We start from the raw sequence: 57,671 nt of genomic DNA, 5'->3' as shown, positions 1-57,671 counted from the left end.
ATCATATCATCTAGAAACTGCGTGAGACTGCGGGTAATGGCAATGACATGTTGGCCTGTAAGGTTCTCATCATTTGCCCAAGGGCGCAAATTATTGATAATGGTTTTCTCTAGTGCCGCACGGGTGCGTACCACATTAACAAAACGCCACAATGGATCACTGGATGTGGTGTGGTTTCCCCATAAAATGCGTCCATTGGCGACAAATTGCCCCCGCGCATTTTGGCTAAGCCGTGCTGGAATAAAGGTAGCAATATCGGCTTGATTGAGACGGTTTGCCTCATGATCCATTTCTCCATCAAAATAGCTAATCGGGCGCGCCGTGCCTAAAATACCTTTGACATCTTGATTGGAAGGAGACCAAAAAACACCGCCCCTTTGCTTATCCCGTTTGATAAACATCGCCGCAGCAAAAGAACATGCCGGTTTAATGCTAAAACCACCATCACTATTTGCAACCCGCACAAAGGGATCAATCAGATAACAAAAGCGTGAGGAAAAATCTGCACGAAAGGCAAGACTTTCTTCAGTGTTTTTGCCTCCCGTATCAAAAACGGCTATCGCTTGCAGCTTTTCGGCAACTTGTTCAAGTGCATCCGCCACGGGGTTTTTGCCATTATCAACCCGCCCTGCACTATAAGCCGGTGCCAGGAGAATCTCAGGTTCAACACCTAAATGCCCACGTGCATGTTTCAGCGCATGCACACCGGTCAAGGCAGAATTTGACCCCACCATTTCGGCTTGTGTGTCAGCAATGGTAGATTTTTCTTCCACACGCACAAGAATAATTTGTGCCCCTCCCCCTTGTGCACACACAGCATTAATCACATCAACAGCCGTGCCTTTTTGTCCAAGCTTGTCGATTTTGTCCACTTCATGCGTGAAGATAAGTACAGGTTCATTAAGGGGATAAAGTTGTGCATCGGCATCAGGCGCCGTGACAACGGCACCAATGGCCGTCTGACTAAACATCTCCAACGGCCGCGATTCTTCACCAGCCTCAACAAGGCGAATCCCATGATTAAATTCTGTTGCCATTTTGCTCTCCAAATCAATGAAGAGACCATAACAACAAACGCATAAGTATCATAAGCCTGACACTGTCAGTCAAAAAAAGACCTTTTAAAGGGCTTTTAAAGAGCGATAAAAAGACTTTAAAAACATATAAGTTCTTATACAAAAACTTTTAATTTAACTGCACCATCTCCACCCCGTCCAGCACCACTTACTGTTCCATCCTCGCCATCTCGATACCCGCCGCCACCGCCACCGCCATTGCCTAATTCAGCACCGTTTCCTCCATTGCCACCATACTGGCTTTTTCCACCTTTACCTCCATTATTAGGTACATTACCATCCCCGCCACTACCACCACCACCTGCACCACCGTAACTACTATCCCCCCCATCACCGCCACGACCATTATTAGTACCACCCCCACCACCACCTCCACCATGCCATGCATGGCTGTTTCCTGAAAAACCGCTCTCGTTGTTGGAAGTATAGCCACGACCTCCTGAAATCCCAGCCCCACTGTTCCCACCAATATAGCTTTTATTCCCCTTGCCCCCTCGTGCTGTAAGAATAGAACCCACTAGCGTATTGCCACCATTAACGCCATTTCCATATCCGCCTTTTCCAATAGTCACTACATCATTATTCTGTAATTGGCGTTTTTGAATTTTTAGAGTAACACATTCACCGCCACCACCTCCTCCACGTTGACCACCGCTGCCGCCAGCTCCCCAAGCCGTAATTTCAATTTCCGTATCATCTGTGACACCGTCAGGCCAAGGAATATTGCCATTCTGCAGCATAGTGATTTCAACGTATTGTTCTTTACGTTTTTTGATTAAAGCATCTAATAAAGCATCCACTTGCGCTTTTGTATAAACAAGATCACCATCGACTTTGAGTGGTCCTTTAAGCAAGCTTCCTGTTGCGTTTAAACTGGTGAGCACTTCATTATTATGGGTGAGATTTAGTGAGGTGTTACCAAGAAGCTCTAACCCACCACTCATGGTGACTTTGCTGGTAAATTTGTTGTAACTTTGCCATTCATTTGGCCGTGCTAAGCGGCCATAAGCTGTCATATCTTGATTAATCTTGGCTCTAAATTCATCCAATCCCACAATATCTTCGCTTTTGTGTTGGTGTGCTCCCAACAAGGAAACAGCACTGCCAAAGGTAAAGTTCTTGTTGCTTGATTTGTAGAGAACATAATTGTTGGCCGCATCACTAGCACCCTCGACATCGCTTAAATCAGCAAAAGTAAAAGTTTTGTCCGCTGCCATCTTGTCCTTAAGAGCCGCTTCAAGGTCTGCGACATCATCTATGGTGTGCGTATGCTTTGAAGGTGCCTTTTCATCTATCTTTTCCTCAACGTCCATTATGGCTTGATCAATTTTGCTTAAATTTTCCCGCAAAATTGGAAATTCAGAACTGATAAAGCGGCCTTCTTTGGGCAGTTCCATCTGCAATTTTTTTGTTTTGTCCATCTCTTTTCTCCCCTCACAATATGCCGGCACCAAAATCACGCACCATGGATCGTGCTGATGGATCACCCGTAAGTGTGAGTTTTAAGCGCGCCTGTTTGGCTGTTTTGTCACCACTGATGAATTTTCTCTCCACCCAAAGGGGCTCGGAAAGCTGTTCTGTCTCCTCTAATGTGAGAGGGACAAAAGCACCATCATCTACTTGCATCTCCATGCTAAAAGATGAACCGCCCGGCAAAAAGGTTTTGATATAGCTGGTCAATCGCGCCTTTTCGCCAAAGGCAAAAGCACGGGTAATATAGGTTGCCGTTTTATGAATTTTTCCCGCAATCAACTGAACAGGAGCAAATAAAACCGGTGAGAGTTTTTCAGTGCCCTTGAGAATAGCACGTAATTGAACTTTTTCGCTGATATATTCTGTTAAACGGAGTAATTGAAAGGGGAGAAGCTGGTAGACTGTGCCATTGTTACGTTCAATTTCAAACACTACAGAACAATCGCTTGAAGGCAATTCAATGGCCGCACGAACTTGCAAATCAGAGCACTCAATAAGGTCAAAACTGCCAAGATCAATGGTTTTTTCTGTTTGTGTGTAGCGCGCAGCCAGCACCCGGAATGTCAAGGCCTCATCTTGATGGGCTGTCCAGCTTTGCGCATTAACAGAAGAAAAACGCGGCCCCGTCACATAAGGATGGCTTGAGACATATCTTTGCTTTTCTTCATCAAAGCCTCCAAGTTTTGCCAAAGAGACAGCATGCTCACCATCATCGGTTTTCATGACAAAAGCCGTTAAGCGGTCATTTGGTACCGTCAAGGGAACATCATAGCGTGCATGTGCCCATCCTGGTTCAGCTTCTTTCATGGAATAAGACGTTTGTGCTTGAATATCAGCTGTCGGATAACCGTTTTGAGTGGTGACCAAATCAATCACCAAATCATGGTTTCGATTGCCAATTTTACAAAGATGAAAGTCAATGCCGGTTATTTGCCGTGTTTCATCGGGAGTAAACACTTGCGCTTGTGGATCAAATTGTGTCCATATCCGCACCGTTGTTATGCGTCGCATCACTTTCACATCAATCACACCTTGACCGGTAAAAAGACCCGTAGCAGTCGTTCCACCTTTACCAACAGCCACAACGCTTTTTGTGCCAGAAAGAATGTTTTCAGGAATTTTAAACCTGCCTTCAATGCTACCGTTAGCATTGGCAACGAGGCGGTTCTTTGGCAAGACATTGACGCCATCAAAGGTAAGGCTCTCTAAGATTTCACCTTTGGCAAAGCCTTCAATTTTAAAGACAAGCTCTATTTTCCTTAAAAAATCAATTTGTTCCTGATGGGCATTGACCAATTCATCTTTTGTTTCCCTTGTCCGGATAGTGCTGCCACGATTCCAGCCCATATTCAGTTGATTGGTCACGCTTGAAAGCCAATGGGTGCGCTGTTCATGCCAAAAATCTGTCGCGGGGGTAAGTGTAACCGTACCGGGAAGTGGTGCAAAATTTTGGTAAGGGTTGATTTTTTCGCAAGCTGTTGTCAACTCTTGGGCGATAATCACTTCGTTTGTCCAGTCAAGCGTGACAGGCTCTTTCAGAGATGCAGTGTAAAATGTTGGATCAATGGCAAGCTGCAAAATGCCGTTGCCCACAGCACCTGTCTGCGTAAACCCTTCATCTCTGTAAGAGTCATCCAGAAAAGGGTCAGCAAACATACCTTTTTTAGCGACAGGTTCTTTAGAGTCAACATTGCTTTTAATGCGCTCTAACTGCATCAACCGGTCAAGGGAAAGTACCCGTTGAAAATAGCGCCACATCTCATCATAGGGGGCAACCCTAGTGCCATCATTGACAACAAGCGGCGTTTCAAGCCAATTATTGCTAATGGTTGCAAGGGATAACACATCCTCAGGGACACTTGGTGCCATGGGCTGATCCGCTGAGATGCCTTTGATATAGACAACTTTGCCTTGCGCATTCAACCCTATGCGATCAATACGCGGCAATTTGTAAGTGTAACTGACAATGATGTCACCGCCCTCAGCACCACCCGATACGGTAATTTCCTGTGCTGTCACTTTATCAGCACTCACCTGTGCACGATAGCGGTAAGTCACCTTATAGGTGCTGCCCGGGCGCGGTTCATCCCCCACGGGAGCCCAATCAATCGTATCGCCGGTCTTTTTAAAGTCCGTGCCTTCTTTAAATTCTTTATTCCCTTGAACAATTTTGACAAAAGAGGTGATACTTTTATCGGGAACGCCATCACGTCCTGAGACAATCGCACCGCGCGTTAGCGTGACGGTTTTTTCCTTTGTCAGCAAAACAGAATGAATATGTGCAATGGGGGCGTAATAAGTTTGAAAGGTAAAGCTTGTTTCCCCTGCTTTTGTCGAAAAGAGATGTGTTTCACTGGGAACCGCGCTTGTTGAAAAGTCCTCGAGTTCTTCATATCTCAAAGCTGCTAAGCGTTTGCGCTTAAAGCCGTTGATATTGGCTTCCCCTTCTTGAATGCTGAACCGTTGATTTTGTTCCTCTTTGCCCAAAGCTGTCACACGGCAACCGCTTACAATATAATGCCCATGGGCACGGTCGTAAGTGGCAATGGCTTGCATGGCCGGTTCAAGCAGCGAGGGTGATTTTTGGTCAATCAGAACGCCATCTTGCAAAATATAAACCGGAAAGAAAGTGCCTTGCTGTGGATCATCTTTTAGTGCCCAAACAAGCTTTGCGACTTCACGCGCTGCTCCTGCTTCACCTTCAGACAAGGTGCCTGGAACTTGCCCCAACAATTCTGGATCATCCTCATGGGTTATCCATTGTTTTTGCAGTTTAACACCAATTTCCATGCGCCCAATCATGGAAACATTGTTGAGTACAGCGGGTGCAACGGGAAAGATATCCCCTGCGATATAAATCTTGCCATCGGTTAAAGTGACCGTTTGGCTCTCTTTGTTCACAAAAGCATCAGCCCGTTCAACACGGTCACCTTCTTTGGCCACAAGACGCCCCAAGCGGTTATGCCGTCCCCTTATGATGGTTTGAACTTCATTTAGTTCCCCACTTTGAAGAAAGGAGCGTTCTCCATAAAACACAACACTTTGTTGCTCCTCTTTGCCGCGAGATCGGTCAATTGCAAAAGGTAACCCACTTTCATGCTTCATGTTAAAACCTCAATAAAATCTTGAATTGTTCACGAACATCAGCGCGCAAAGGAATGTTGACAGGTGTTTTGAATATTTCCACACCACCACTCAGTTCATCAGGCTCTAACCAAAGCTTGCCAGGGGGTGTCTGCTCTTCTAGGGAGCCATGAATGAGAAGGGAAACAGAGGCGGCTTGTTTGTCTTCAACATCCTTAAAATCTGTACGGGCAGCAAGAAACAACATTGTGCCTGTTTTAGAGGGTTTAAATCTGTTTCCTGAATGGTTATAAACGCCGTCCAAAGCCTGTTCGACAGGCTGTACAGCATAGCATCTGCGATAACCAATCACCGCATTTTGAGTGTCTCTTAACCCGAGATAAAGCGTGCGGTTGCTAAACCACTCTGCCATGAGTATATCGCGTTCATATTTTTTGACCGAACACCATGGAAAGTTTGCCATGCTCCATGGATAATCAATAAGGTTCCAGCTTAATTCTTCATCCCCATCATCCATCCAATTGCCAATAAGTTTGCCTTCTTCTTCTTCGAGAATGTGGTTGATCTCTATCGTGCGTCCAAAGGAAAACAAAGTGCCACCAGCTGTTATACGCACACCGCTCTCATACTCCAGCATACTGTTATCAAGCCTCGACATATTACCTTCCAGGGCTTGCACATCATAACCACTGACACCACGGCGAAAATCAGAGCGCAAACTTTTGGAAAGTCTCACGATTGCTTCAATGGCTTCAAGGAGCATTCGTTCAGGAAGGCGGTCAAACTTAAGCTGAAACGCGTTCCACCATGCGCGCCCCGTCCATGCGGGTGTAAAGCGTGCTGTAATCCCAAGCCATTCAAGCCCCAACTCTATTGCCGCAAGGGAACCGCGCAAGCGCTGCCATTGGAGACCCTGATCAATCAAATCATAGAGGTTAGAGAAATAAGGGCTTAATTCTTGTAAGCCATATTCGTCTATTAAAAAGGGCAACCAAGAAGGTGGACGCGTGATAAATTTCGCACGTGGTATTTCTTCGAGTGCAGTTTTAACGTGAGGGTCAAAAGCCATCGCTTCTGCCAAACAGCGTTCAAATAAGCTCGAATTTGAGGGCAAAAGTGAGGAAAGCATCAATAAGCACGCCCCCGTTCAGACAAGACAATATCCCCCAAAGCTACCGCTTCATCAGGTGCGACTAAAATATCCTCACAAGGTTGCGTTATGTTCACATGGTGAACGCCCTCAACCATCAGGCGGCTTAGTATCCAACTTAAAGACAGATCACGCCCAAGCTTTTGTGCACGTGCCCATTCTTCTCTCAAATTCTGCACCGCTCTTTCCAAAACAAGCGGCCTTTCATCAGGTAACAACCAAAGATCAGCAGAAACATTGATCATCCGTTGCACTGCGCTTTTCACAAGAATGGTATCATTGGTCATTTTAACATGGGGGGAATCAAGGGCTGCTTGCACCTTTGCAATTAAAGCCTCATCAGCCAACCCTGATGGACTGTCACTAAAAAGAGCAACGTGAATAACCGGGCTTTTACCCACACGATAAACAAAAACATCTTTGACATGGATATCACTTGAGAGGGCAAAATATTGATAGTGTGGCGCTGTGCCACCTGTGGAATGTCCTTGTCTATTCAAGCGAATGCGGTAACGGAAACGGGCATCCTCTTCATCTAAAAGACGCGTGACTCCATGAAATTCACCCAAATGATCTAAACTTGTCGCACGGGCAAATTCAAGTAAATTGTCTCGTGCCACTTCATTGATCCGCTGGCGCAAAAGCAACTCTTCATAAGCCGCCGCTTGCAATTGAATGACCACTGGATCATAAGCGGTTTTTTCCACATTATAAGGGATATGATGCGCTGCAAAAAGCTCAGTCAAACGCGTGCGCTTTTGCTCTAAAATTGCTTCAACAGAAAGCTCTTCGATCACTTGTGGCAAAGGGAGTTGTGGCCAAGGGAGTTGTAGAATGGGCAAATGTTCAACATCTGTCATGGGGAAACCTCTAAAGGAAAGCGCATCTGTTCCCCATGCGACCAATCACCCAAATGCCCATCGGGATAAAAAACACCCCTTAAAATAAAGACAAATTTACCCTCACGCGTTGCTTTTGTAAGATCAATCCTCTGTAGAGAAAACCCAGGCTCTCCACATTCTGGATCATCGAGCGCTTGCACGATTGCTTGATAAAGACGCAGTATCGTTGCAGGATCGGCATTGGCATCTTGGAATGTTGCAACATCACAACCATAATGACGACGCAAAACCCGTGACCCAATCCTTGTCATCAAACATTTATGGATCGACTGTTGGCAATGCTCCCAGCCATACAAGAGAGAGCCATCTTTTTCGCTGATCCCGCAACGCATGGTTTAACTCCCCTTAGCTGTCTTTGCCGGAGAAACAGTTGGGGTCGCAGAAACGACAGGAGCTGGTTTTTCAGCAATCTGGCCAAGAAGCAATGGATATTTTGCTGCCTCGCTGTTTAAACGAATTTCCTCTCCCTTACCCGGAGAACGGTTGCCTGCAATAAAATCTGCATTGGTTAAAATAACATAAGTTTTTTGGCTCATTATAAACTCCTTTAAAGGGGATGAGAGGTTGTTGAGGGACCAATTTTGACCCCACCATGTTTGTGGCTTGCTCCAACAGATGTGTGATTGTGCTGCAAATCTTCTGCTTGAATGTGCACACTATCCGTTAATTCAACACGGGTTGATTGGTGACAAAACACCAAACCTTGTGCACTCAAATGTATTTGGTTTTCCCCATGGGAGAGAATAAGTTCATCTCTTGTAATACGCAAAGCGCCACCCGCATAACACAGGGCAAGCTCTTGGGGATGGCGTGCAGGATTGGGGACATCCTCACTATAGCTATCGCGCACCACCAAAGAGGCCGAGCCAATTTCACCATGAGGATTAAACAACCGCACCGGATCACCAATGTTTAAGGGCATATTGCTTGAAACAGCCCCTGCTGCTTCTTGCGCTTGCAGCCAAGGCGATAAAACCGCTTGTCCATTAGAACTCTGTTCGGAAAGTTTCACCCGCACTCTATGGCCATCAACTTCTGCAACCCGCCCGATCATGTGCTGGTTGGCAAGACAGCGTTCAAGTGCATCAAGACGCTTCATAATTTGCCGCAAGGTGTCACTCAAAAGATGCGCATCATTCATGACAACACCTCATTTTCCAAAGAGATCAATCCACTTTTGAGCTGCCTTGCATCTTCATTACAAAAAATATCCTGTCCCAAACGATGTAAATCTTGGTGCCACTCAACCACACTAATCGCCACACCACGCTGCTTAATCGCCGCTGAAACAATCGGTTCAATCTGTACTTCACGGGGTGCACTTAAACCTGTTAACCCCCACAATTGCCCACTATGGCAAAGAACCGCTATGGCTTCTGCCAAAAGCCAACTGTGAACATCGCGCTCTTTGCCCGTGGTAACTATAAAAGCTCCTAAATGAAGATCAGCACTCATGTGTCCGCTTGCCACAGAGTTAAAACGGCTTTCTAAAACAGCAATACGCACGGCAGGAGCCACTAACATTTGTGTTTCAAGTTCTTCTAAATTAAAGCGGCCAAATTGGCAGCCACAATCACGCACATCAGGCAAAGCAGCTTTGAGACTTTTGATCACCGCTTCACGAAACTGATTAATGCGCCCCTGACTTGCAACAGCTTGACTCATGAAAATACTCTTCCCAGCCAATCTTCTGCTGCTTTGACAATTTCCACTTTATTGCGCTCTGAAAGCCCCAAATAAGGACGCGCTAACATGGTCACTTGGTGCACACAGACAAAACGATGTGATTGGCCGCTTGTCAGACAAAAGCGAAGGCTATTGCCATTTTTCGGGCGAATAACCCCTCCTAATTGGTGAATCCGCGCATAAACCAATCCAGAGCCCACAATCACCTGTTCTGGTGAAGCCACCATATCAATAGAGCGTGAAAGCGCCCCACTGGCATAAAGAATGGAGGTACGAGCATAATTACTTTTCCACTTCTCCCCTTGAGGAGAGGTTTTTTCACTTTGAATCCGCCGTCTTGTGCTCTCTTGAATGAGGCGCCCAACCCCTTGTGCCAAAGTCCCCATCGAGCTATCAGCACCCTTTTGCAAAAAGGATAAAGCCGCTTCAAGCCCTATCTCTTTAATCTCAATATGGGTTGAAACAGACATGTTACCTTCCCATCAAACGCGGCTTGGCATGAAAGAAAGCCCCATCACGAACAGGCCCATCTTCACTCATAATTTTAGGCTCATCCATACCCAAACCTGCTTTGCCTTCTGCAATGCGCTTGAGCAGATCAATCGCTTGTTTGTAGCGATCTTCAATGGTCTTGGTCAGTGCCGTATGACGAATGGCCAGATTATAAACGGCAATATTGACACAAATCATACCTAAAGCTGTTGGCTGTCCTGAAATGGGCACACAATAGCGATGAGACAGATGCGCATCAATCTCACCACTTGCTTGTTCTAAAGCACGGGCAATCGCCTGATCTAAAATGACCGGATCAGAATTTTCATCAGACTCGCACAAGTCTTTCAAAAAGTCATTGCCCCAGAGCTCTTCAATCAATGTTTTGCTTGCGTAAGCCATATGGGAACGTTTCCTTTAAACAACTCCTTGCAGCAAGACACCAGCATCTTTTGCTGCCACCAATTCACACACGCGTTCCCCCACACGCACCCGTTTACCGCCCGACAAGCCGATATCTGGATCATGAATCACCCCTGAGAGGCGTTCACCTAATTGGGCGCTAAAGCCCCAGCTAATCACCGATCCATCAGCCTGTTGTTTCGTGGGATCAATATAAAGCAGCGCAATCTTATCGCTCCAAACCCGTGCCAATTGTGCCGCACGCCCTTTGCGTGCCAAATTCACTTGCGATTCACCAATCAATAAACGCTCTGGATGGATTTCCATCAGATCGGCAAATTGCGCCTTGGTAACAAAACCATCAGCGGTGCCACCACCTTTAACCGCTTTAATGATTTTGGGATGGCGTTTAAGTTTTGACCAAACAATTTTGCCCATAACAATGGTGTTGGGTGTATAGACCAAGCTTTTATCCATTGCCTCATCTAAGATGGCATAAGGATCCGATTTATCATAGTTACTAAACTTATCTTCACCCTTAAGATCAATAACCCGCTCTGGTGCGTAATTTTTACTGTTTTGCACAAGTTCCGCAACACGCACTTCACGCCCTAATTCTAGTAAATTAGCAAGCCCTTCTACGGCCGTTTTTTCTGGGTTATAACGAGAGCGCCTTTCCGCTCGTGCACGTGCCGCCGCTTCAATATCGGAATTGGGAATTAAATCATCAAGACCATAATCTTTAATACTGGCTTCACGCTCAAAAGCTGAAAACTCTACCACATTCGGGCGCCCTTTACGGCCAATCTCAAGCTCAGGCACCGTGAAATTTTCCGCTAAGGGAAATTCGCTATATTTAAAAACCTCACTTAAAACAGAAACGCGTGGCAAAACTTTCTCGCCAATAAGAGAACCGGCCGGATTGCGATAACCAATGGCAATGGCGGTTAAAGTTGGATCAATGGGAAAGGGTCTATTCATCATAAGCTCCAATTCAAAGAATTTTAAAAGAAATCACATCACCAGCCGAGCCGTCACTCATAGCAATGCCAATGGTACGGTCTGCTGCTTCTGCCCTTATGGCGCGCCCCTTTAGATCGGAAGTCAAAAAGTCACCAAAAGAAACATTGCCCCCGCAAACGACTTCCCCCCAACCGCACTGACCAACATCAATCATCTCACCAGCTTTTGCTCCTAAAGAGCCGGCACTGCCTAACAATTTATCCCCTTTACTAGAAGCCGTCGCCACCATTCCATCGGTGCGTGCTGCAACAATGCAATAAGGTGAGATCACATCGCCGGCGCGAAAAGATTTTATCAAAATCATCGTACTCATGATTGGCTCTCTTTCTGTTCACAAATATAATCAACAGCTTGGCTAATGGTGATTGACCGCCCTTTTTGCGCCTGCTCTTCTTGATAATGGCGTGCCGCAACAGCAATATCTTCTGGTGCAAGCTTTTGTTTTTGCGCCAAGCAAGACTGCTCTAAAGGGCTGGTGGATGCCAGAGCCGGTAACTTCTCAATCAAACTTTTAAAATGCTCCATCCCTCCCTCAAGAGCGCACAGTGCACGATATTCCCCGCGAGCAGCAGGCAAAATCTTTCCCTCTTCAATGGCCTTATCTAAAAGCCTATCAATGGCAGTGTTTTTTTGTTCTGCCTGCAAAAGCGCTAAATCTTCTCGCGCTTGTGTTAATTGGCTGTTTAATTCCACGCGTTCCTTTTCGCGTGCAACAATGGTTGCCAAAATTTCATCAAGCTTTGCATCTTCTGCCAGCTCTAGGGCACTGGCAATGGCTGTAAAATCCATGTCTTTCTCCATAGGGGTTGTAAAGAATTGTTGACGGCTTAAAGCGGTCATGACAAGAGCAGGACGGTTCACCAAACCTGCACCAGATAAACTCAAAATCTTACCATCCTTGGAATGCCTAAACTCAGGCGAAAGATAGCGATATTCTTGGCTGATAATTTTATTCGAAGCCACACTGGTCCATTTAACCCGTCCCCAAATTGCACCATCCCGCTCTGCTAACTCTTCAATCCAGCCACTGGCAGGTGCTTCTAAACCGTTGCGTGCACGGTGATGTTGACCATGCTCATAATCAATCACAAGCGGTCCTTTATTCGCCGCAAACGCTTTTAAAATGGTTTGAGGATTATAATGCCATTTTCTTCCATCACGCGCCTTCACATACGGCGCTTTAGGCAAAAGCTGTACCCATTCAGGCGCTTGCTTAATCGCATTATCTTGGCAAAGATCTATCAACTCAGCATGAAATGCCCCGTCATGACATATCTCAGCATGCCCTTCTTTTTGATCTTCGTGAAATTCTTGCTCCATACATTGCCTATTGCTTTACAACTATCATTGGCAATACAATGCATGAAAACCATTCACCTTATAAGCCTGACAGTGTCAGTCAAAAGGGCACTTCTTTAAAAAAACACTTTTTCCCTTTTATAGCTTATGAGAAAACCCCTAATGCCAAACCTTCTTATAAAATCGTTTTCAAAGGCACTTCAAAGGCGATAGAGCGCCATTATAAGTTTGGAGGTACAAATTATCACTCTACACAACAAAGCCTCTCTCAGGCCGTTTTTTTAAAAGATTGCTTTTTGACTTAAAAAGTGTACATTATTGCTTATAAGGCGTGAGCCAGTTATGCCAGGACGGTTTTACCGGATCTGCGAGGAGTTGACCGCCCTCCACGCCTTCTCATTTTCTCACACACCAACCTCTTCTCTACAAAGCCAACAGGGATTTACGGTGTTCTCTTTATAACAACCTCTCTCTCAGGCCGTTTTTTAAAGATTGTTTTTGAACGTTTAAACTGTTAGAGTGTTCACGAGGCGTGAGCCAGTTATACCAGGACGGTTTTACCGGATCTGCGAGGAGTTGACCGCCCTCCACGCCTTCTCATTTTCCCCATCTCGACTCCTCTCTGCAAAGCCAACAGAGCTTTACGGTGTTCTCTTTACAACAACCGTTCTTCCTTCTTTTCAGCCGCATCCAATAAGCGTTTAATTTCGCTAAAGCTCTTTTTATGCATGGAGGTCAACCACCATTCTTGTTTGCTTGCTACCCATTTGACCGCAAAGCGCCACCATGTACCATCATTTTCACCGAAAAAAACAACGCTCGGTACACCTTTTCGCCTTATAATACCATAGGGGTGAAAGAATGTTTGAATGGCGCCACGAAAATCACTCAAATGAAGAGCACGCGCTTGATGCTCTAACAAAATATGCTTCACACTATCTGAAGATAGACGAATAAGAGAATTGTCCGCTGCAAAAACATCACGCACCTTTTGTATCATCGGTGCTATGGGGATAAACCCGCGAGGCATGCGTCCTTCAAACATCGCTTCCAAAAGCGGTGATCCCACAATATCTTCAATGGCAATGCGCTTGCGATTTTCCGGCATGATTGCGATTCTATCACTTAAGAAACGACTTAAATTTTGTGCGCGATGTTTCCCAGGGTTAGAATGCCAACCAGGATCAATCCCTGCGGGTATCTTCTCAGTTTGACCTGTCCGCTTATTGCGCCAATCTCGCTTTTCTACATAAGGTGGCTCTACCCCTTCCTCATAGCCTAAATTCTCTGCCTCATAACGACTTACCTGTCGCACACTGCATTTACACCGCCAGCCATTGGGCGGATAAAGCCAATCCCACACCGGATCATCAACAGGTGCCGTAAACCCCACCCAGCGTTCATGTTCTAAACGCTTATGTTCTGAACTCGACAAAGCATAGGTGAGATAAGGCAAAAATTCTTTATTATTCTGCGTACGCTCCCACTCACCTGCCGCATGCGCACTCATGGTATTGGCCCAATAGACCGTCTCTAAGCGTCGTGGACACCCCAATTGCACCACGCTCTTTTCACCGGTCTTTGGATCAATGGCTAATTTTTTACCCCACCAACCCTTTTCCTGTAAAATCGGCATCAAATTTTTTTGAAAATCCTGGAAAGGAAGCTGATGTTTTATAGCATCCCCAACGGCCTCCTTAAAGTCATCCAAAATGTCATAGCCTACCGATTTTGCTACCGTAAAGGAAAAAGCATGTTCTTCTGGTGTCACATCACGCCAATCAAAGCTTGGAACAAGTGCCTTGGCTTCAAAATAACGCGTGACCTCTTTGGGAGCCGTTTTAAAAAGTTCCTCAGCCATGATGCCCAAGTCCACGCGCAATCATTTGCACTTTTGCCAACCGGCTTGCTAAAGCGTCATGATCCATTTCGCCAAGCAATTCATCTAATCCTTTGAGGATATCCTCATAACTTTTAGCCTCTCTCACAAGCCTTTTAAAGGGCGCTAAAAGGGGTTCTAAATCTTCTTCCCAGTCACTTAAAGCCACTTGAGAAAGCTGCTCCAGTTCGTCGTGATATTTCCCACCCTGCTCTTTTCCACCCTTGCCCTCTCTTGTCACACAAACATCAACAACGCCCCCACAATCAGCACAAACATGAACCTTTTGTTTATCTTCACCATCCTCTTGTCCCCTCTCATCATCAAGCGCAAGAGAAGGAGCCTTTAAAACATCTTCCTCTTTTGTTGGTTGCGAAAAGCCAATCTTATTGCGCACTTCTTGAGTACTAACGGATAATCCAAGGGGAACAAGTTTTTCCAAAGCATCGCTAATGGCTTTAATATCTTCATTTTCCGAAATCGGCCAATAGACAAGGGGGTAGCGCTCTTGGCGCCCAAAATTAATCTCGACAAAGGGCACAATCAAATCACGGTTAGCCGTCAAAGCCAATTGCCGTGCATCAGCACGAGCAATATCATGGCGCACATTTTCATGAATACGTGCTTGAGAAAAAGACGAACCATCATCCGTCGTCATCGTCTGACCCAACACACCCTTTGAAATCTGTCGATCTAAATATTCAGCTTTCGCTGCAAAAACGGCATTGCCACTTCCCCCCGCTGCTTCGATAAATTCAATCTCCATTTCTTTTGGGATAATAGCCGCCGCATCACTGGATAAATCTCGCACTGCCTGAATCAAAACCCGCCTTTCCTCATGAGAAGAGCTCGCACCATATTTTCCCAAACGCAAAGGCATGCCGTAAATCTCTAAAAACGCCATCCAATCTTTCAGTGTATAAGATTTAAATAAAAATGCCCAAGCCGCAAGACGCGCAAGTCCAGAACGGATCGGCAAACCACTTTTAAGCTTTGGCCGGTGAATGGAAAATTTATAGGCAGGCAATTCACTTCCATTCTGATAGATATCTTCTTTTAAACGTAAATGAAAACCATCCCGTCTATCCAATTGAAAAAACCGCTGGTCACGCCATTTCCATGCAACCGGCCACCATTCCTTGGCACTCTTATCCCACAAGGTTTCAACAACCGCATAGCCTTTGCCCAAAGCATCCAATAAATCCGTCACATAATCATCAACAAAGGTAGGCGCACTAATCACCTCCCGCACCGCATCTGCAATCTTTTTGTCTAAAGCACTATTGCTTGCAGCAATCACGCCAGGCTCTACCCCCGTGAGTGCATTTTTACGCATGCCAAGCACGGCACGATAATGCAAATCACGCTCCTCCATATCATCGGCAAGCTGAAAAAATTGTTCGGGAGTACCTTGTGCTGCCTGTTGTAAAATATCCGCAAGTTGTACAGGAGTGAGGCCACTGACAATGGTTTGTGACCACACATCACGAACACCACCAATGGTAGGGCTTGCCACTTCCCGTTCCAATCCCTTTATATTGAGAGCCCTACCCCATTGGTCTACAAGTTTTACCATCTCACCATCCTATCAATAAATCTTTGATCTCATCGTTGAAAAAAAAGGAGTTGAAAAGAGCGGGCTTTCATCAAAACTATAAGCCTCTCTCACAGGTGTATAATCATAAATTTCAGGAGTGTGGCGGCTAGAAAAATAAGCCAAAGCACAAGCAATGGCACTATCGCCATGGCGCATAAAGCCATCACTGCCTTTAAAACGATGATTGTCGGGAATTTTTACAATACCGTTGACATAAGCAAGTGCTTGATGATCGGCAACAATGTCACTGTCACGCGGTAAAACAATAGTGCCATCTCCAAATGCTTCTAAATAAGCAGGCATTTCTTTGCCATACCAGCTTTGCGATAATTGCACCTCTGTCACGAGAGCACCATAACGTTGTGCGGCTTTTTCGGCTAAATAAGCACCATTGCCACGCGCATCTAAAGCGCCCCCCAACAAACGCGGCAAACCACTCACCACATAAAATAAAATCTCTCTTTGTTGATCAAACGGCGTATTGCGCAATTCCACCATAAACCGGACACGGCGCACCAGATCTTGCCCAATTTCCATCACCACAATGGATGTCGCATCCCCACTACGCGCAAAATCAACACCAAAAACATGTTGGCGCCGTCGATCAAGCCCATCAATCAAAGGCTTTAAGCGCCCCTCACACCAAGAAAAAGCAGCAATACTTCGTTGATAATCCGATTGATTTTTAAAATGATCCACACAAGCAAAACGCATCACCGCAATATCTGGCGCACAACAATTTTCAATCTGTAAGCGTGTTAAAGCTGCCCCTTCTTGATCTGCTGGTATTGCATCCAATTCTTGCCGCATCGCACTCAAGCGTACCCCGTAAGACGCACGAATTTGCTGTTCCCATCGTTGTTCAGCATCAGCACTCCAAACCTCGCCTTTTATGGCACAGACCCTCTTAAATAGGCCATTTTTAACTGCTTCGGAAAAAGGATAACAATGCACGGAAAAAGGCACCTTGCCTGCTCGTGCTTCTCCTATCAGTTCATTGAAAGGATTTAAAACGCCATTATGTGTTGAGATCACACGGATCTTGCCACCCCAAATCAACAAAGCATTGACCGCATCCAAAACAGAGCGCACATCTTGATGAAACGCCGCCTCGTCAATCACCACAATGCCCTGCAAACCCCGAATATTTTCAGGACGACTCGAGAGAGCTTCAATCCGAAAACCTGAAGCAAAACGCACACGATAAGCAGAGATATATTTTGTTGAACCATCTTCCTTTTGATCGGAAAATAAAAATTCCTCCACATCCCCACTATTGCTGGTGATTGCCCTAGCAAATTTGCTCACATAGCCAATAAATTCACGACCCTTTTCTTTGGTGTCTCCAATGTAAAAAACATTATCACCACCTGCCTCACGCACAGCTGCTGCAATGAGCGTATCATCCAAGGCTTCTGCAAAAGTAATTCCGGTACGTCGCCCCTTTTCAACCAACTTTAACGGTGATTTATCTTCAATCCATGCGCGTTGATGCGCCATTAAAACACCCTCAGCTAAAGGATCATTCTCTTGAGGAAAAACACTTGTCTGCCAAATGTCAAAGTGAGCCTGATCTTCAACAGCATGGCTTCCACCCGTTAGCCTTTCACCCATGTTTCACCCCCAACACTTGCTCTCGTATAGCCCGCGCTGTCTCTTCTGAGAGCCCCGCCGCCGCCGCTGCTACATCAACTGCTTTGCTTGCTTGGGTAGCAAAATCTTTTTCCAACTTTTGCCGCCTCGTGGTGGATAAATGTTCAGCAGCCAAGACCCCTTTGAGCGCATTGGCCAACTCCTGTGCTGCTTTGGGCGAAAGACTTTTCCCACTGCTTAACGTGGAAAAAATAAGCTCTTTAATGGCTGCCGCCGCTAATAAAGTGATATTGTCAGAAGCTTTGGCATCAAAGCGTTGTGAAAGGCTGGCCGCAATTTCACGGGTTTGTTCTAAGCGCCGCGACATCACCGCTAGCCGCAAAGAATAACGATTAAAACTGGAAAAAGAGGGAATAGAAAAGCTTAAACCCGTTTCCTTTTGTAAAGCCTTCAAAGCCGCTTTAAACTCACCATAAATAGCCATTTGTGTCTTCTCACGCCCATTTAAAGCCTCAGCAGCTGCAGCAATAATCTGATCACAAGCTTGCGGCAATAAATCAATCGCCGTTAAACGTCCACGCCCGACCTTGCGCATCCTTCACCTCGTCTTTTATTGATGAACGTTTAGGCCGCTTAATCCCCTCAATGGAAAAGCTCCGGTCTAAATGACGTGCCCCCCGTTCTGTTAACGCCGCAAGAAAAACCGAACCAACCTGTTTTAATGTGACAGCACCTTGATCTTCCATCCAAGCCAGTTCATTATGCACAAAATCACGATCACGCCTGATGCCATAACTATATAAAAGCCGCTCTATCATCGCACTCGATAAGGTTTCACTGCGCTCACAAGCAAGCCCTTTTAAAATAATCAACCGCGCCTCTTCACGAATGATTTTATCCATATCTGCTTTCATTTCTTGGCATTCTCCAATAAAAACTCTTGCAAACGCTCTCCAATCGCCGCAACCGGTTGCAATTGCGCAGAAAGCGTGTTGAGACGACCATTCAAACGTTCCATATTCACTTCTAACCTTTGCAGCGCATCGCGATCAGGCAAAAAATCCATCTCCGTTTCTAACTTTTGCACACGTTCTTTAAGAACAACGATCTCTTTCAGCATTTCTCTGGTACCAGAAGAAAAATAGGCTCTCAAAACGCCACAAACCGCAACCACAGATAAAAGCAAGGACAACCAGCCATTCGCGACACTTATATCCAAGTTCACTCTCTTTTCCCCTCATTCCCTAAAACCGCTTTAATCGCAGCTTTTCTGCGCTGTTCGCAGATCAATAAAGCCGCACGATCACGCCCCCAATAACGTGCCACCTCTTCCCCATTCAAAGCACGCTCTGGCAACAAAGACGGGCGGCTACATGCCTCTTGCGCTATAGGCGGCAATTCAACCGATAAAGACTGATATAAAAGATTACCCACCGGCTTGCTTGTTGAGCAAGCGCACACGCTCAACACCAATGCCACAGGGAATATGCGGCAAGGCCACATTTGCTTTCTCCATGTTGATAAGCTCTTGCTCTAAAGTTGCAATCGTCGCTTGTGCATGACGCTCAGATTCTTGTGCCGCTTGCCTTTGCCGATCTTGCTCAAGTTGCGCTTTTGCAGAAGCCTTGGCAATCTCAAACTGCCAATATAAATCTCGCGCTTTTTCCGCCTTCAAAACTTGCGCTTTCATAAAGCCAAACGCCGCTAACATCACACTCGACAAAAAAAGCAAACCAAAAGACAGTTTTGAAATAGGGCTAAACATCGCGTCTATCCCTCCACCGCGCTATATCCACGCCATCATAGGAGCTGGTATACCGCTTATTGAAATGCTTCCTATTGGAAAAATCTAAAGAACCAAAACCACGATGCACCCCCAAATTCCCAACGATAATCGCAACCATCGAAGGAATAGAAATACCTGCCATATCAACAATATGCGGCACGCCCCACAAACCACCAGAAACGAGCAAAAAAATAACCCCCCAAGCAAACCAAAAGGACCACCATAAATAGCGTCTAGAACCGCGATAAGATGGCTTCATGCCTTCACCTCACCTCCAAGTCCCAAAAGCCTTTTGGCGCGGTTTAAATAGGTCAAACGTTGCACAAGCCCATTCTTGCCACCATTAATCACCTTGGTAATTCCTAGCAAATCATCTTGATCTGCTAGCTTATTCAAACCTTTCATCTGCCAAAACCAAATAGCAGACCAAAGCGCTGCTGGAAATTTTTCCACCACTTCCGGAAAAGCTTCACAATCAACAGCATGTTCATCTACCGAACACCAAAATTGTGTAAAGCGCCGATAATTCTTGCGTCCCGTTAATTGAATTAAACCCCGTCCCTTAAAGCGCACCCCATCACCTACTTTGATATTGCCTAAATCACGGCGCCCCTCATAAGCACGTCCTGAGGCATATTCACATAAGGTACAAAAGCCATCGCTTTCATGCGCGCATTGACTTAAAAAATGTGCAATACGCAATGGAGTCCTTAATGCAGCATAAGAGAAAGCTTCAGGCAGCACCTGTGCCATTTCGACAATAATAAAATCTTGGCGCGTATGATGTGTTAATTTAGGCACAAGGCTATGAAGAAAAGATGTATCTATTGAAACCATAACAAACCGTCGAATGAATAAAAATCCATCCACAGTTTATGAAATTTCAAACACCTAATATAAGCCTGACACTGTCAGTCAAATATCTCAACACTCATAAAGCTCTGGAAATAATAAACCTTGTTGTGGTTCTTTCGAAGAAATTTTCTTCTTCAAACGATAAGCTGTGCGCACATGCATACCAGAAACAGCAGCAGCAGTATCCGCTGACCAACCTTTTTGCAGCGCTTTTACCATTCTTTGACGCCGTTCAGCATCTTTAACAAGGGGGATAAGAAGGCGAACACCCGAACCATTAAAACAAAAATGCTTGATCAATTGCTCTGCTTCCTCAAAACCGACAATCTCAATCAACCAATCGGCATTTTCAAGACGCCCTGGAAGATAAACTTGTCGTCCTCCAAAAGCCCGCACCATATTCCATGCCACCTCAATACCCGCAACATCGGATATTTCACGTAATATAAGGGGAAAATAGCTATAGGATTCCTCGTGCATGCATGCTTACCCCTCGCTTTTAACACCTTTACGGATTTTCCGCCCCCAAACATTCATCACTTGTCTAAAATCGCCCCCGTCCATCTCGCTAAAAGCTTTACCACTCACAACCATAACACTCTGGTGAAAGGCCTCTGGGTCAAACACAGCATCGCGATGCAAACACTTCCATTGGGCACACAAAATCAAATATCCTGGCATTTTCTGCCAAGAATCTTGAATCTTTTCCCCTATCCAGTCAACCCCACCCTCACGCTGCAACCAACCCTTCAACGCCTCAATGGCTTTACTCGCATCATCGCTATCGCGTAAAAAGCGGATATGATCAATCCCTGTTTGCCTTTTCACAAAAGCAATCAATGCCTTGTCTGAACGATCACGGATCAAACCAAGATTCCACCCAGAAATCCAAAGCGCCTGTAGCTTCTTGGCATATTTTCCCTCTAAAGGATTCACATTGGCCTGAAACCCCCACGCTTTCATTTCATTGACGACCAAACGCTTTTCTGAAAGACTTAAATCTTTTGCTGATTGCTTCCCCGTCAAGCGAAACAACATCGCCCGATAGGTTGCATCATCAAGACCTAAAGCGCGTTTTCCCACATGAAGAAACGCTAAAGACATTACATAAACTCCTCACGCCTTAGCCATATCTATGGTTACAGATCGCCAAGGATGCTCCAAGCTATCGCGTTCATAAAAACGCACATATTCCTTACTCGTCGTCACACGAATAGCTTCGCGAATAGCACGCATCGCTTCGCTCCAGCGCGGATCGTCAATATCCAAACGCAACAACATAAAGATTTCACCACGATTTACTTTACCCTCCTTATCCGTGTTAAAAGCACGGGTAATAATCGCACGGATTTCAGGGCGCGCATCTGCAGACCACTCATTCAAACATTCATCAAGAAGGCTTTTAGCAATTTGCAATTGCGGTCCAAAATCAAAACTCTCCTGTACTTGCACCTTAATGCGTTGCAAACCATCAAAACTCGTGTAAGTACAATTGCCCTTTTTGCCACGCCGCTCTACACCATACTCTTGCGCAAGCAAGCTATCAAAAGCACTCAAATCCGCAATGGTATGGCTGTTAAAGCGCGCAATCCTTGCCGATAATTCTTTCGCATAAGTCATAACTTTGCGCACCGTTTCATCTTCTAATAAATCCGCAGGGCGGATCAAGCTTACCGGCACCAAAGCCCCTTTCGCATCTTTCATATAATGCGTTCCTTCAAGCTCAATTGCTTTATTCATCACCAACTTCCTCCTGTGTTTTTTGAAAACGGCGAAACGGCACAACATCCCCTGAAGAAGGCGCACATCCCGCTTTTATTTGCCAACGACACCGCAAAAGTTCATGCCCTAAAATGTGGTTATAGACCGCCAAGCGGCGCAAATAGTCATTCAGTTCTCGAACATCTTTCGCACTTAAAAAAATTCCATCCAATTCATGTTTTAACAAGGCAGAGCGCAAAGCAATCAAGCAATCTCTCACCATATAAGGGTTCCGTTCCATCATTTTTCGCCTCCAAAATCCATATAAACAACTGTATTTGTCTCATCTGCATCACCATGAGAGCTGCCACAACGGGGCAAAACTTCTGCAACTTCCTTTTCCAAGACCGCATCCGCCTCGCTTAAACGGTGAATACTCAATTCCAATTCAAGGGATAACGCCAAATCCACACACAATTTAAGCTGTTCTCCAATCTCAAAACCGCGTTGATAATCGTCATAAAGACCAACAAGCGTATTCGATAATTCCTTAGTTACAGGGATCATGCCAATTCCTCCACGTCACGATTTCTCCACGCCTCTTTGACATGTTTAAGCGTAACCTCACACCCATCCCCAAGCGCTGCCATACGTGCCAACATCATGGTTTTATCAATTTGCCGTAAAGCACCAGCCTTCAAACCAATCCCTGTCAAAAACTTTATCGCACCAACATCTTCAATCCCCCAATCATGTATGCGGGCGGCAATATCCTCACTATAGGGCTTGCGACGCTTCAGATGCATAGCCAATCGGCTTTTAATTTGCGCATAAGACGGACCATTTTGACGGTGAACCAACCGTCCAGAGATCTCATCATTGCCAACCAAAGCCAAACCCGTACCGTTGATATCAACAAAATGGCGCAACTGATTAATCGCCTCATCCGTTAAATTTTGTGCTTCATCAACAATCAACAGCATACCACTACCCACACGCTCTAATTTCTTGCCAATAGCACGCGTTAAACGGGTGGGGTTATATTCCACCACTTCCAATTCTGCTGCCATATCATTCAAAATACCATGAACACTGCGCGTATGCGGACTAGCTGTCACAAGGTAAACATGCGGACGAGTCGCACGGTAATGGCGGCAGGTTTCCGTCTTGCCATTGCCCGCATCAAGCGTAATCATCACCATATCACCCGTACTTTGCGCCAGCGTTAAAGTTTCAATGATCTCCTGCGCAATACGATTCTTTTGAAAGGCCGGCTTTTCAGGTATTAGCTCCAAAAGACCTGCCGTTTCTTTTACAGCTTCTATCCATTGTTGAACCTTCGCATTTTGCTTACCCAATTGCCCCGCATAACTGCCCGCATACCACTGCGAAAAGGTTCCATCAGGCATACCAATGCGCCGCGCTACTTCTGCCTTCGACCAATCATTCATACGTGCCAAAGCTCTCACCGAATCCACAAGCTCATTCCATAAAGCAATATCATCACTATTGCGGTTTTGTGCTGATCCATCCGGCTGGATTTTTGGTCGCGCCCAAGGATTTTTATCAACTGTTGCATTTATCGCGTACTTCATGTATATTCCCCTTTCGTATTGATTTAGACATTGAAAGGGGAGAGGCTAAAATCCGCCCCTTTCTTTCATCTTCAATAAAAATCTAAAGCCGTACGCGATACTTAACCGGCCACGTTAAATCCCCCTCTCCTTGTCCTTTGGGGGCAATTTATCACTTCATGCTCCTTGCCCTATTAAGGAAAAGACACCTGAAAATTTGATCGTATTGATTGAAACTTTGAATGGATAAGATTCTTCCCCCCCTTTCTTTGTTAAATCTTCAAGCCCGTACGCGATACTTAACCGGACACTTTAAAATTTCTTCCCTTTTCCAACCCATCGTGGAAACTTAAATCACTTCATGCTCCTCACCTCTTAGGGCAAAGACACCTAAAAACTTCGTACTCTTGATTTAAATATTGAAATGGGCAAAATCCTTCTCCCCCTTTATCTTGATAACAAACTCCAAAGCCTTGCCTAAAAAAAACCACCCCTCTTCTTCTCATCATTCTATCCCCGCGGAAACTTTATCACTTCACGCCCCTCATTAAACGCCGAAAGCCGTCTTAAAGCTTTATGCAAACTTTGACTAAATTCTTGGGCGTCCAAAGCCTCATCATCGTCCGCTTTAAGAGCTAAATTCCCCACATTGTTTGGCATCAATCGGCTAACCTTTGGCTTGACGGGAGGCTTTGATTTGAACTCTTCACCCCCTTGTTCAATCCGCCGATAAACATCCGCCAATTGATCAGGAGCAAGTTGTGCAGCCAACTGTTTTTCTGCTTTAACAGCCTTCACATACTCTTTACGCAAACGTCCATTTAAACGTGCTGCCTGTTGGTCATAAAAACCAACATCTGAAAGACAAGACGCCATGCAAAGCAACCGATTATTCAGGTCATAAACCCGCAAATCTTGATGTAAATGATCCGGATCAAAACGCACAATCACCCTCTCGCCCGCATGCTCATTCAACGCCCGCGCCCAATAACGATTGCCATAAAAATGTATCTCGCCTGTTCCTTTTTGGGTGCGAAGCGCCTCTGACGTTAAAAGCCACAAAGCCCGTTGTGCCGCTGTCGCTTGCCGGATAATCGTTCCATCAGACTGCAAACTTTCTGCAAAGGTCACATCAAAACTGCGCCCCGCACAATTAACCGCTGTGCGCCCCTCTTGCGCATTATGGGCAACAATTTGCGCTCCAACATGGGCTTTGAATTCCTCAAACCCTATCGCACGCCGCCCATAATCCTCAGGCTTGGCATCAGGCTTATTGCCTGTATAAGCCCCAGCACAACAAGGATGTTTCGAAATCGCTTCTGCCAAATCACGCCAAGCTCGCTCAATCGGTTTTGATTGCCCACTATAAGGTGTCGTCCATTGCAATTGCACGCCCAGGCTCGTCAAAAGCCCTTGCGGATCATCCGGCTTAATCTTAAAGCGAAAGCGGTTTTGCACACCCCCAGAAATCCACTTGCTGGTAAAGGCACGCCCATTATCCAAGGTCATACGCTCCGGGATGCCATAAGCCTCCACCATATCACCAATCACCAAACGCACGATTTCCCAAGTCTCGGCATCCGATAGGCGCCACGATAAAATCTTGCCCGAATAAAGATCTTGAATGGCGATCAAATAAAGCCGCACAGGCTTTTCTGCCCAAGGAACCTGAACAAAAACATCCAATTTATGCCCGTCCATATTCACCGCTTGCAAAGCATGAAGCGCACTGCGATCACGTCGTTGTGCAGGATAAAGCTTTTTTGCCTTTTTTTCTCCCTCACGTGCTAACGTCACAACCGCTTTGGAAATTTCTTTATTGAAACGACGACGCAAAGCCCGCTCAGAAGGGATAGGAACCCAGCCTTTCTCACGTGCAACCGTAACCATGCGCCGATAACAAGCCGAAAATGCAGGGCGAGAGGGGCGCAAATAATCCGAACACAAAACTTCCCAAGCCCCCTCATGGCACGGCGCAAATTGTGCACAACTATCCTCACCATAGGAAGGCGCTAACGCCGCCAACCAATCACAACGCTCATATCCTTCTACCCTCTCGCGCCAATTAAAAACTGACCTGCGGCTTACTCCAAATTTGACCGCACTCAAGCTTGCCGCATCATGCACACCCATACCAGCTAAAATTAAATCATCCATAAAACAAAGCATCTTCAAACGCTCTTCACAACGGCTTTTATGCGCCTTTGAAAGCCCCTCATAGTGCAACCAAATCCCCTCTTTTTGCACGCTTTGCTCCACATTTTGCAAAACACCAATCTCTCTTTGCTGCATCAGTAAAACTGCCCGCGACCGCTCTGGCAATAAAGAGACGTGGTACTCCCAAACCGGCTTGGTTTTTCCTAAAATTTGGCGAAACAACTGTGTATTTAAACGCCATTTTTTAAGTGCGAGATTATTAAGGCCGACTTTTGTTTTTGGCAACTCTGGCAGGGCTAATGCAGCTAATTCTGCAATGCTAAACCATTCTTTCATGGCTGCCCCCGCTTAATCTTCACGGGTGTAGCCCGCATGGCTTTTAATTGCGCGGCAATCTCCCGCTGTTCCTGCTGGAGCCTAGCAATCTCTGCTAACCGCGCTTCATCCCCTTGCAATAACAATAAGCCATCTTCACTCACAACCTCATCCCACAGCCAAAACGCTCCCGTAGCGCGAACAAAAGCCTTAAAGCGTGGTAAAGAAATATCCACCTGCTTACTTTCAGCAACATAAGCATCCAAACTCGCCTTACTTAAACAGCCAATCCCCAAATAATGGGCCATGCGTTCAGCAATCACACTCCGTTCAAACGGGCATTCACGCAAAGCTTTAGCCATGGCACGTTTTATTCGTGAGCGAAATCGTTCTAAATCAATCTGTGCAACAGGCTCACGACAAGGAAAAACCGGCTGTTGAAAAAAATCAAGCTGTTGAGAACCATGCCTCTTCATGCCTGCTCCTCCCCCCGTTCTCTTGCAAGATAATCACAAAACCGCGCCTTTGTTTGCGCATCCGCTCTCTGCCAAACACCCAACAATTGGGCAAAAATCCGTTCCTGTTCATTGATTTGTGGCGGTGTATTAATGCCATTGACCAAATCAACAGCCCGCCGTAAATCCCCCTCAACCTGTTGCAAAGCAATCGCCACACGCCGCTGCGCAACCGGCTCCATCTTCGCAAGCTTCAACAATTGCGCCTGATTATCCGCCAATGCCGTGCCACGCAAAACCGCCCGCAATTCCGGCTGTAAATGCTGAGCGATGCGATTAAGACGTCTTACTGACTCTTCAGACAAACCAATACGATCCGCTACATGTTTAGCAAAAGGGTAAACATTACCCAATTGCTCACCATCATTTGGCAAAGGGTAAACATTACCCTTTGATTTTCTATCCCCTTCAAACACGACTTCATTTTGATCTGAAGGGGTATCTTTGTTCGTTTGAGCAATTCGGTCAACTTGACCAAATTGCTCTTTTTTGGCTTTATATTGATTACTACCATCCCCTCCCCGTTTGATTTCTCCATACTTCTTTTCCCACAATTCGCGGTAAGTCTGGACAAACAATGCGCGATCTATCACTGACAATTCATTACGAAAAAGATTCTCCGCAACCTCTAAAAGCGCGGCATTGTCCTTATCAGCTTGCACCACAACAGCATCAATTTCCCGATAACCCAAAAGCTCAGCAGCACGTAAGCGGTGAGCACCAGCAATAAGGGTATAATTGCCTCCCTTGGCATTGGGCGTATGCCGTACTGTAATCGGATTCATCAATCCCTCTCGCACCATCGATTGCGCAAGCGCCTTGGCATGCTCATCATCTACAGGGCGAATGCGCTCAGGCACAACAATCAAATCTAAAGCAATCTCTTGAAATCGTGCCATCACGCCGCCACCTTTTCCATTTCTTTAAAAAACAAATCCATCGCACGCCCCGCCCACCTTCGATAAGCTTTGGCAAAAACAGGTTCTTCCAAACGTCGATTAATCACTTGCAAAGATAGAGAGATAGAAGTCCGCTGCCGTGCTTGTATGGCAACAATACGCCGCCGCGGCACCTCAAACTGATAATGCAGAATATGAATAACAATCTGTCGTGCTAACGCCGCATCAAATAAGCCATGTGGAGGATCAATAATATATCGTACAGGTAAATGGCGAAAACTGCTTTGCACAACCTTATAACAGCAAGCAAGCATCGTTTCTAATCGCTCAATTTCTGAGTAAGGATTGATGATCTCATCTTTTGCAGAACAGCAATTTATCTTATCTATTTTGTATTGATCTTTAGACATTGATAAACCTTTTTGTCTTATGGTATTTAAAGCTTATGGGAAATGTGTTTGAAACACGCATTCTTGCAACCAATTTTAAGCAGCATTATTGCGCAATGCACAATGGGCTACGGAATCTGTATTAGAATCTTTTGCTGCTTTGAAAATGCGATTGCGACTTTTAGGGTAGCGGTCGCTGAAAATTTGCTCAACGGGCAGGCCGATAAAATCGGCAACAGCACGTTCAGCTTTTTCATTGGGCCGTTTCCAAATGTGTTGAACACTGGAAGACGGTATTTTGTAAGCTTTTGCGAGTTCCGCTAGGGTCATATTCCTACGGCGTAGCTCGGCTAAAATACTATGGCGATCCCATATTTTGGTGATGGTCATAACTTTCGCTCCTGCTTCAAACGGATGCTCAAATATCCGTTTTTTGTCGGGTTAATTGTAGAATATCTGCCCGCTATATCGGGCGGTAATAAAAGGTATACAGCCTAAATAGGCTTTTGTAAATACCCAAATGACATTTGGAGTGATTTTTTTGGCACGCCCTGAAAAAGAACCACAAACGGAACTGGCAAAACGATTGCGTGAAATACGGCACACCCTTGGTTTCACAGAGCGTAAGCAATTTGCCAAACATTTTGATATTCCCGAAACGACTATGCGCAATTATGAAACGGGTTTACGAGAGCCCCCTGCATCTATACTGCGAATATATAAAGATCGCTGTGGAATATCCTTGGATTGGCTTGTTACAGGTGAAGGTGAAATGTTTAGTGACATGGCAAAGGCTAGAGCAGCAGGTTTTAAGGCACCTATCCTTCCTTCTGGCCTCATGAAAAAGCTTGGTCGCATAGCTTATACAACCTATCGTGATGCAAAAATAAAACTCCCCCCTGAAGATATAGCGGAAATCGCGGCGGAGCTCTATGGAAAGTTGCAAGAGCTTGCTCAAAACATCAATGATACGGAAGAAGTTGAGCTTACTTTGCCTCTTCTCAAACTGCATTTAAAGCGTCAAATCGAAGCTGAAAGAGCACATATAACAACTACACAAAATACGGCTTAATGCCTCTCTAAAATGAAAAACTGATATGAAAATCTTTTTACATTAGAAAAATTATGTAACTATCTGATTTATAATAATATATTGCTCATAAAAATAGATAATCACCAATAGGTGAAAATCTTTTTTGCTTTTTTGGTCATTTTGGATTGTTTTTGGAGTTGCTTTTACGATTTGTCTGATTTTTTTCAAAGGTCTTTCAAAGCCGGTTTTCTGGGCTTTCACAGACTTTTTAAAATTCTTCAAAGACCTTTCAAAGACCTTTCACAGACTTCTCTCATTTTTAGCACTAAATTCCGATTTTTATGATTTTTCGCTCTTTTGGGCCATTTTAGGTGTCAAAATTTAATTTTACAAAACGCGCATTTAATGGTAAAAATTGTACATAAAAACAACAAATTACCACATATTCCTAACTAATCCCACCTCTTCCCACTTAGTGCAAAACCTAGTGTCAAACTACAGCACCAATTTATTTTTTTTCACAGGGTTTTTTAAGGGGTTCTAAAAGGGTCTTCAAAGATCATTTAAAGACTCTTTGAATGAGTCTTTTTTTTCTGTTAAAAATCACGATTTGATATGATCAGTTCTTCTTGCCACAATCACATGATTTGATACCTACAATTTGTAAGATCATGAGTGCAGAGTACCATAAAATTTTGTATAATTTGTATCGTATTTTGTAAAAACTACCTCCTTTTCAAAGGATTTTCATTTTTTCAAAGGGTTCTCAAAGGGTCTTCAAAGGCCTTTCAAAGGTTATTTAAAGACCCTTTAAATGAGTCTTTTTTTTCTGTTAAAAATCACAATTTGAGATGATCAGTTCTTTGGCAGGAGTCGCACGATTTAAACCACATGTGTAAGATGTTGTGACCTCTTTTATCTGAAATTGACTAAAGGTTTTTCGGATCTCTGGCACATCATTGAGTGAAAGAAGAAACTTCCCCTTTAATTGCGCAAGGAGCGCAGACATGGTCTGGTAATCCTCCCGCTTAAACAAATCCTTTCCATAATAGGGCTCAACGCCAAAATAAGGTGGATCAAGATAAAAAAACACCTGTGGACGATCATAGCGAAGAATAAAGTCAGACCAATTTAAATGTTCAATGGTGACCGTGGATAAACGACGGTAAATAAGCTTTAACAAGGCTTCAAGTTTCAAAGGATTAAACTGTGCAGTGCAGTGAGGATCAACTCTAAACCTACGATTGGTTACCTGACCACCAAAACTCAAACGCTGCAGATAGAAAAATCGTACAGCCCTCTCTAAATCCGTAAGGGTTTTGGGATCTTGTAAAGAGAAGTGTTGAAATACTTCACGGCTGCTAATCTGGAACTTTAACAAATCCGTAAATGGCTGATAATGGCGTTGCAACACCCGAAAAAAATTCACCACATCACCTGAACGATCATTGATCACTTCATATAAAGGTTTCAATTTTCGTCTAAAGAATATTCCTCCCATGCCAACAAAAGGTTCTGCATAAGTTTTATGAGGAATGCTTTCAATGATTCTGATAAGGGTTTTAGACAACTTGATTTTACCACCAATATAAGCACTAGCTGGTGTGATAGGATCAACAGATTTTAATGTTTCAGCATAAAGTGTATCCATACTTTTTTAACTTCTTCCATACATGATAGCCGCCTTCTCATTGCTTCAAGTGATAAGAAGTGGCTGCGATGTTATGTGTTTTGGCATCGGACGGGTGTGTCGCTAAACTATCCCCGTTGGCTGGGTAACCAGCCCAGCCTCTATTTATTGTGTCTCTCCTCCCTTTTGTTTGGTGCTTCCAGTGTAATTTCTGTGGTGTATCCGCTTGATTTCTCATAGCGATGGGTGACGGTTGCGGCTTTCCATGAACCATTGATTTCGCTGCGGAACCCCTGTAGCAAAAGAGGTTGATCGGCCATGATTTCTGGATAACCCTCAAGGGTCAAAGAACCACTCCCCACAGCACGGCAAAGTCGGTCTGATTCTGATGCCGCTGCTGCTAACGCCTCTTCCTTGCAGGTATAACAAGTCCGCAGACGACGCACAGGTCCGCTAACCCCTGTCTTATGTTTGACTTGGTATTGCTGCCCTTTTGAGCGATCAAAATAAGAAGCTTCCACCACACCGTATTGCGTGCGTGGCTCCAACGTGAATTCCCAACTGGAACAGTCGTGCTTATGAAGTTCGAGTGCTGGTAAATTGTCTCCGCTTAAAAATAAAAACTTATTGTCCTTGATCAAAAAACGTGCCTGCATGCGGTCAGCAAGGCGGGTTAAAAAATCAACCGCAGATTGATCTGTACGAATCACATAAGGCAAAGTTTGTTTGGTCAACTGGGGAATGATCTTTGCTTGATAGCCAAAGCCGGTTTTCTGAGATTTCACAGATTTTTTAAAATTCTTCAAAGAATTTTCACAGACCTTTCAAAGCCTTCTCTCATTTTTAGCACCAAATTCCGATCTTTGCTCTTTTCTACAATTTTAAGTGTCAAAATTTAATTTTACAAAACACGCATTTCATGATAAAAATTGTACGTAAAAACAATGAATTACCTCGTATTCTTAACTAGTCCCACCTCTTCCCACTTAGTATAAAATATACTGTCAAATCATATTTATTCTGCACGTCTCGCCTTAATGTGTGCTAACAACCCTAATGTTGAACTATCGCGGTTTTTTGCTTTGTTTTCTCCACGGAGCATTGATAATAATTCATTTGCTAATTCTTTGCCAAGTTCAACACCCCATTGATCAAATGAATTAATATTCATCAAAATACCTTCAACAAAAATACGATGCTCATAAAGTGCAATGAGACGACCGAGTGCAAAAGGTGTCAATAAATCTTGAACAAGCATAATACTGGGACGGTTTCCCTGAAAACTTTTGTGAAGCGCTAAATTATCTGTTTCACACTCATCAATTCCATTTTTTATGAGAATACGTCGAGCATCTTCGACACTACGCCCTTTCATCAAAGCCTTTGATTGCGCTAAACAGTTCGCTACCAACATGTCATACATAGGATATAAATTCTGCTCATGTCCTTTTATAAACAAAATAAATTCCGCAGGAACAACATCTGTTCCTTGATGCAAAAGCTGAAAAAAAGCATGTTGCCCATTTGTCCCTGAATCACCCCAAACGATAGGACCACTTGAGAAAGTTAACGCTTTGCCATCCAAAGAAACCTGCTTACCATTTGATTCCATATCAAGTTGTTGCAAATAAGCGGGAAAACGCGCTAAACGCTGCGCATAAGGAATGACCACACGTGACGAGTACCCACAAATAACTCGATGCCAAAATCCTAAAAGTGCAAATCGAATAGGTATATTTTCATGTAAGGGTGCCGTTTTGAAATGTTGATCCATATGCTGAGCACCATTGAGAAATTGGCGAAAATTTCGACCGCCTATTGCTAGCATAACAACAAGGCCAATAGCTGACCAAATCGAATAACGCCCTCCAACCCAATCCCAAAATCTAAAAACTCTTGAAGAATCTATGCCAAATTCTGCAACCTTATCAAGCGCACTGGAAACAGCAACAAAATGCGTGTCAACAGCTTCTTCCCCTAAATGTGAACAAATCCATTGACGTGAAACTTGAGCATTTGCAATTGTTTCAGCTGTTGTAAAAGTTTTCGAAGCAATAACAAACAGCGTTGTTGCCGGATTCAAAACAGCAAGAGTATCAGAAATATGTGCACTGTCAGCATTAGAAACAAAATGACAATGCGGACCATCATGATAAGGTTTTAAAGCATGTGTGACCATTGCGGGTCCAAGGTCAGAACCACCAATACCAATGTTCACAATATCGGTTATCCTCTCACCACTGCCTCCCTTATAGCTGCCATCGCGTACCATTTCAGAAAATCGTTCCATACGAGAAAGAACATCCTGAATATTTTGAACAACATCATGACCATCCAAAATGAAAACTTCGTCAGCAGGCAAACGTAATGCGATATGAAGAACCGAGCGTTTTTCAGTTGTATTAATGGCTTTACCGGAAAACATTGACTCACGTCTGCCTAACACATCTGCCGCAACAGCCAAATCGTCTAAGAGTTGCAATGTTTTAAATGTTACGCCACATTTCGAAAAATCGAAAAGGAGATCATCAAGCCTTAAAGAAAAATGGGAAAAACGTTGCTCATCTTCTCGGAAATGTCTACGGATATCACTTACCCCATCCTTCGTGGCATGTCCTCTCAAAGCTTTTAAAGCTGCCTCAAAAGCTTTTTCGTTTCGAATTGATGAACTATCTCCCATGGTATGATCTCTCATGGTTATTGATAATGAAATCTGTGCAAAACGATAATAAAACAGCCAAAATTTCCTTTATTGCAATCAATTTTTGCTGCTTTAAAACGACAATAAAAAATTATTAAATCTTCCCTGTCAAATGAATCACTCAACTTGGCTGAGCTCTCTCTTTAGGCGTTGCGCTTCTTCTGATTTTGGTTTCACAAAACGTCCAAGAGAGAGATAAACAACCGGCGTGACATAAAGAGTAAAAATAGTTGCTAAACCTAAACCGCCAACGATAACCCAACCTAAAGCTATACGTGCCTCTGCACCAGCACCTTTGGCTAAAACCAAAGGAATACCCCCTAAAATAGCACAAATCATCGTCATACAAACTGGGCGAAGGCGAATATTCGCCGCTTCTTCTATAGCTTCACTCACGCTTTTCCCCTGATCCCGTAACTGATCTGCAAATTCAACAATAAGAATACCATTTTTAGCCATAACCCCAACCAACAAAATTAAACCAATTTGACTGTAAATATTAAGGCTAACTCCACTTAGAAGCATAGCAATGACAGCACAACCAATTCCTAATGGTACAGTCGCCATGATAATAAATCCTGAAACAAAACTTTCAAACTGTGCAGCCAAGACCAATAGAATAATGACAAAAGCAATTCCAAAAACAATCATAAAATTGGAAGATGTTTCATCAAGTGTAGCAGCTTCCCCTAAAGGAACAATATAATTTCCTCCTAACAATAAAGGAGCAGCAATTTTCTGCACAGTCTGATAAGCGCTTCCTAAAACAACACCTGGAGCAAGATTTGCGCTTAAAATAACAGCACTCATGCGTTTCTCTCGTTTTAACTTAGGTGCAATGGATTTTTCATGCAAGTTCGCAATAACCGATAAAGGAACATATTGATTGCCCTTTGTTTTTAAAAAAATATTTTCCAAATCATGGGGATTATTAATAGGATTCTTACGCGAGGTTAATTTAACATCATAAGAATGGTCATCCACATAAACTGAACCAATTTTTTTCCCATCTAACATTGCTTGTAGTGTATTGCCCAAATTAGTTATATCAATTCCCAAATCAGAAGCTTTCTCTCGATTAATTTCAATAAAAAATTGCGGTTGTGTTGCATCAACAGTAAGACGTGGGCGAATGAAATGCGGATCAGCTTGTAATGCATTAATAATCTTATCAGCAATTGGCTGTAATTTTGTGTAATCATTTCCAAGAATTGCAAATTGTAATCCTTGACCAGTTCCTCTAACACCTAAAGAATTTCCCTGCGCAGCAAACACAAGAACTGCTGGGAACTGTCTTACCTTTGCATTAACATCTTCCACGATCTCTTGTTGACTACGCAAGCGCTTTTCCCAAGAGGAAAGTAACAAAATCAAAAAAGCGGTATTGGATGAACCGCCGATACCAGCAATAGAGTAACTGTTTGCAATCTCTCCAGAATCACGTAAGGGTTGTAAGCTCGCTTCAATTTGCTCTACCTGCTCATTCAGATATTGTGTTGAAATACCCTGTGGTCCACTAATGACTAAAAAGATAAGAGCTCTGTCTTCTTCTGGTGTTAATTCCTGTTGTAATTTCATATAGCCTCCAACACAAAAACCCGCAAAAATAAGTGAAGAAAAGACAACAGTCCAAAGCCTTCCTAAACATTTATGCAAACTATAAGCATACCACTTACTTAAGAAAGAACCTAATTTATTCAGAAAAGTAAAATGATGTGCCTCTCTCTCATTGTCTTTAATATGTTCCTTGAGAAAATGCGAGGCCAACATAGGACAAAGCGTTAAAGCAACAATCGAAGAAAGCAGAATAGAAATTGCCAACACAAAACCAAATTCTCTAAAAAGTGATCCAACTTGTCCAGGAAGGAAAGAAATCGGCACAAAAACAGCAACGAGAGTCAATGTAGTTGCTAAAACAGCAAAAAAGACTTCCCTTGTTCCGATCACCGCTGCCGACCGAGGACCTAACCCCATATTACGCCACCGAACAATATTCTCAAGAACAACAATCGCATCATCCACCACAAGCCCTGTTGCTAAAACAAGTCCTAAAAAAGTGAGAATATTCAATGAAAATCCTACAAGATAAATGGCAGCAATTGTACCAATTAAAGCAACAGGGATAGATAAAGCGGGAATAAGCGTTACACGAATATCTCTCAGAAAAAGAAAAATAACCAAGATAACACTTAGAACAGCAATAACCAATGCAACCTCAACCTCATGAAGTGCACCCTTAATGAAAAGCGCATCATCACTAATAACACTTATGTGTACCGAAGAAGGAACAACACTTTTTAGATGACCAAGAACCTCTCGAACACCTTGAGAAATATTAAGAGTATTTGATTGTGCTTTACGTACAATCCCCAATCCAACTCCAATCTTTCCGTTGATACGAAGAATAACGGTTTCTACATCAGGTGATAAAGTAACCTGTGCGACATCGCCAAGATGCACATGAGGTTTTAAGACAACTTGTTCAAAAGCTTTTGGTGTTGTCAAACGCGCGGTAGCACGCACAATTAAAGCTTGCTTAGAATTGCGTAATGACCCCACCGGCGCATCCGTTGTCATATCAGCTAGAACACGTGAAATATCCGCCACAGTCAATCCGTAGCTCGCAAGTTTTGCTTGATCAACATCAACTTGAAAAATCTTCGTGCGAGCACTATCAACCTGTACATCACCAACACCATCAACAGCAGAAAGTGCATCAACAATTTGATCATCTACGACCATTGTCAAATCATCAACACTCATCGTTGGTGAAGTCACAACCAAATACATCATTGCAGCAGCATTTGAATCTGCTTTAATGATCAGAGGTGTATCGGCATTTTTTGGTAAAAAATAGGCAATGCGAGAGAGAGCATCGCGAATATCAGATGCTGCAACATTCAAATCAACGCCGACATTAAAATTAACTTCCACACGAGAACGACCAAAAGAAGAAGCTGAAGAAATTGTTTTTACACCTGAAACACGAGAAACAGCATCTTCTATAACTCTTGTAATTTCTTGATCAATTGTTTCCGCTGATGCTCCGGCAAACGCTGTTACAATTGTCATCACTGGAGTATCAACATCCGGTAGTTCGCGGACATCAACGTTTAGCCATGCAGCAATCCCTGCAATCACAATCATAGCATTCAAAACAAAAGTAAAAACCGGCCTGCGAATAAATAAGGCAATCATACCATCTTGCCCAGCCTGTGTCATAGGCTGTTTCGTGTCAAATTCCTGACTCATTATACACCCTGCCCACGAGGTGCTGATAACTGTTCTTGATGGGACCTTGGATCATCAATAATAACCCGACTTCCTGGATGAAGCATTTGTACGCCCTGAATAACAACTTGATCACCATTTTCGAGAGGCGCTTTCACAAATACCTGATCTTCTTTATGCTGAATAATCGACACTGATATGGGCTCTACCTTCCCCTCTCTTACGCGCCAAACAAATGATCCTTTGTTATTCCATTGAACTGCAAGAGGGTTAACAACAGGAAAAGAACCGCCATAAAATTGCAATGCAACAGAAAAAGCCATACCAGACACAATGGTCTCTTTTTCATTCTTAATTTCAACCTGAACATGAAGCGTGCGACTTTCTGGATCAATGATATTATCAATCGCATAAATATAACCAACAAAAGTCCTCTCTTGCTGCGCCGTTAATGTTGCCGTCACCTTATCTCCTTTATGGACATGTGATGTGTAGCGTTCGGGAATCCATATATCAACTAAAATGCGTTCTCTATTTTCAATACGTCCTATTACAGTGTTAAGAGTAACAGCGTTGCCCACATCAATGGGTAAAATGCCAACAACTCCGCTAATCGGTGCACGAATTGTCCGACGATCAAGATCTAACTCAGCATTACGCAAAACCAAATTTGCGCTATCCAACTCCAAGCGTGCGGTAATTTCTTGAACTTCTGTTGCTGTATTACTGGAACGTAATTTAAGAATACGCGAAAGCGTTAATGCACTATTATCACGTTGCACTTTTGCTTTTTCAGCCGTTATTTCTTCCTTTTTAGAATCAAGCTTTGCAATCGCATCACCCACTTGTACTTTTGTGCCAGCTGATACAAAAAGCTCATCAACAACACCAGATGACCAAGGTGTTAACTCTACCGAAGCCAATGCTCTTCCACTACCAAGCGCACTCAGATTTTCATAAAAATCTTGGACTTTAACAAGATCAACAACAACATTTGTTGGTGGACTTCCCCTTGATGTCTTTGATATTTTATGCGATGCATTCGTTGTTTTATTCAATACAGAAATGTTTTGTTCTGAACCTTGTTTCCTTACCCAATAAGTAACCATCAAAATAACAACGAGAAACACTAGTGGAAAGGTTTTTTTTAACAGCTCCATACATTTACCCCTGCTGTGTCATGAACATGTAAATTTGTCTAAAAAAGTCCTTAACAGTAACATGCGAGTTCCACATAAAAACCCAACTGCAGGTGGCATGTATCACCCCCACCGCACAAACACATCTCATCTTTTGTTTGACTATCCTTCCTAAATTAAAACGTCAAGTCAGCTATCGTTCATCTTGAATTATAGCACTCACAGAAAAAAGAAACGGCTATACCAAAATCCAACCGAAACCAAAAGTATACGGTATCATTTTTTAAAATATATCCTCAACAAAAAGATAAAATTTTTGCTTCCATCAAGTTTCACTTGCAATTCCTCCATGAAACGATTAGGAACCCCTTATCTTAATAAGATAAAAAATTGGAAATGTACGCACCCGTAGCTCAGCTGGATAGAGCACCAGACTACGAATCTGGGGGTCAGGAGTTCGAATCTCTTCGGGTGCGCCATCATATAAAATTCCATTTTTCTTCAGTGCGTTTGTCAATAACTCCCTTATTGAGTCACCTGCCATCATTTGCCTGTAGTGTTATCAAGTAGTGCTGTAGCTGCTCTTTTGATTGCAAATTAGGATTTCCTTCCGAGGTATTTTTGGACACACCAGATATCTAATATGTTTTTGCTACTCAAAAATAAAAGTCTTTGAAAATATCTCTTCCTTCATCTCTTAACACTCAAGACAAAATACTCTGTCCTCTTCTGAAGAATTTTCACCATTAAAAAATCCTCTTTTATAAAATTTCCAGAATGATAGTACTCTTTTTTAGTAAAATATAGAAAGCCACAATAGAATAAATTGTTGGGAGAATAAAAAAGCGTAACAATACATTCCCATAAAAAGTTTAAAATTGATATCAAGGAGTTTTTCTTGAACTCATCACTCTTTTTAAAAGCTTATAAGAATTAAAAACGTAGCGATTCTTTTTTCTAAAAATCTATAATAATAAATTTCTCTTGTCCCATTTCTCTCTTGCACAGTGTGTAATCGACATTTATGATGCCTTACCTATTTTCATGTACTGTAGGTTCTATTGTCCGATTATAGTACATACCCTAAATGTTAAAAAGAAACCAAGTTTAAAGAATTTTTCTATGCATAAAACAGATATTGAAATTTCTCGCTCTGCTCAAAAACAACACATCACTGAAATTGCACAAAAAATTGGTGTTGCGCATGAAAATCTTATTCCTTACGGACATGACAAAGCTAAAATTTCTTCTGCGTACATAAAATCGCTCAATCAAAATCCGGATGGTAAACTTATCCTCGTCACTGCGATCAATCCAACACCTGCTGGAGAAGGAAAAACAACAACAACTGTTGGACTGTGTGATGCTCTCAATCTCATTGGAAAAAAAACCATAGCCGCCTTGAGAGAACCGTCTTTAGGCCCCTGTTTTGGTATAAAAGGTGGTGCGGCTGGAGGTGGTTATGCCCAAGTCGTACCAATGGATGATCTTAATTTGCATTTTACCGGTGATTTTCATGCCATTACAGCTGCTCATAATCTTCTTGCCGCAATGATTGATAACCATATCTACTGGGGAAACACTCTGAATATTGATCCACGCCGCGTTGTTTGGAAGCGAGTCCTTGACATGAATGACCGTGCATTGCGCGATATTGTTATTTCATTAGGCGGAGTAACCAACGGTTTTCCACGTCAAACAGGTTTTGATATTACTGTCGCATCAGAAATTATGGCTATTTTTTGTCTTGCTAAAAATCTAGAAAATCTTACGCAAAGACTCAAAAAAATTATTGTTGCCTATCGGTATGATAAAACGCCTGTAACAGTTGCTGATCTCAAAGCAGAAGGTGCAATGACAGTTCTTCTCAAAGATGCCATGCAACCCAATCTTGTACAAACAATTGAAAATAACCCTGTTCTTGTCCATGGAGGACCTTTTGCCAACATTGCTCATGGCTGTAATTCAGTTATAGCAACAAAAACTGCCTTAAAACTCGCTGATTATGTTGTCACAGAAGCAGGATTTGGAGCCGATCTTGGTGCAGAAAAATTCTTCAACATTAAATGTCGACAAGCTGGTATTGCACCAAATGCTACAGTGATTGTCGCAACAGTTCGCGCATTAAAAATGAATGGTGGTGTAAGTAAAAATAACCTCAAAGAAGAGAATATCACCGCTTTACAAAAAGGGGCTGCCAATCTTTTACGACATATCCAGAATATGAAACATTATGGTATTCCCTGTGTTATCGCTATCAATCATTTTGATACCGATAGTGACGCCGAAATAAGCACGTTACAAAAAATAGTTGCAACAACTGGACACAAAGCTGTTGTCTGCAAACATTGGAAACAAGGTGGAAAAGGCGCCATAGAACTTGCACAAGAACTCGTGACCTTAATTGAAGAAAAAAATGCCCATTTTCAATTTCTGTATCAAGATGATCTACCACTCGTTCAGAAAATTAATTCTATTATAAAAAATCTCTACGGTGGTCGTGGAGCTGTAATTACAGGTCCTATTGTCAGACAGCTGGAATCCTGGGAAAAAGAAGGTTATGCTACATACCCTATTTGTATGGCGAAAACACCCTATTCCTTTTCTTCCGATCCCACTCAATATGGTGCTCCTGTCGATTTTGAAATCCCTGTGCGCGAAGTTCGCCTCTTGGCAGGTGCTGGATTTATTGTCGTCATTTGTGGAGATGTCATGACTATGCCTGGCTTACCACATTATCCTGCTGCTGAAAAAATTCATCTTGACAAAAATGTTCAGATACAAGGACTCTCATAAGCTTATACCTGTAAACTCAATCGTTCATTATCAAAAATACCTTATAGTGAAAAGAATAGAATTTTTAAAAGCGTATAGACAAGCACCTTCTTTATATGATATGCTTCCTTTATTATGTTTCCTTTTAGATGTTCTTTTAAAAGGAAGTGATTTTTCTATTATTTATGACACTAAAATAAAGCAGGATAAATAGTGCAAGTACTTGTTCGTGATAATAATGTTGATCAGGCGATACGCGCGTTGAAAAAAAAGATGCAGCGTGAAGGTATCTTTCGTGAGATGAAAATGCGTGGTTATTATGAAAAACCATCGGAGAAGCGTGCTCGTGAGAAAGCTGAGGCTATTCGCCGTACACGTAAGCTTGCTCGTAAACGTGCGCAGAGAGAAGGTTTTGTTAGTCACGGTCGGACTGCTGCATCAAAATAGTGTATAATTGAACTTCTGTTAGTCTGTTGTAAAAAGCTATATTGTTAGGGGTGTAAACATGATGGAAGATCATTTGTGTTTACCGTTTGGCGTATGTGGTTTTTTGTTGCCTTGTTTTTGTTCACTATATTTCTCTATAAATACGAGACTTGTTATTTTTTGTATTAGTATTGTGGGTTTTACTTTGCTCTTAGCTGTTTCAGAAGGAAAAAAGTTATCACGTGTAAAGTGTTAAAATTGGCTGTCTTTATATGAAGCATACAGGGATTGTAGGATATTGTTTGCTGTTTCTCAGTATAATTTTTGTTGTCTAAAAGTTCTATAGAGCTTTTTACCTGCTGTTCATGCTTAGCATCTTTTAAATTCTTCCAATCAGCTTAGATCATGAAATATAAATTACTATTGTAATATGTAATTGTGTGTGTAAAGGGTAGAATATCAGATACACAGTTCTCTTCCTTATTATTCAATGAAGCAATAGAACTTTGTAACTTTTGATATCCATTGACCTCATCCCCACTCTAAAGAACAGAGATTCTTAATCACAAACAATCTAATTACAAATTGGTTTCTTTTAGTTTGTTCCCCTTCTTACCACTTATGTGCTTCACTCTGTAGACTACGAGTAAGTCCTGTTCTGAATCTTCTGTTCAACTCTACACTTCCATACTTAGTTGATGCATAAATTAAATCAGACCTCAACGACAATTGTATTTTTAACATGCATGAATGTGCCTTACATCAGCGCCCTCCAGAACAATGTTTTACAGCGCTAAAAATAATAATCCGAAATTGATACATACCCATGTAATCTGATTTATTTTTTAGGGTACTACATATAGCATTACCCATTAATCAGATCGTAGTACTACATAATCAAACTACAAAATTTGTAAGAAGTATTAACACTAATAACCATTATCTTTACGTTTATGAAGTCACAAGAAAATCCATCACACCTTAGTTTCCAATTGATATTTTTCATGTTTTTGTATTTTAACGGTTCATTAATCGTATCTTATCCCATTCTAAAAATGCGTTTCAAATCATATGCCAATTATTTTATTAAGCTGTTATTAAACAATTTTTTAATTCATAATGCGCATATGGTTATAACCTCATTTTAGAAATATATAATATACTGATTTATAATAATAATTTATCATTTTACAGTTGAATTAAGAATTCCGGAGATAGTAAGATTCCTCGCTTTACACTCTCTCGTGATGGGTTAATAAAAACTATTTAAGGAAGGAAATGAATATATCTCTTATGAAACTATCTTAATACAAAAGTAATGAGCTACATTTTGAGCTGATAAATAAAACAATGATAGTAGTTTATACCTTATATAAATAAAGATAGTAGCACCCAATCGATTTTATATTACAGCATTCGCTGTGAAATGGTATTGTGAATAATGAGAAATGCCTTTTTAAAATAAGTACGTAAACGACAGCATAATGATGTTGCTTACTTCGTAAAGAATATGCCGTCGTTAAAGAACATAAAAACCAAAAGCGTGAGATAATATTTTTTATCTATCATACAAAAGCTTATACAGCTTACAAGATATTTAGCCGTTTTAATACTCAATATTCATCTCAAGCATATAACTACATGAGAATCGGAAGTCGATTTAAAGGTATCTTTTATAAAGATAAGCTACATTTAAAAGTGCAAATTTTTATCTTACTTATTCCATTATTTTTGTAACAATTTTTTTGTTGTTTAGATCTCTTTAACCAGCACTATGCCATAGCTTTAATCAATTCTCGATCCTATCTTCCGATTCCTAGATTGCCAATATATGAAATAAAGAGATAAAAAGGTTTAAGTGTGCAACATCCTAGTTGGTTTCGATTCTCAATACTTGCATTATCTATTCTAATAGCAGAAGTTTTTGTACTCAGTTCATTCCGTTTTTTACATGCACAAACACTCAATCAAAATTTTGGACCAAGCGGTTTACCGCTCCCGCGTTTTGCTTCGATTAAACCTACGCGTGTTAACGTACGCGTTGGACCAGGAAGTAATTATTCTATCATTTTTACTTACAAAAAGCAGGGTTTGCCTATTGAAATTATCCAAGAATACGATCAATGGCGTAAAATTCGTGATTCCGAAGGCGATGAGGGGTGGGTATATCAATCGCTTTTATCAGGGAAACGAACCGCTATAACTATTCCATGGCAAAAAGATAAAACAAAAAGGCTGATGTTACGCAAAAACCCTACCGACAATGCAGAAGTTGTGGCAGAAGTGGAGCCTAATGTCATCGGTTATATCCGCCAATGCGATGGATACTGGTGCGAACTAAATCTTAATAATACCCGAGGATGGCTTCCTCAATCCCAATTATGGGGAATATATCCTGATGAAAAAATAAAAGGTTGATGAAGCTTCCAATTAATCAAGTTCAATTTTTATTACTTATTGAAATTTTCCTATTCTATCATCAAATCAGCTCTTTGGTTTTAACCGAACTATCAAATCAACATGCGAAATTTCCATGCCCTCTGGTGGTTTAGGCAAATTGCCAATAATAGGGGCTTCTCCTAAATTGCAAGGAATATCAAGAATACGATTTTCGCCTTCTATATAAAAATGATAGTGATCAGCGGTATTGGTATCAAACCAAGTTTTTGAACCTTCTACGGCAATAATCCGTAATAATCCTGCTTCAGTAAATTGATGAAGTGTATTATAAACCGTTGCTAAAGACACAGGCACACCCAATCTAATTGCCTCTTCATAAAGCTCTTCAGCAGCAATATGACGATTGCCTTGAGAAAAAATCATATTAGCAAGCTCTAACCGCTGGCGTGTTGGCCGCAAGCCATTTTGACGCAAACATTTTTCTAACATAGAGATAGAATAATAATTCTCAACCTTCCCACAATCTTTCGCGGTTTGTTGTTCTTCATTTAAACCTAAATTGTCTGTGCTCACTGACATGTTAAAAACCACAATATATTTCTGTTCAAATAAGATTAAAATATAAAAAGTAGAAATGGTACGATACAATTCCTATGTTCCATTTCTAAATATCATTTTGATATAGGATACATAAAAAAGGGCGTTTGTCATTAAAAATGATATAAAATCATTTCCCTCTCCTTAAAATTTGCTCTAAAAGTAAGTTAGAGAAAAGCGCGGAAGTCAAAATATACACAAATAAATGGAGTAACAATGGCTGAACAAAAGTCTCGCTACACTTATGAAGAACTGCTAAGCTGCGTTCGCGGCGAAATGTTTGGTAAGGGTAATGCGCAATTACCAGCACCGCCAATGTTAATGATTCATCGAATCACCCAAATCAATGAAACTGGTGGTGAACATAATAAAGGAATGGTTCGTGCTGAATTTGACATTACTCCGGAACTATGGTTTTTTGACTGCCACTTTATAGGTGATCCAGTCATGCCAGGGTGTCTTGGTTTAGATGGTCTGTGGCAATTAACAGGTTTCTTTCTCGGTTGGTTAGGTGAATTGGGAAAAGGGAGAGCTATATCGACAGGTGAAGTAAAATTATCAGGTATGGTAACTCCGCAAACTCAACTTCTTGAATATGGAATAGATTTTAAACGTATCCGGCGTGGGAATTTGGTTTTAGGAATAGCTGATGGGTGGGTAAAAGCAGATGGAGAAGCCATCTATAAAGCTAGTGATTTACGCGTTGCTTTATTTAAAGAAGATTGAAATTATTTCCATTGGAAGGGACATTTTTTTATTCTTTATGAAACGAGGAGGTATGAATGCGTCGAGTTGTTGTAACTGGAATGGGAATTGTCTCCGCGATTGGAAATAACCCTCAAGTTGTTTTAACCAGTTTGCGTGAAGCAAAGTCTGGAATTTCTTACGCACCCAAGTATGCCGAATTAGGCTTCCGTAGCAGGGTTTATGGCAAACCTGATATTAATGTAGAAGAATTTGTTGATCGACGTGCTTTGCGTTTTCACGGACGTGGAACGGCTTGGAATCATATCGCTATGGATCAAGCGATCGCTGATGCGGGTTTAGAACCTCATGAAGTATCCAATGAAAATACGGGCATCATTATGGGTTCTGGAGGTCCTTCGACTCAATCAATCGTTGAAGCCGCTGACATCACACGTCAAAAAGGTCCAAAGCGCGTTGGTCCTTTTGTTGTGCCTAAAGCAATGAGTTCTACAGCATCCGCAACGCTTGCGACTTTTTTTAAAATTAAAGGCGTGAACTATTCAATCTCTTCGGCCTGTGCCACCTCTAATCATTGTATTGGCAATGCTTACGAATTGATACAATATGGCAAGCAGAATCGCATCTTTGCTGGTGGTTGTGAAGATCTGGATTGGACATTATCTGTTTTATTCGATGCTATGGGTGCTATGTCCAGCAAATATAATGATGTACCAGAAAAGGCTTCGCGTGCTTATGACGCTAATCGTGATGGATTTGTTATTGCTGGTGGAGCTGGCGTTTTGGTTCTTGAAGAGCTAGAGATCGCTAAAGCACGTGGTGCAAAAATCTATGGAGAAATTGTTGGTTATGGTGCTACATCCGACGGACACGATATGGTCTCTCCATCGGGCGAGGGAGCAGAGCGGTGCATGCGCATGGCACTTGCAACGGTAAATAATAAAATTGATTATATCAATCCCCATGCAACAGCAACGCCTGTTGGTGATCCCCCTGAAATAGAAGCAATCCGCCGTGTTTTTGGAGAAGGTGATCAATGTCCACCAATTTCCGCCACAAAATCTCTGACTGGTCATTCCTTGGGGGCCGCAGGTGTTCAAGAAGCGATCTATACACTGTTAATGATGAATCATAATTTTATTTGTGAGAGTGCCCATATTGAAGAACTGGATCCTGCTTTTGCCGATATGCCAATTGTTCGTGAACGTCGTGATCATCAACAACTTAATACTGTATTATCAAATACATTTGGTTTTGGCGGTACCAATGCAACGCTCGTTTTCCAACGCTATGCATAAGCAGGAGTTCTTAGCTAGTTGAAAAAAGCATGGTCTTACGGAGAATAATATGAAGGGTTTGATGGAGGGCAAACGTGGCCTTATTATGGGGGTTGCAAATGATCATTCAATTGCATGGGGCATTGCGTGTCAACTAGCAGAAGCAGGAGCTGAATTAGCATTTACCTATCAAGGAGATGCTTTTGGAAAACGAGTTCAACCGTTAGCAGAAAAACTCGGCTGCAAATTGTTGCTTGAATGTGACGTTGAAAAAATTGAAAATGTCGATCACCTCTTTGAACATCTTGAAAAAGAATGGAAAACTATTGATTTTGTTGTTCATGCCATTGGCTTTTCAGATAAAGCTCAACTAAAAGGACGTTACGTTGATGTTACAACACGCGAAAATTTTAAGCGCACAATGGTTATTTCGGCTTATTCCTTTACTGAGATTGCCCAGCGTGCTGGTAAGCTTATGCCCAATGGAGGTGCGCTTTTAACACTCACCTATGGAGCTTCACAGCAAGTTGTCCCTAATTACAATATCATGGGTGTGGCTAAAGCTGCTTTAGAAGCTATGGTACGTTATTTAGCCGCAGATTTTGGTCCGCAAAATATTCGCGTTAATGCAATTTCAGCAGGTCCTGTCAGAACTTTGGCTGGCAATGGTATTGCAGCTGCACGTGCAATTTTTTCATATCAACGCCGTAATGCGCCATTGCGCCGCACTGTAAATATTAATGAAATAGGAAGATCTGCTCTTTACCTACTCTCTGATTTATCATCAGGTGTTACTGGCGAAATTCATTATGTTGACTCAGGTTATAACATTATGTCTATGCCAACACTTGAAGAATTAAAACAAAGTGAAGAAACTCGTGGGGAATAACTATTCATAGCACTTTAAAGAGTGCAAAAATGATTATGTGCCAATCATTTTAGAAGCGTATTGCCATTTTCTCTGGGGCATATAATGTTTATAATTGATAAAAGTAGCTTATTTTCAAAGATACGACTCAAGCAATGAGCAGATTTTTCACGTGTAAATTATGTCGCAGAAAAAACTAGCTTATATAACTCTATAATTCGCTAAAGCGTTATCGTTTTATCTAATGGTCAGCGTAACCTATCTCAAAGGTTTGTTAATTATAATCGTATTTCTTATGTGTTTAGATAATCTAAAAGCGTACTGTATCGTGCATTTCATCTTTAAATGACCGGCTTAATAATGTATTAGCTGCTTCAACTGCACTTTTATTACAAAACAAAACTTGATAAATTTGCTCTGTAATTGGCATTTCTGCTCCTATACGTTGTGCTAATGTACGCACTTCTTTAGTATTTAAATAACCTTCAACAACTTGGCCAACTTGTTTCTCCGCTTCTTTTATATTTACTCCTTGGCCAAGCAACATTCCAAAACGTCGATTGCGGGACTGGTTATCAGTACATGTCAAAACCAGATCACCTAAGCCTGTCATACCCATAAATGTGGAAAGCTCAGCGCCCATAGCAATGCCTAAACGACTGATTTCAGCTAACCCTCGTGTTATGAGAGCTATTCGAGCATTTGCTCCAAATCCCATGCCGTCTGATATTCCCGCACCAATAGCAATGACATTTTTGACTGCTCCACCTAATTGAACACCGATCATATCTGAATTTTTATAAACTCTAAAACTTTTGCTACAATGGAAAAGTCGCTGTAGTTCTTCACTAAATTCATCATCAGAAGCTGCTACCGTAATTGCAGTAGGCAAGCCGATAGCAAGTTCTTTAGCAAAAGTTGGTCCAGAAAGGACGGCTAAAGGGACTTTATCACCTAAAATCTCGCGGGCAACTTCTTGTAAAAGGCGTCCTGTGCCATGTTCTAAACCTTTCGTTACCCAAATAATACGTGAATGTTGATCCAAATAAGGCTGAATATTGTGTAATACCTGGTGAAATACATGGCTTGGAACAGCAATTAATATATTGTGACTTGCTGTTATTGCAGTTTCAAGTGAAGCTTCAAGAAACAGATTTTCAGGAAATCGAATATCGGGCAAAAATGTCTGATTACAGCGATATTTCTGTAATTCTTTGATATGTTTAGGATTATATCCCCAAAGTAAAACACAACGGCCGTTACGGGCAAGAGCAATAGCCAAGGCAGTGCCAAAAGAACCGGCACCAATAATTGTCATCGAAATGGCTCTCATTAAATTTTCTGACTATTTTCCAAATTTTAGTTTCTACTTCTAATTACAGGTTGTTATGGCAAATATTTTTAATACAAATTCACTAACTTTGAAAATACTACTCTTTTATAATTTTATTATAACACAATATAAAACCTTTTCAAAATTCTCATGTTCTCTGAACTGAATTGTATAAATGTCATTCTTGTATATTCTATAAATAGCTGCTTATCTCAAATAAAAATTAAAGCTTCACTGAACTCTCCATGGACTCTATCATCAAAAATGCATTCAAAATCATGATGATGACTCTATAGCCCCAATGTTTATCACCCACCTTACATCCTACAAAATTTTTTGTAACCCACATGTTAAAAAGAGCCAATGCACCTAGCATTGGCTCTACGAATCGTCTTCATTCTTAGCAACTGCTTTACAGAAATTTGCCCATTTGGCGCTTATTCCGTAGACATTTCTACGCCTGGTGCCTGCTCTACAGGAACCTGCATATTTGGCAATTGCCCCACAGGCATTCCTACACCTGGTGCCTGTTCTACAGGAGTTTGTGTATTTGGTACTTGCCCCACAGGCATTTCTACACCTGGTGCTTGCTCTACAGGAACCTGCATATTTGGCAATTGCCCCACAGGCATTTCTACGCCTGGTGCCTGTTCTACAGGAGTTTGTGTATTTGGTACTTGCCCCACAGGCATTCCTACACCTGGTGCCTGTTCTACAGGAGACTGCATATTTGGCGATTGCCCAACGGGCATTTCTACGCCTGGTGCCTGTTCTACAGGAGTTTGTGTATTTAGTACTTGCCCCACAGGCATTCCTACACCTGGTGCCTGTTCTACAGAGGTTTTTGTATTTGGTAATTGCTCCCTAGACACCTCATTACTTAATAAACCGCCCAAAGTCTCTTGTGTGTCTGATAATTTCTCCGTCGATACAGAACTATCTCTTTCTGACATTTCCGACTCAACAACACGTCCTGAACCACCCATCATATTATAATTCAAATGAGAAATAGCCCACCAAGTGCCTCCAATAATAATAAAAACGCAAATGACCGCAAACCATAAAGCGCTTAAATTCCATTTAGTATCTGGACCAGAATTCAAATGCAAAAAGAAAACAATCTGCACAATAATCTGAATAATCGCCATCCCAATAAGATATACAACCTTTGTGCTAATTGCCCAACTTTCCATCATTCCATACATCACAGGAATAAAAGAGCCTAAAGTGAAAAATACGGCAAGGATAAAACCAACTAAATAGGAACCAGTACTGGGACCATGTGCTTCTTTATGCATGCTCATTACAGTGCTCCTAACAAATAAACCATGGTGAAAACACCAACCCAAACAATATCAAGCAAATGCCAAAAAATTGAAAGGCATGCTAAACGTGTTCTATTATCCTGATCCAAACCATGACGACGAAGATGAAAAAACATAACCACCATCCAGAGAAGACCGGTACTCACATGAAGACCATGGGTGCCAACCAAAGCAAAAAACGCTGACCAATAGGCAGATAATACCTCTCGTCCAAAAAGTTTTAAACCCGTTGCAGGATCAATACCAGCATAAGCACCAGGATCGTAATAGAACACCTCACCCAAAAGTTCATGAAATTCATAAATTTCCATTCCAATAAAGCAAGATCCAAACACAAAGGTGATAGCCATCCATAAACGCACAGCACTGAGATTACCTTTATGCACTTGTACCATTGCAAACCCATAAGTAATTGATGACAGCAACAAAATAGCAGTTTCAACCAAAACAAACTTTAAATCAATAAATTCATTGCCCGCTTTTCCTCCACCATAAGAAGCAGAAAAAACAGCAAAACTTGAAAAAAGCGTTGAGAACAGGATCAAATCCGAAAGAATATAGACCCAAAAACCAAATGTCATTATCGAGCTACTGTCGTGATGATGTTCATCAATGTGAGTATCATTCATTGTCATCGTGCTCATACTGTTGCTCCTTGTTCTTTAAGAACAGCTGTAAAAACATCCTCAGTTTTTTGCACTTCTTCAGCTGAAATATAGTAACCATGGTGATCACCCGTTAACGAATGACACACGATCGTTGCAATAAAACCAATCAATCCAACCGCAACAAGCCACCAAATATGCCAAACAAGCGCAAAACCAACGACTAACGAAAAGAACCCTGCAATAATCCCTGCTGATGTATTGGAAGGCATATGAATTTTTGAAAATCCACTTGTTGGACGCTGATAACCATTCTTCTTCATATTCCAATAAGCATCGTCAGCCTGTACTTCCGGAATTATTGCAAAATTGTAAGCAGGAGGAGGTGAAGAAATAGACCACTCAAGCGTACGTGCATCACCCCAAGAATCATTTAATGTTACCGGTAAGCGTCCCTTATGTTTGATACCGTACCAGATCGCCAAAATAACTTGTAGCACAAAACAAAGAATACCGAGCAATATAATAAAAGCGCCTAACGCAGCAATCATAAACATCGGCTGCCAACTAGGTTCCATGTAATGCTGGAGACGACGCGTAGCCCCCATCAAACCAAGTGCATAGACTGGGAAAAAGGCAAGATAAAAACCAATAAACCAACACCAAAAAGATGCAATACCCAATGCCCGATTCGGTTTATAGCCAAAAACTTTTGGAAACCAAAAAGCAAGTCCAGCTAAGTACGCAAAAACGACACCTCCAATAATTGTATGGTGAAAATGTGCTACCAAAAACAGCGAATTATGAAACTGCCAATCAGCAGGCACGATAGACATCAAAACGCCCGTTAATCCACCACCAACGAACGTAAATATCATTCCTATGCACCAAAGCATCGGAGGCTCGAAACGAATTCGACCTTTATACATAGTCAACAACCAATTAAAAACTTTAACACCCGTTGGAACCGCTATGATCATCGTTGCAATACCAAAGAAGGTATTCACAGCTTCACCACCACCCATTGTGAAGAAATGGTGTCCCCAAACAACAAGCGAAAGAATCAAGATGACCAACATTGCCCATACCATTGAAGTATAACCAAAGAGGCGTTTTGAAGAGAAAGTCGACACAACTTCAGAAACAATCCCAAAAGCAGGAACAACCAAAACATAAACTTCAGGATGACCAAAAATCCAAACATAGTTAATCCACACCATCGGATTTCCGCCACCAACATTGGTAAAGAAATTCATGCCCAAATAACGATCACATGCCAAGAGCGCAAATGCTACAGTTAAAACAGGATAAATAACTAAAATAAGGACATTGCTAACAAAAGCACTCCAACAAAAAACAGGCATTCTCATCATTGTCATCCCAGGAGCACGCATCTTAATAATGGTCGCGACAAAATTGATTGCACCCATCGTTGTCGCGATACCAGAAAGTTGCAGCGACCATAAATAATAATCTACCCCTGTATCTGGACTACCTTGTAACTCAGAGAAAGGTGGATACATCAACCAACCACCACGACCAAAATTTCCAACACCTAGGGATATGTTAATCAATATTGCTCCTGCAGCTGTAATCCAAAATCCCAAATTATTTGCAAAGGGAAAGGCAACATCACGAGCGCCAATCTGAAGCGGTATAAGATAATTGAAAAGACCGAATAAAAGAGGTGTGGCCATAAAAAAAATCATGATGGTGCCATGAGCTGAAAAAATCTGATCAAAATGATCAGGTGGCAAATACCCTGCTGTTTCACTCCCAAGCGCCATAGCCTGATGCGTCCGCATCATAATTGCATCAGCAAAACCACGAACAAGCATGATAATAGCAAGAACGATATACATAACACCGATGCGTTTATGATCAACCGTTGTAATCCAATTTCGCCATAAAACTCCCCACCATCCAAGTATCGTTAAAGCAATAACAGCAATTAAACCACCCATAACAATCGCAATACATGTGTATAAAACGATCGGCTCATGTGCCAGTGCATGAAAAGCACCAGCCGTAGGATCTGTAAGTCTTCCAAACATTTCTTAACCCATATCAAATGAATTTCAGTTAAAAGAAACCTTATTTTAAAAGCTTTCTTTCTCGATTGATGCTCTAAATAACACCAGGATCAAAAACAGAACAAAGCGCACCCCAAAGAGTCTGAGCCGCAGCACGCTTCATTAAATCTTCATTACACACCGTATTTTCATCAACACACCGATTTACAATCCGGTAATAAAGTCGTTTCTCAATGGGTGCAAAATAACGCACTTCAGCATCTTTTTCTTTCGCAACAACATCACCCATACGAGGCGCAATGGAAAGCTGACGATAAGATGCACGATCAAGAACTTGTCCATGAGACCGAGCTTTAGCAATCCAATTATCAAAATCTTGCGAAGATACAGAATGCCATCTAAATCGCATATTTGCAAAACCATCACCACTGTAATTTGCAGAGGTTCCTTTGAATATTCCTTGCTTATCCGCCACCAGATGTAATTTAGAATTCATCTGTGGCATAGCGTAAAGGACTGTGCCTAGTTTTGGTACCCAAAAGGCATTTACAGAACTTTCCGATGTCAACTGCAAAAAAACTTGACGACCTTTAGGCGCGTAAATTTCATTGATCGATGCAACATCATACTCAGGATAAATAAAGAGCCATTTCCAATCGAGCGCTACAACATCTACTTGTAACGGTTTCCCTTCACCAACGATTTCCACTGGAAGAGGGTTCTCTGGCTCAAGCTTATAGGTATAATAAGCTGTCAATGAACCTAAAACCATTACAATTACAATTGGAATGCCCCACATAAATGCTTCAATTTTATTGGAATGCCCCCAATCAGGTAAATATTCTTCTGCACTGTTCGATGCACGATACTTAATGGCCAAAAATACAACACCCACCATAACTGGAACCACAACGAAAAGCATAACAACGACGCAAATAACAATCAAAATAAGCTGTTGCCGCGCAACATATCCTGCTGGGTGAATAACGTCAAATTTACAACCAGATAAAAGCAACGCCACCCCTAAAATTACGAGCATCTTTATTTGTTTAACGAAGCTTCTCATTTCACCTGCCCCATCATACATATTGTAAGTTGTTACCAAGAAACCGATAACACCTCACAGATATGCTTACCCATTTAAAAATAATTATCAAGTAAATTCAAACACCCTCATTGAGATTATACAACTTTTGCCCCTCTTATACCAAGTTTAAACCTCTTAGCGATATATTCAAGAGCAAACCAATATCCTTCACTGCCACACCCAACAATAACCGCATTCGCAGCTGCAGAAACATAAGACCGATGACGAAAATCCTCACGCTGATAAATATTGGATAAGTGAACTTCTACTATGGGACCTGTGAATATTTTTAATGCATCAAGAATTGCAACAGATGTATGGCTGTAAGCAGCTGGATTAATGATCAATCCAGCACTCACCCCAATCGCTGCCTGTATCCATTCTACCAATTGACCCTCACAGTTACTTTGATGAAAATGTATTATCACACCAGCTCTTGTTGCCCATTCCCTGCACAATTTTTCAATATCTTCTAGAGTTTCGGTTCCGTAAATTTCTGGCTCACGTTGACCTAGAAAATTTAAATTAGGACCATTTAAAACCGTTATAATTATGGACATAGTAAGCCTCTTCACCTCGACCATCACCTTATAAAAAACTTTAGCATGTTTTTACTGCTTTTTATTGCAATAAAGCTCCATCTTTAATCTCAAAAAACTCTGCTCGTCCTTTTAAGGAATCAAATAAAATGCGATCTGTTCCTGTCATAAATGTTTGCCCACCTAAATCATCAATAATATCAAATAAAGCAGCACGCCGATAAGAATCAAGATGAGCAGCCATTTCATCAAGAAGAAGAATGGGAGCCCTATCCGACACCACGCCTGTTAAACGCGCATGACACAAAACCAAACCTGTCAGAAGAGCTTTTTGTTCGCCCGTTGAACAAGATGTTGCTGCCACATTTTTATCAGCATAAAAAACCTGCAAATCTGTGCGATGCGGTCCTTCTAATGTTCGCCCAGCGGCGCGATCTATTGCGCGATTATGCTGTAATTGATCACAAAACTTCTCTTCGACCTCAACCGCTGATATCTTACTCAGAGCCGTTTCTAAAAAACCATCAATTTGCAAAAAAGCCCGTGGAAAAGGTATCTGTGATGGCGTTTGTGCAAACATGTCATTTAAAAGTCGAATAACATCGATACGCGCCGCAGCAATAGCTGTCGCCAATTCGGCCATCTGCTTTTCTAAAGCATTAAACCAAGCACGATCTTCACTTCCATCCAAAAGCAAACGATTACGTGCGCGCATAGCTCTATCATAATCTGCTATGCGGCGACTATGCAAAGGATCAATAGCCAAAACCATACGATCTAAAAAGCGACGGCGCTCAAGTGAAGAACCTGTAAAAAGCCCATCCATAGAAGGAGTTAGAATACTAATATGACAGTAATCTGTTAGACAATCACCCGTCTCATTCACACCATTAATATGTACTTTTCGACTGTTATTATCAACTTCCAAAGCTGTACCAATATTTACTTCACCATAAAGCGCACATTGAAGACGTGCAAATACAACAAATCCTCCACCTCCACCATCCGCAAAACTAACATCAGAATAAGCCGCACGCCGTAAACCACGACCAGGAGAAAGAAAAGACAGCGCCTCTAAAAGGTTAGTCTTGCCAGCACCATTACGGCCAGTAAAAACTACATGCTGACCTGAAAAATGAATATTAAAGGAAGAATAATTGCGATAACGCACAAGCTTTAGCTGTCTTACTGCTACTTTGTGCACACGATCAGCCACGCATTGCAAAACTATCGTCCCTAAACGCGAATGGGCATTAGCACATAAAGTGCATCCGCATTATCATTATCACGAATCAAAGCTGGCGCCCCGGCCTCAGCTAACATGAAAACCATCTCATCGCTCGAAAGTTGCCCAGAAATATCCAATAGATAACGTGAATTAAACCCTATTTCAAGCGGATCGGATGTGTAAGTCGCTGCTAATTGATCTTCCGCACGCCCAGAATCAGGATTGTTAACAACAAGCCTCAGTTGCCCACGCTCAATCGTTAACTTCACCGCACGCCCACGATCATTCGAAATTGTTGAAACACGATCAACTGCAGAAGAAAAATCCTGCCTGTTGACAATTAACTTTTTATCATTTCCTGTAGGGATAACGCGTTGATAATCTGGAAATGTTCCATCAATTAACTTTGATGTAAAAACTGCAGAACCTACAGAAAAACGAATCTTTGTTTCTGAAATCTCTACACATACATCACCGTCAATTTCTTCAGAAAGAAGCTTTTGCAATTCTCCTACGGTTTTACGAGGTATAATGACGCCCGGCATTCCATCAACACCTGAAGGAGCCTCCATGTCAACTTGTGCCAAGCGATGACCATCGGTAGCAACAAAACGCAACTTCAGAACACCATCATTAATAACGTGAAAATAAACACCATTAAGATAATAACGAGTTTCTTCAGTCGAAATAGCAAACTGTGTACAATCAAGCGAATGCCTCAACCCCAATGCCGATAGAGAAACACGATAACCAAATTGACCCGGAAGAGATTCTGGAAAATCTGCCTTCGGAAGGCACTGAAGCTGAAAATTAGCACAACCAGAAACAACAGACATCGTACTTGCCTGATTCTCATCAACTGATAATACAATCTCGTTGCCATCAGGAAATTTCCGAATTATGTCATACAACAAATGTGCCGGAACGGTTATTGCCCCTGCTTGCTCAACATTGGCGATAAAAGATTCTGTAACTTCTAAATCAAGATCTGTTGCCTTTAATTGCACACTCCCATTCTCTGCATCAATCAGCACATTTGATAAAATAGGAATAGTATTGCGGCGCTCCACCACGCGGTGAACGCGGCCAAGAGACTTGAGAAATTGACTGCGATCAACTGTAATACGCATAAAATCTCCATTATAATCTACCAAAAACTATAGAAATCCTCTAGAAAAATAACCTATCCCCTTAAGAATCATCTGCCAAATCCTATTCAACCTCTCTTAAAATGGCAAGTAACTCCTTTATAAGAAAAAATAGCTCTCCTCACGAAACTCTCTGCGAGATTTCTCCCAAAAAAAGCAAAAACTATAAATACTATGCAGCCTGCTCCCCAATCAACCGCTTAAGCAATTCAAGCTCTTTGGCCAAAGTCTGATCACCACAAACCAAATCTTCAATTTTACGTACAGCATGTAAAACTGTTGTATGATCACGCCCTCCAAAACGGCGTCCAATTTCTGGCAATGAGCGAGGCGTCAACATTTTTGCCAAATACATCGCAACTTGCCGTGGCTTTACAACTGTACGGGTCCGACGATTAGACAATAAATCTTGCTTGGAAACATTATAATGGCGCGCAACCGTGCGCTGAATTTCTTCGATCCGGATACGCTTAGGTTCACCAGAACGTGTCAAGTGGCCCAATAACTCATCAATCCGTTCTAACGATAAATCAGACTCGAAAGATTGACGGAACAATAACTGATTAAATGCTCCTTCAATATCACGTCCCGACCCTAAAACTATTTTCGCAATATACTCCAGAATATCATCAGGAATCGAAATCATGTTATCATCTTGTTGTGCCACCTTCAACCGCTGGTGTAGCATTTTCAAACGCATTTCATAATCTGGTGCTTCAATTTCAAGGGCTACTCCTCCCTGAAGACGAGACCGAACACGAAGATCAAGCGACTCTAATTCTGCTGGTGGACGATCTGCAGCCACAACAACTTGTTTTGCACTATCAAGCAGCATATTAAGCAAATGACAAAATTCATGCTGTATCGACTTTCCCTGCAAAAATTGCATATCATCAATAATGAGAAGATCAATATCACGAAGCTGCTCTTTAAAAGAAAGAGCATCATTATCACGAATAGCCGTCGCAAAACGCCACATAAAATATTCAGCGGTCAAGTAAATAACCCGCGCAGGCGTAAAACGCTTCAGTGCTGCAGCTGCAATTGCTTGAAGCAAATGTGTTTTCCCTAAACCCACAGATGCGTGAATAAAAAGAGGATTAAATCTTAAAGCACTCTTATGTCCTTCTGCAATCGAACGCGCAGCAGCTAAAGCAACACGGTTAGAACAACCCTCTACAAAACTTTCAAAAGTATAACGAGAATCAAGTGGTGAACCAAAAACACCCGCTTGAACATTCTTCACGGAATGCTCTGTGTAACTCTCAACAAGAGACGGAGGTGTTCGCTCTTCTAGAACAACAGGAGAAGCACTCGTTTTACAGACCACACCTCCTGAGACGCGCTTCATACCGCGAACGATGACTTCAACGCGAAGAATCGCTGAATTCTCTTGTTTCCATAAATTTGTCAAAAGAGAACCATAGTGATTATTAATCCATGAGCGCAAAAATGCTGTAGGAACAGAAAGTTTTACAAGATTACGGCTATACTCAGCAAGCTTCACACGACCAAACCAACTCGTATAAGCCTCAATACCAACCTGCGCTTTTAATTGCGCCATTACACGCGCGAAGGCCGCCACACCTTCCTCTTCTGAAATAATAGGGAGATCCATAGAAGCATTTCCACTAACAGCCCCATCACTACCCGTCACCTTATCCTTTATTATTTTCTCTGCTGACAGGACATTCACTAAAATTCCTTTACAAGAACCAGCTTTAGAGTTCAATTTATCCACCAT

At 42.2% G+C, this 57,671-nt stretch carries 56 protein-coding genes, 1 tRNA gene and 1 pseudogene (1 of these 58 running past the window's edge); 8 read left to right on the top strand and 50 right to left on the bottom strand.

From position 1 onward, the window contains the following. The 35 genes from V4P57_RS00290 to V4P57_RS00120 all read right to left on the bottom strand — a co-directional run. Positions 1 to 1,037: the 5' portion of a phage tail sheath C-terminal domain-containing protein gene (locus tag V4P57_RS00290; RefSeq protein WP_455466233.1), read on the bottom strand. 253 nt of this gene lie to the left of the window's left edge; 1,037 of the gene's 1,290 nt are visible here — the first part of the coding sequence; it begins with the start codon at positions 1,035 to 1,037; its stop codon lies off the left edge, out of view. Positions 1,038 to 1,171: 134 nt separating this feature from the next. Further along, positions 1,172 to 2,497, bottom strand: coding sequence for a Bgr_08870 family protein (locus V4P57_RS00285; protein ID WP_455466232.1), 1,326 nt, complete (start codon positions 2,495 to 2,497; stop codon positions 1,172 to 1,174). A 13-nt stretch (positions 2,498 to 2,510) separates the two neighbouring features. Beyond that, positions 2,511 to 5,654, bottom strand: coding sequence for a DUF4815 domain-containing protein (locus V4P57_RS00280; protein WP_455466231.1), 3,144 nt, complete (start codon positions 5,652 to 5,654; stop codon positions 2,511 to 2,513). Position 5,655: 1 nt separating this feature from the next. Then, entirely contained in the window at positions 5,656 to 6,762 is a 1,107-nt protein-coding gene (locus V4P57_RS00275; protein WP_455466230.1) for a phage tail protein, read from the bottom strand. Continuing rightward, complete coding sequence (locus V4P57_RS00270) at positions 6,762 to 7,643, bottom strand: baseplate assembly protein (RefSeq protein WP_455466229.1); 882 nt, start codon at positions 7,641 to 7,643, stop codon at positions 6,762 to 6,764. Before V4P57_RS00270 ends, V4P57_RS00275 begins: the two co-directional genes overlap by 1 nt. After that, complete coding sequence (locus V4P57_RS00265) at positions 7,640 to 8,017, bottom strand: GPW/gp25 family protein (RefSeq protein ID WP_455466228.1); 378 nt, start codon at positions 8,015 to 8,017, stop codon at positions 7,640 to 7,642. The genes V4P57_RS00270 and V4P57_RS00265 overlap by 4 nt, the downstream gene beginning before the upstream one ends. A 3-nt stretch (positions 8,018 to 8,020) precedes the next feature. Then, a complete protein-coding gene (locus V4P57_RS00260; RefSeq protein ID WP_455466227.1) occupies positions 8,021 to 8,221 on the bottom strand; it encodes a hypothetical protein in 201 nt (66 codons plus the stop codon). Between the two features lie 11 nt (positions 8,222 to 8,232). Beyond that, complete coding sequence (locus V4P57_RS00255) at positions 8,233 to 8,826, bottom strand: baseplate assembly protein (protein ID WP_455466226.1); 594 nt, start codon at positions 8,824 to 8,826, stop codon at positions 8,233 to 8,235. Beyond that, positions 8,823 to 9,350: a hypothetical protein gene (locus V4P57_RS00250; RefSeq protein WP_455466225.1), complete on the bottom strand. Its 528-nt coding sequence runs from the start codon at positions 9,348 to 9,350 to the stop codon at positions 8,823 to 8,825. Before V4P57_RS00250 ends, V4P57_RS00255 begins: the two co-directional genes overlap by 4 nt. Beyond that, positions 9,347 to 9,841 carry a phage virion morphogenesis protein gene (locus V4P57_RS00245; RefSeq protein ID WP_455466224.1) on the bottom strand — a complete coding sequence of 165 codons (495 nt, stop codon included), beginning with the start codon at positions 9,839 to 9,841 and terminating at the stop codon, positions 9,347 to 9,349. The genes V4P57_RS00250 and V4P57_RS00245 overlap by 4 nt, the downstream gene beginning before the upstream one ends. Before the next feature lies 1 nt (position 9,842). Continuing rightward, positions 9,843 to 10,265 carry a gp436 family protein gene (locus V4P57_RS00240; protein ID WP_455466223.1) on the bottom strand — a complete coding sequence of 141 codons (423 nt, stop codon included), beginning with the start codon at positions 10,263 to 10,265 and terminating at the stop codon, positions 9,843 to 9,845. Between the two features lie 15 nt (positions 10,266 to 10,280). Then, on the bottom strand, positions 10,281 to 11,246 hold the full coding sequence (locus V4P57_RS00235) for a capsid protein (RefSeq protein ID WP_455466222.1): 966 nt from the start codon (positions 11,244 to 11,246) through the stop codon (positions 10,281 to 10,283). A 13-nt stretch (positions 11,247 to 11,259) separates the two neighbouring features. Then, positions 11,260 to 11,601: a hypothetical protein gene (locus V4P57_RS00230; protein ID WP_455466221.1), complete on the bottom strand. Its 342-nt coding sequence runs from the start codon at positions 11,599 to 11,601 to the stop codon at positions 11,260 to 11,262. Further along, the gene (locus V4P57_RS00225) at positions 11,598 to 12,608 is read right to left on the bottom strand and encodes a phage protease (RefSeq protein WP_455466220.1); all 1,011 of its coding nucleotides are present in this window, start codon (positions 12,606 to 12,608) and stop codon (positions 11,598 to 11,600) included. Before V4P57_RS00225 ends, V4P57_RS00230 begins: the two co-directional genes overlap by 4 nt. 634 nt (positions 12,609 to 13,242) lie before the next feature. Further along, complete coding sequence (locus V4P57_RS00220; RefSeq protein ID WP_455466219.1) at positions 13,243 to 14,448, bottom strand: phage head morphogenesis protein; 1,206 nt, start codon at positions 14,446 to 14,448, stop codon at positions 13,243 to 13,245. Next, a complete protein-coding gene (locus V4P57_RS00215) occupies positions 14,441 to 16,042 on the bottom strand; it encodes a DUF935 domain-containing protein (RefSeq protein ID WP_455466218.1) in 1,602 nt (533 codons plus the stop codon). The genes V4P57_RS00220 and V4P57_RS00215 overlap by 8 nt, the downstream gene beginning before the upstream one ends. Before the next feature lie 12 nt (positions 16,043 to 16,054). Next, positions 16,055 to 17,677, bottom strand: a complete 1,623-nt coding sequence (locus V4P57_RS00210; RefSeq protein WP_455466217.1) for a hypothetical protein — start codon at positions 17,675 to 17,677, stop codon at positions 16,055 to 16,057. Continuing rightward, positions 17,670 to 18,251: a phage protein Gp27 family protein gene (locus tag V4P57_RS00205; RefSeq protein ID WP_455466216.1), complete on the bottom strand. Its 582-nt coding sequence runs from the start codon at positions 18,249 to 18,251 to the stop codon at positions 17,670 to 17,672. Before V4P57_RS00205 ends, V4P57_RS00210 begins: the two co-directional genes overlap by 8 nt. Further along, complete coding sequence (locus tag V4P57_RS00200) at positions 18,214 to 18,570, bottom strand: VpaChn25_0724 family phage protein (protein ID WP_375637064.1); 357 nt, start codon at positions 18,568 to 18,570, stop codon at positions 18,214 to 18,216. The genes V4P57_RS00205 and V4P57_RS00200 overlap by 38 nt, the downstream gene beginning before the upstream one ends. Then, positions 18,567 to 18,881, bottom strand: coding sequence for a DUF2730 family protein (locus V4P57_RS00195; protein WP_455466215.1), 315 nt, complete (start codon positions 18,879 to 18,881; stop codon positions 18,567 to 18,569). Before V4P57_RS00195 ends, V4P57_RS00200 begins: the two co-directional genes overlap by 4 nt. Beyond that, a complete protein-coding gene (locus V4P57_RS00190) occupies positions 18,878 to 19,090 on the bottom strand; it encodes a hypothetical protein (RefSeq protein WP_455466214.1) in 213 nt (70 codons plus the stop codon). Before V4P57_RS00190 ends, V4P57_RS00195 begins: the two co-directional genes overlap by 4 nt. After that, positions 19,083 to 19,421 (bottom strand): hypothetical protein, encoded by a 339-nt coding sequence (locus V4P57_RS00185; RefSeq protein WP_455466213.1) that lies wholly within the window; start codon positions 19,419 to 19,421, stop codon positions 19,083 to 19,085. Before V4P57_RS00185 ends, V4P57_RS00190 begins: the two co-directional genes overlap by 8 nt. Beyond that, positions 19,414 to 19,701, bottom strand: coding sequence for a hypothetical protein (locus V4P57_RS00180; RefSeq protein ID WP_455466212.1), 288 nt, complete (start codon positions 19,699 to 19,701; stop codon positions 19,414 to 19,416). Before V4P57_RS00180 ends, V4P57_RS00185 begins: the two co-directional genes overlap by 8 nt. After that, a complete protein-coding gene (locus V4P57_RS00175) occupies positions 19,698 to 20,279 on the bottom strand; it encodes a glycoside hydrolase family 19 protein (RefSeq protein WP_455466211.1) in 582 nt (193 codons plus the stop codon). The genes V4P57_RS00180 and V4P57_RS00175 overlap by 4 nt, the downstream gene beginning before the upstream one ends. Before the next feature lie 87 nt (positions 20,280 to 20,366). Beyond that, positions 20,367 to 20,777 (bottom strand): helix-turn-helix domain-containing protein, encoded by a 411-nt coding sequence (locus tag V4P57_RS00170; RefSeq protein ID WP_455466210.1) that lies wholly within the window; start codon positions 20,775 to 20,777, stop codon positions 20,367 to 20,369. A gap of 6 nt (positions 20,778 to 20,783) precedes the next feature. Then, positions 20,784 to 21,401: a regulatory protein GemA gene (locus tag V4P57_RS00165; RefSeq protein ID WP_455466209.1), complete on the bottom strand. Its 618-nt coding sequence runs from the start codon at positions 21,399 to 21,401 to the stop codon at positions 20,784 to 20,786. A gap of 12 nt (positions 21,402 to 21,413) precedes the next feature. Continuing rightward, on the bottom strand, positions 21,414 to 22,037 hold the full coding sequence (locus V4P57_RS00160) for a DUF3164 family protein (RefSeq protein WP_455466208.1): 624 nt from the start codon (positions 22,035 to 22,037) through the stop codon (positions 21,414 to 21,416). Then, positions 22,030 to 22,299 (bottom strand): hypothetical protein, encoded by a 270-nt coding sequence (locus tag V4P57_RS00155; RefSeq protein WP_455466999.1) that lies wholly within the window; start codon positions 22,297 to 22,299, stop codon positions 22,030 to 22,032. Before V4P57_RS00155 ends, V4P57_RS00160 begins: the two co-directional genes overlap by 8 nt. Then, positions 22,299 to 22,565: a hypothetical protein gene (locus tag V4P57_RS00150; RefSeq protein ID WP_455466207.1), complete on the bottom strand. Its 267-nt coding sequence runs from the start codon at positions 22,563 to 22,565 to the stop codon at positions 22,299 to 22,301. The genes V4P57_RS00155 and V4P57_RS00150 overlap by 1 nt, the downstream gene beginning before the upstream one ends. Continuing rightward, complete coding sequence (locus tag V4P57_RS00145) at positions 22,562 to 23,593, bottom strand: AAA family ATPase (RefSeq protein WP_455466206.1); 1,032 nt, start codon at positions 23,591 to 23,593, stop codon at positions 22,562 to 22,564. Before V4P57_RS00145 ends, V4P57_RS00150 begins: the two co-directional genes overlap by 4 nt. A gap of 489 nt (positions 23,594 to 24,082) precedes the next feature. Next, positions 24,083 to 26,065, bottom strand: a complete 1,983-nt coding sequence (locus tag V4P57_RS00140) for a transposase domain-containing protein (protein WP_455466205.1) — start codon at positions 26,063 to 26,065, stop codon at positions 24,083 to 24,085. Then, the gene (locus V4P57_RS00135; RefSeq protein ID WP_455466204.1) at positions 26,062 to 26,520 is read right to left on the bottom strand and encodes a hypothetical protein; all 459 of its coding nucleotides are present in this window, start codon (positions 26,518 to 26,520) and stop codon (positions 26,062 to 26,064) included. Before V4P57_RS00135 ends, V4P57_RS00140 begins: the two co-directional genes overlap by 4 nt. After that, positions 26,517 to 27,458: a ParB/RepB/Spo0J family partition protein gene (locus V4P57_RS00130; RefSeq protein WP_455466203.1), complete on the bottom strand. Its 942-nt coding sequence runs from the start codon at positions 27,456 to 27,458 to the stop codon at positions 26,517 to 26,519. Before V4P57_RS00130 ends, V4P57_RS00135 begins: the two co-directional genes overlap by 4 nt. After that, entirely contained in the window at positions 27,458 to 27,868 is a 411-nt protein-coding gene (locus tag V4P57_RS00125; RefSeq protein ID WP_455466202.1) for a hypothetical protein, read from the bottom strand. The genes V4P57_RS00130 and V4P57_RS00125 overlap by 1 nt, the downstream gene beginning before the upstream one ends. Before the next feature lie 75 nt (positions 27,869 to 27,943). Beyond that, positions 27,944 to 28,237, bottom strand: coding sequence for a helix-turn-helix domain-containing protein (locus tag V4P57_RS00120; protein ID WP_455466201.1), 294 nt, complete (start codon positions 28,235 to 28,237; stop codon positions 27,944 to 27,946). Positions 28,238 to 28,388: 151 nt separating this feature from the next. Between V4P57_RS00120 and V4P57_RS00115 the strand changes: the two genes are divergently transcribed. After that, on the top strand, positions 28,389 to 28,919 hold the full coding sequence (locus V4P57_RS00115; RefSeq protein WP_455466200.1) for a helix-turn-helix domain-containing protein: 531 nt from the start codon (positions 28,389 to 28,391) through the stop codon (positions 28,917 to 28,919). 793 nt (positions 28,920 to 29,712) lie between these two features. Here V4P57_RS00115 and V4P57_RS00110 read toward each other — a convergent pair. The 5 genes and pseudogenes from V4P57_RS00110 to V4P57_RS00090 all read right to left on the bottom strand — a co-directional run bounded on the left by V4P57_RS00110 (position 29,713) and on the right by V4P57_RS00090 (position 37,602). Further along, positions 29,713 to 30,531, bottom strand: coding sequence for a DNA adenine methylase (locus tag V4P57_RS00110; RefSeq protein ID WP_455465471.1), 819 nt, complete (start codon positions 30,529 to 30,531; stop codon positions 29,713 to 29,715). 140 nt (positions 30,532 to 30,671) lie between these two features. Continuing rightward, positions 30,672 to 31,271 (bottom strand): annotated as a pseudogene (locus tag V4P57_RS00105) (phage late control D family protein); the annotation flags it as partial. 254 nt (positions 31,272 to 31,525) lie between these two features. Further along, positions 31,526 to 33,190, bottom strand: coding sequence for a glucose-6-phosphate isomerase (gene pgi, locus V4P57_RS00100; protein WP_455466199.1), 1,665 nt, complete (start codon positions 33,188 to 33,190; stop codon positions 31,526 to 31,528). Between the two features lie 138 nt (positions 33,191 to 33,328). Continuing rightward, the gene (locus V4P57_RS00095; RefSeq protein WP_455466198.1) at positions 33,329 to 36,463 is read right to left on the bottom strand and encodes an efflux RND transporter permease subunit; all 3,135 of its coding nucleotides are present in this window, start codon (positions 36,461 to 36,463) and stop codon (positions 33,329 to 33,331) included. Beyond that, entirely contained in the window at positions 36,463 to 37,602 is a 1,140-nt protein-coding gene (locus V4P57_RS00090) for an efflux RND transporter periplasmic adaptor subunit (RefSeq protein WP_455466197.1), read from the bottom strand. The genes V4P57_RS00095 and V4P57_RS00090 overlap by 1 nt, the downstream gene beginning before the upstream one ends. Positions 37,603 to 37,983: 381 nt before the next feature. On the opposite strand from V4P57_RS00090, the gene V4P57_RS00085 reads away from it, so the two are divergent. From V4P57_RS00085 to V4P57_RS00070, 4 genes are all read left to right on the top strand, one after another. Next, a tRNA-Arg gene (locus V4P57_RS00085) sits at positions 37,984 to 38,060 on the top strand. Positions 38,061 to 38,703: 643 nt separating this feature from the next. After that, positions 38,704 to 40,377: a formate--tetrahydrofolate ligase gene (locus V4P57_RS00080; RefSeq protein ID WP_455466196.1), complete on the top strand. Its 1,674-nt coding sequence runs from the start codon at positions 38,704 to 38,706 to the stop codon at positions 40,375 to 40,377. Positions 40,378 to 40,569: 192 nt separating this feature from the next. Beyond that, positions 40,570 to 40,803, top strand: coding sequence for a 30S ribosomal protein S21 (rpsU, locus tag V4P57_RS00075; RefSeq protein WP_455466195.1), 234 nt, complete (start codon positions 40,570 to 40,572; stop codon positions 40,801 to 40,803). 1,839 nt (positions 40,804 to 42,642) lie between these two features. Further along, positions 42,643 to 43,200 (top strand): SH3 domain-containing protein, encoded by a 558-nt coding sequence (locus V4P57_RS00070; protein ID WP_455466194.1) that lies wholly within the window; start codon positions 42,643 to 42,645, stop codon positions 43,198 to 43,200. Between the two features lie 66 nt (positions 43,201 to 43,266). Here V4P57_RS00070 and irrA read toward each other — a convergent pair whose 3' ends face one another. Then, positions 43,267 to 43,761, bottom strand: coding sequence for an iron response transcriptional regulator IrrA (gene irrA, locus V4P57_RS00065; RefSeq protein WP_455466193.1), 495 nt, complete (start codon positions 43,759 to 43,761; stop codon positions 43,267 to 43,269). 234 nt (positions 43,762 to 43,995) lie between these two features. On the opposite strand from irrA, the gene fabA reads away from it, so the two are divergent. The 3 genes from fabA to fabI are packed head-to-tail and all read left to right on the top strand — an operon-like array spanning position 43,996 to position 46,650. Further along, entirely contained in the window at positions 43,996 to 44,505 is a 510-nt protein-coding gene (fabA, locus tag V4P57_RS00060; RefSeq protein WP_455466192.1) for a 3-hydroxyacyl-[acyl-carrier-protein] dehydratase FabA, read from the top strand. A gap of 56 nt (positions 44,506 to 44,561) precedes the next feature. Next, positions 44,562 to 45,782, top strand: coding sequence for a beta-ketoacyl-ACP synthase I (fabB, locus tag V4P57_RS00055; RefSeq protein ID WP_455466191.1), 1,221 nt, complete (start codon positions 44,562 to 44,564; stop codon positions 45,780 to 45,782). Between the two features lie 49 nt (positions 45,783 to 45,831). Next, the gene (gene fabI, locus V4P57_RS00050) at positions 45,832 to 46,650 is read left to right on the top strand and encodes an enoyl-ACP reductase FabI (protein ID WP_455466190.1); all 819 of its coding nucleotides are present in this window, start codon (positions 45,832 to 45,834) and stop codon (positions 46,648 to 46,650) included. 289 nt (positions 46,651 to 46,939) lie between these two features. Here fabI and gpsA read toward each other — a convergent pair whose 3' ends face one another. The 9 genes from gpsA to dnaA form a co-directional block, all read right to left on the bottom strand. Then, positions 46,940 to 47,962 (bottom strand): NAD(P)H-dependent glycerol-3-phosphate dehydrogenase, encoded by a 1,023-nt coding sequence (gene gpsA, locus V4P57_RS00045; protein ID WP_455466189.1) that lies wholly within the window; start codon positions 47,960 to 47,962, stop codon positions 46,940 to 46,942. Between the two features lie 437 nt (positions 47,963 to 48,399). Beyond that, positions 48,400 to 49,266, bottom strand: a complete 867-nt coding sequence (cyoD, locus tag V4P57_RS00040) for a cytochrome o ubiquinol oxidase subunit IV (protein WP_455466188.1) — start codon at positions 49,264 to 49,266, stop codon at positions 48,400 to 48,402. After that, the gene (locus V4P57_RS00035; protein WP_455466187.1) at positions 49,266 to 49,931 is read right to left on the bottom strand and encodes a cytochrome (ubi)quinol oxidase subunit III; all 666 of its coding nucleotides are present in this window, start codon (positions 49,929 to 49,931) and stop codon (positions 49,266 to 49,268) included. The genes cyoD and V4P57_RS00035 overlap by 1 nt, the downstream gene beginning before the upstream one ends. Then, complete coding sequence (gene cyoB / locus V4P57_RS00030; RefSeq protein ID WP_455466186.1) at positions 49,928 to 51,946, bottom strand: cytochrome o ubiquinol oxidase subunit I; 2,019 nt, start codon at positions 51,944 to 51,946, stop codon at positions 49,928 to 49,930. The genes V4P57_RS00035 and cyoB overlap by 4 nt, the downstream gene beginning before the upstream one ends. Positions 51,947 to 52,019: 73 nt before the next feature. Continuing rightward, entirely contained in the window at positions 52,020 to 52,991 is a 972-nt protein-coding gene (cyoA, locus tag V4P57_RS00025; RefSeq protein ID WP_455466185.1) for a ubiquinol oxidase subunit II, read from the bottom strand. 116 nt (positions 52,992 to 53,107) lie between these two features. Further along, positions 53,108 to 53,572 carry a type II 3-dehydroquinate dehydratase gene (gene aroQ, locus V4P57_RS00020; RefSeq protein WP_455466184.1) on the bottom strand — a complete coding sequence of 155 codons (465 nt, stop codon included), beginning with the start codon at positions 53,570 to 53,572 and terminating at the stop codon, positions 53,108 to 53,110. Positions 53,573 to 53,633: 61 nt separating this feature from the next. Beyond that, entirely contained in the window at positions 53,634 to 54,767 is a 1,134-nt protein-coding gene (recF, locus tag V4P57_RS00015; protein ID WP_455466183.1) for a DNA replication/repair protein RecF, read from the bottom strand. A 20-nt stretch (positions 54,768 to 54,787) separates the two neighbouring features. Then, positions 54,788 to 55,909 carry a DNA polymerase III subunit beta gene (dnaN, locus tag V4P57_RS00010; RefSeq protein ID WP_455466182.1) on the bottom strand — a complete coding sequence of 374 codons (1,122 nt, stop codon included), beginning with the start codon at positions 55,907 to 55,909 and terminating at the stop codon, positions 54,788 to 54,790. A 190-nt stretch (positions 55,910 to 56,099) separates the two neighbouring features. After that, positions 56,100 to 57,671: a chromosomal replication initiator protein DnaA gene (gene dnaA, locus V4P57_RS00005; protein WP_455466181.1), complete on the bottom strand. Its 1,572-nt coding sequence runs from the start codon at positions 57,669 to 57,671 to the stop codon at positions 56,100 to 56,102.

The organism is Bartonella sp. B39, assembly GCF_053795145.1.
This window is presented reverse-complemented; position numbering and strand designations above follow the sequence as displayed.

What these genes read in the sequence shown, in the direction of transcription:
- V4P57_RS00095 (WP_455466198.1), bottom strand. Translation starts at nt 36,463, where the DNA reads ATGAGTCAGGAATTTGACACGAAACAGCCTATGACACAGGCTGGGCAA.
- V4P57_RS00260 (WP_455466227.1), bottom strand. Translation starts at nt 8,221, where the DNA reads ATGAGCCAAAAAACTTATGTTATTTTAACCAATGCAGATTTTATTGCA.
- V4P57_RS00185 (WP_455466213.1), bottom strand. Translation starts at nt 19,421, where the DNA reads ATGTTTAGCCCTATTTCAAAACTGTCTTTTGGTTTGCTTTTTTTGTCG.
- V4P57_RS00180 (WP_455466212.1), bottom strand. Translation starts at nt 19,701, where the DNA reads ATGAAGCCATCTTATCGCGGTTCTAGACGCTATTTATGGTGGTCCTTT.
- fabB (WP_455466191.1), top strand. Translation starts at nt 44,562, where the DNA reads ATGCGTCGAGTTGTTGTAACTGGAATGGGAATTGTCTCCGCGATTGGA.
- V4P57_RS00130 (WP_455466203.1), bottom strand. Translation starts at nt 27,458, where the DNA reads ATGGCACGATTTCAAGAGATTGCTTTAGATTTGATTGTTGTGCCTGAG.
- V4P57_RS00175 (WP_455466211.1), bottom strand. Translation starts at nt 20,279, where the DNA reads ATGGTTTCAATAGATACATCTTTTCTTCATAGCCTTGTGCCTAAATTA.
- V4P57_RS00245 (WP_455466224.1), bottom strand. Translation starts at nt 9,841, where the DNA reads ATGTCTGTTTCAACCCATATTGAGATTAAAGAGATAGGGCTTGAAGCG.
- V4P57_RS00210 (WP_455466217.1), bottom strand. Translation starts at nt 17,677, where the DNA reads ATGGGTGAAAGGCTAACGGGTGGAAGCCATGCTGTTGAAGATCAGGCT.
- V4P57_RS00275 (WP_455466230.1), bottom strand. Translation starts at nt 6,762, where the DNA reads ATGCTTTCCTCACTTTTGCCCTCAAATTCGAGCTTATTTGAACGCTGT.
- V4P57_RS00285 (WP_455466232.1), bottom strand. Translation starts at nt 2,497, where the DNA reads ATGGACAAAACAAAAAAATTGCAGATGGAACTGCCCAAAGAAGGCCGC.
- V4P57_RS00250 (WP_455466225.1), bottom strand. Translation starts at nt 9,350, where the DNA reads ATGAGTCAAGCTGTTGCAAGTCAGGGGCGCATTAATCAGTTTCGTGAA.
- pgi (WP_455466199.1), bottom strand. Translation starts at nt 33,190, where the DNA reads ATGGGAGATAGTTCATCAATTCGAAACGAAAAAGCTTTTGAGGCAGCT.
- dnaN (WP_455466182.1), bottom strand. Translation starts at nt 55,909, where the DNA reads ATGCGTATTACAGTTGATCGCAGTCAATTTCTCAAGTCTCTTGGCCGC.
- V4P57_RS00280 (WP_455466231.1), bottom strand. Translation starts at nt 5,654, where the DNA reads ATGAAGCATGAAAGTGGGTTACCTTTTGCAATTGACCGATCTCGCGGC.
- cyoB (WP_455466186.1), bottom strand. Translation starts at nt 51,946, where the DNA reads ATGTTTGGAAGACTTACAGATCCTACGGCTGGTGCTTTTCATGCACTG.
- V4P57_RS00215 (WP_455466218.1), bottom strand. Translation starts at nt 16,042, where the DNA reads ATGGTAAAACTTGTAGACCAATGGGGTAGGGCTCTCAATATAAAGGGA.
- V4P57_RS00165 (WP_455466209.1), bottom strand. Translation starts at nt 21,401, where the DNA reads ATGTCTTTAGCGTTTCTTCATGTGGGAAAACGCGCTTTAGGTCTTGAT.
- V4P57_RS00140 (WP_455466205.1), bottom strand. Translation starts at nt 26,065, where the DNA reads ATGAAAGAATGGTTTAGCATTGCAGAATTAGCTGCATTAGCCCTGCCA.
- V4P57_RS00145 (WP_455466206.1), bottom strand. Translation starts at nt 23,593, where the DNA reads ATGAAGTACGCGATAAATGCAACAGTTGATAAAAATCCTTGGGCGCGA.
- cyoD (WP_455466188.1), bottom strand. Translation starts at nt 49,266, where the DNA reads ATGAGCATGCATAAAGAAGCACATGGTCCCAGTACTGGTTCCTATTTA.
- V4P57_RS00080 (WP_455466196.1), top strand. Translation starts at nt 38,704, where the DNA reads ATGCATAAAACAGATATTGAAATTTCTCGCTCTGCTCAAAAACAACAC.
- V4P57_RS00170 (WP_455466210.1), bottom strand. Translation starts at nt 20,777, where the DNA reads ATGCACGAGGAATCCTATAGCTATTTTCCCCTTATATTACGTGAAATA.
- V4P57_RS00220 (WP_455466219.1), bottom strand. Translation starts at nt 14,448, where the DNA reads ATGGCTGAGGAACTTTTTAAAACGGCTCCCAAAGAGGTCACGCGTTAT.
- V4P57_RS00120 (WP_455466201.1), bottom strand. Translation starts at nt 28,237, where the DNA reads ATGACCATCACCAAAATATGGGATCGCCATAGTATTTTAGCCGAGCTA.
- V4P57_RS00255 (WP_455466226.1), bottom strand. Translation starts at nt 8,826, where the DNA reads ATGAATGATGCGCATCTTTTGAGTGACACCTTGCGGCAAATTATGAAG.
- fabA (WP_455466192.1), top strand. Translation starts at nt 43,996, where the DNA reads ATGGCTGAACAAAAGTCTCGCTACACTTATGAAGAACTGCTAAGCTGC.
- V4P57_RS00200 (WP_375637064.1), bottom strand. Translation starts at nt 18,570, where the DNA reads ATGAAAGCAGATATGGATAAAATCATTCGTGAAGAGGCGCGGTTGATT.
- V4P57_RS00225 (WP_455466220.1), bottom strand. Translation starts at nt 12,608, where the DNA reads ATGGAGCAAGAATTTCACGAAGATCAAAAAGAAGGGCATGCTGAGATA.
- gpsA (WP_455466189.1), bottom strand. Translation starts at nt 47,962, where the DNA reads ATGAGAGCCATTTCGATGACAATTATTGGTGCCGGTTCTTTTGGCACT.
- aroQ (WP_455466184.1), bottom strand. Translation starts at nt 53,572, where the DNA reads ATGTCCATAATTATAACGGTTTTAAATGGTCCTAATTTAAATTTTCTA.
- V4P57_RS00265 (WP_455466228.1), bottom strand. Translation starts at nt 8,017, where the DNA reads ATGCGTTGCGGGATCAGCGAAAAAGATGGCTCTCTCTTGTATGGCTGG.
- V4P57_RS00035 (WP_455466187.1), bottom strand. Translation starts at nt 49,931, where the DNA reads ATGAGCACGATGACAATGAATGATACTCACATTGATGAACATCATCAC.
- V4P57_RS00240 (WP_455466223.1), bottom strand. Translation starts at nt 10,265, where the DNA reads ATGGCTTACGCAAGCAAAACATTGATTGAAGAGCTCTGGGGCAATGAC.
- V4P57_RS00235 (WP_455466222.1), bottom strand. Translation starts at nt 11,246, where the DNA reads ATGAATAGACCCTTTCCCATTGATCCAACTTTAACCGCCATTGCCATT.
- V4P57_RS00090 (WP_455466197.1), bottom strand. Translation starts at nt 37,602, where the DNA reads ATGGAGCTGTTAAAAAAAACCTTTCCACTAGTGTTTCTCGTTGTTATT.
- cyoA (WP_455466185.1), bottom strand. Translation starts at nt 52,991, where the DNA reads ATGAGAAGCTTCGTTAAACAAATAAAGATGCTCGTAATTTTAGGGGTG.
- irrA (WP_455466193.1), bottom strand. Translation starts at nt 43,761, where the DNA reads ATGTCAGTGAGCACAGACAATTTAGGTTTAAATGAAGAACAACAAACC.
- V4P57_RS00125 (WP_455466202.1), bottom strand. Translation starts at nt 27,868, where the DNA reads ATGTCTAAAGATCAATACAAAATAGATAAGATAAATTGCTGTTCTGCA.
- dnaA (WP_455466181.1), bottom strand. Translation starts at nt 57,671, where the DNA reads ATGGTGGATAAATTGAACTCTAAAGCTGGTTCTTGTAAAGGAATTTTA.
- V4P57_RS00155 (WP_455466999.1), bottom strand. Translation starts at nt 22,299, where the DNA reads ATGGAACGGAACCCTTATATGGTGAGAGATTGCTTGATTGCTTTGCGC.
- fabI (WP_455466190.1), top strand. Translation starts at nt 45,832, where the DNA reads ATGAAGGGTTTGATGGAGGGCAAACGTGGCCTTATTATGGGGGTTGCA.
- V4P57_RS00270 (WP_455466229.1), bottom strand. Translation starts at nt 7,643, where the DNA reads ATGACAGATGTTGAACATTTGCCCATTCTACAACTCCCTTGGCCACAA.
- V4P57_RS00205 (WP_455466216.1), bottom strand. Translation starts at nt 18,251, where the DNA reads ATGCGCAAGGTCGGGCGTGGACGTTTAACGGCGATTGATTTATTGCCG.
- V4P57_RS00230 (WP_455466221.1), bottom strand. Translation starts at nt 11,601, where the DNA reads ATGAGTACGATGATTTTGATAAAATCTTTTCGCGCCGGCGATGTGATC.
- V4P57_RS00150 (WP_455466207.1), bottom strand. Translation starts at nt 22,565, where the DNA reads ATGATCCCTGTAACTAAGGAATTATCGAATACGCTTGTTGGTCTTTAT.
- V4P57_RS00135 (WP_455466204.1), bottom strand. Translation starts at nt 26,520, where the DNA reads ATGAAGAGGCATGGTTCTCAACAGCTTGATTTTTTTCAACAGCCGGTT.
- V4P57_RS00110 (WP_455465471.1), bottom strand. Translation starts at nt 30,531, where the DNA reads ATGGATACACTTTATGCTGAAACATTAAAATCTGTTGATCCTATCACA.
- V4P57_RS00160 (WP_455466208.1), bottom strand. Translation starts at nt 22,037, where the DNA reads ATGAATAAAGCAATTGAGCTTGAAGGAACGCATTATATGAAAGATGCG.